This window comes from Streptomyces sp. NPDC090442, from assembly GCF_044769405.1.
In the GTDB taxonomy this organism is placed as follows: Bacteria; Actinomycetota; Actinomycetes; order Streptomycetales; family Streptomycetaceae; genus Streptomyces.
In genome coordinates, this window is sequence record NZ_JBIVXW010000053.1 from 1 (window position 1) to 52,997 (window position 52,997).

The following is a 52,997-nucleotide window of genomic DNA, read 5'->3' on the forward strand; positions in this document are numbered from 1 at the left end:
CGGGCGCGCCGGCCTCCTCGACGGGCAAGAACAAGGGCAAGGGCAAGGGCGGGAAGGCTCGGGGGAGGAAGGGCGGGCGAAAGAAGCGGGAGGAAAAAGAGCCTCCCAAACTGGTCTTCGCCACGGTCAATGAGTTCGTGACGGACTATCTGGCGCCGACCATCCGCCGCAACCTGGAGGGCACCGAACTGACGTGGTGCCCGTCCTGGTGGCGCCACCCCGAAGCGCTCCAGCGGCTGACCGCGCTATGGAGGGCCTGGGAAAGCCTGCGCCTGGACGCGGCTATGGGTATGTCGGTGTGGTGGCTCCAGCACTGCGACCCCCACCTACGGGCCCTGATGGATCCCAACACCGGCCCCCTCTCGGCATGCCGTCCAGATGGCCACAGCGCCTACGCCTACAGCCCGTTGCCGATGGAAGCGGCCAACGCCTCCCTGTGGCTCTCGCCGTCCCTCAGCGCGGCCCCTGAGGCCGTTAAGAGCGGTGCGCCGGCGACACCATAAGAACGCTCGTATACGCGTAGTGGGGGGGCGAGCCTCAACGGCTCGCCCCTCACTACGCGTAGGACCGGGGAGTCAGGTGTCGGAGCCTTGGCGAGATGGACATTGGTCGACGCCCTCGCCAGCCGAAAGAAGTCGCTCGGCACGCCTGTCCGCTAGCTCGATGTACTCGAAGAACGGCGTCGAGCCGCGGTTCTCGGCGTCGGCCAGATCGTTTAGCTGAGCGAGCCTCATACCTCGATCAGCGGTTCGGCGGAACCTGTTAAGTTCCCGGTCCACCGCCTCCTGGATCGCCGGATCAGCGTCGCGTTCGACCAGGCACCTCATGATCCTGTCCCGTAGGCCCCATTCGAGTTCGTTGGCGAGCAGTGCGGCGACGGCGACGCGGCCGGCCCTGCGGCGCGCGGCCCACCTACCAACGATGCTGATCATCACGACTCCCTCTCTGGCCGAACTTGACGATGCCGGTACCTGCGCACCGGAGATCCTAAGTTCAGATCTCCAGCGACGAATTGCGTTCGCGCTGCTGCTGGACTCCTCCTGAAGCGGCCGCGCGGCCGACCTTCGGCGCTGTCTGCACCGCGGCCTCCGGGCCCTCCGGAAAGGCCATCTCCGTCAACTTCACAGCCTCGACCGCTTCCGGATCGGCAACCGTGGCAAGAGCCTGTGCGGCCTCGACTCGACGGGCCTCCATAGCGGCGCGCTTGGCCTCCTCCTCCCGCGCGGCGGCCTCGTCGCGCTCGGACTCCTCGTCCACCTCCTCGACGTCCACGACTGCGGCCGGCTCGGGGGCCGCGGTGGGTCCCGGATCGCCCACCGCCGGCGCGGGAATGGACGTTGCCGACGACGCCTCAGGAGGAACAAACATCGTCCAGACCCTGACGCCCGGTTCATCGGCCGCAACCGCGGTGACCTCTTTGATTTTCTCGGTGGTCGCCGCGCTCGGTTCTTCTCCCCACCGGAGGGCGTACTCGGCGTGCAGCTCGCGCACCGCATCGCCGGAGTTCTCCGCGTACAGCCGCCGCATGACCTCCGGTTCTGCTCGCGTCATCCAAGCAGCCTGAGACATGAGCGCACGGCCCTGCCCTTGTCGATGGGTGGCCTGCTCCCGCACCAAGCGGGCCTGCTCGGCAACCTCCGGCCCCTTGGCCTCCAATTCCCGGGCCTGGCCCATGAGGTCGAACGCCTCCTCATAGACGGCGTACGCCTGCCCACGCAACTCCTCGGCCTGCTCGGAAAGCCTCTGCGCCGGCCCCGGCACGTCGTCACCACCGAACAGCGCTGACACCATGTCGGCGCTCGCGTCCTGAGGGACCATGATGCCGTGGTGGCGCTCGATGTTGTCACGCATCAACGTACGGATCCCGTCGCGAGCCTCCCCCTCGCTCCACTCCGCTACGCGCCCCCAAAGATCACCGAGCTCCGCCGCGCTGGCGGTCTGCCAGAAACCCTCATCCAGACTCTCGGACAGACGCGCAGCAGCGTAGACGTGCTCGGGGTTCTCGCCCCGCATTTCGGCGGCCAGGGCCGCCATCCGCAACGCGGCGTCGGCCTGCTGCTGGTGGAGAGTGTCCATCCCCTCCGTGATCGCCTGGATATTGCCCTCCAACCGGCGCACGTCCAAGGGAGAGAGCTCTCGACCGTCGGCGAGTTTCGCCGTGTATTCGGCTCGCCGCTCGGATCGCCTCTCCTCCTCCTGCTCCAGCCGCTCCAGTTGGTCCCTCAGTGCACGCAGCATCTCGGCGTTGTTGTCCGGCTGGGCCGTACCGTCAGCCAACGCAACCAACCGGGCCGCGTCCGCGACGAACACCGATTCAACGTCGGCTCCCTGGAGCGTCGCCGCGGGGACGTGGGCTGCCGTGTCGCTGCCGGTGTTCTCCACCAGCTCCACGACGATTTCAGCGGGTTGCCGATCCTGCGACAGTTCATCCCCTGGGCCCTTCGCCCACCGTTCGTAGGCTGTAGCGGCCGCCATAGGCGCACTCATGCCCGGCTCCGCAGTCACCTCCCCACGGTGGACGATCCGGCCGTCATTGCGCATGTCCCGCACGATCACCGCATACGACGCCCCGGGCACCTTCGCGGCGGCCTCCCGCGCGGCATCCAGCTTGTCCCGGTAGGTCGGGTCAGTCATCGTGATTAGGCGCGCCATCTCCGCGCCACCGACCGGCCAGTCCGGCACCCTCAGGTTGTAGCGCTCGGCCAACTGCTCCCGCAGGTGCTGAAGCGTGAAATTCGCGTACGGGTCACCCCCCGCCCACTCCGCGGCAGCCTGCCACGTGCGGCCCAACCGCTCCGGATGCGACGGGAGGTCCTGCCAGAACTTCTCTTGATGAGCGGCCCGCAACAACGGCTCTGCTGCGGCCCGTTCCGCCCGAATCTTCTCCGCCTCCATCCGGGCCCGGTTCTCCTCGGCCTGCTGCTCCTGGCGGTAGCGCTCCTCACGCAACCTCACCTGGTGCTCTGCCATCAGGGTCGCAACGGTGATCGCCAACTGGAGAGAGTGAACGAACGCAGCTCCCGATGCCGCGTAGACCTCTCTGAATTCGTCGTTCTGCGCCATCCGTTGCCCTCCCTAGTGGCCGGCCTACCGACCGTGATCGTTGCCCCGCGGCTCGCCCCGCTCGACGCCGGCGGAGTGGTCCCGGTAACTGCCCATCGTGGGCAGTGCACCGGGGCTCTGTCCCATCTGTTGGCGCGCCTGCTGCAACCGAGCAAGTTCGCCGGTTGCCTCGGCGCGCACACGGGACGCCTGGTCCCGCTCGTCGCGCGCGGTGTGCATGTCGTGCACCGCCCGCATCATGTTCCGAAGCTGCTGGATCAGCAGCATTTCACCCCAGGCGCTCGTCCCGCCGGTCCTTGCGAAAAACACCGCCATGCCCGCTCCCCTCATCGACCCTGGCCGCCCTGACACCGGCTCGCGCCGGTATTCCAACGGGCGTTGCGCCGAGCGTGCCAGGACATCGGCTGCACGCGCCAGGGGCCCGGGCCGGTCTGGCTCCATCCGGCCACTCCACGCGGCCAAAACGCCCGCAACCTCCTGGGCGGCCTGGCACCAGCGGACAACATCTGTCACAGGAACCTCCGCCAACTGCGCGCGGACGTCCGCAATCTGCTGGGCAGCTACCTCCCACGCAACCTCGTCCCGCAGGTGCGCCGGCGCGCGGCGTCGCTCGCCGCCGGCTGCCCGTTCCGTCCACGCGGCGACGGCTGATGCCGCGTCATCGCCAGGCCACTGCTCGCGCAACCTCGACAGGGCCAAATCTCGCGCCAGCTTGCCGCCCGCGTACCACACCGGTGCCGCCCCGTTGGTTGGACGCAACGCCACGGAGTACCCCACCACGTCCGTGCGCCCGCCCTTGGCGAAACGCGGGCGAGCGATCACACCACTCCGGCGCAGTTGCCGCACAAAATCAGCCTCGCTCTCGGTCGTCGCCACCGCCGCACGGACGCGCCGCGCCAACGTCAAGCGCTCCGGCTCCGGCCGGCCCCTACGGGTGGCGGCCTCCAGCTCACCGCGCTTGATCCCGGGGGTTGCACGGCCGCGATCCAGGACCCGCAACCCCAGTTCCTTTTCCAGGCGGCCGCAGATCGCCTGCGCCCTTGAGTAGTCGCGCCAGGGGCTCGCCTTGGTGCCGTCATCCCGTACCAGATTGACCACTAGGTGGATATGGTCGTTGCCGCCCTTGCTGGGCCCGTGGTGCACCGCGATCCAACGGCACGGCGCCTTGCCCGACGTCTCCGAAAACCCCATCTCGTCGACCATCCGCTGAGCCACGTTCGCCCACTGCTCATCGGACAACATGCCGTCCTCCGGCGGCAACGCAATCGAGCAGTGCCAGACGTGCCCGCCGGGGACATCGACACCAAAGAGCGTCCATGGCGCATCGAACTCCTGGGACAGCGCCCGCAACTCGCCCGCACCGCGGAAGTAGGGACGCCCCTCGCCGACAATCCCGGCCTGGGAGGCGATCAGCCGTTGATTGATGTGCTCGTTGTGCCGGCCCGGCCCATACAGGTAGTCAATCAACCTCTTCGCGTTGTCGCCTCGGGTGACGTTCGGATTCACCGGACTCGGAACTCCTCGGCCAACGCCTCCACACGCTCGACTGTCGACTCCGCCCGCTCCAGCACGCTGCGGATCATCGCCGGGGGCACCTCGACGTCACTGTTCAACGCCCTCGCAATCTGATTCGCGTTGTTCGTGAGGTTGGCCAACAAGAACTTGAGCCGGTTCAACTCGCCGTAGAGCACTTCCCGTTCCCGACGGGTGAGCGGCGGCACACCAATCGCAGCCTCTACCAGCGCCCTTGGAACACTGATCCCAAGGTTCGCTGCTCGTGCTTGAACCCGGGCCCGCTCCTCCGGAGTCATCATCACTTTGGTGACGTGCGTCCGGCCTCCCGGCACACGCTTGTTTCGCCCGCCGGCGGGCACAGCTCGACGCCCACTCAACTCCTGCGCCATGCCTGCGCCTCCCTCCAGCGAAGCGACCCCACACAGTGGGGACCACACGACAGTGTGCCAGCTCTCGCCGCGCCGCGGCGAGAGCCAAGCGCGATTAGGTCACCTGATCGCCTAGCTTGCTCCTGCGCCGCTGAGCGTGCGGGAGACCAAAAACCCTGGCCTGAACTCCTGGTCACAGATGGCCCGAACCTCCTGCCGTGCTCTCCTTCGGGTGCAGCTCAATCGTGTTCACGCGCCCACAACTCCCATAGCAGCGGCTACGCTTCCGGCATGGATTCCAGCAACGTGACTGATCAGAAGCGCACCGCAGCGGAACAGCTCCTGGCGGGCCGCCTCGCTGTTATTGATCAACTGCAAGCGGCGGACGAGGGGGAGCGCCAAGCGGAGGACGCGGCCAGGAAGGCACGCGAGCACAAAGCCAAGGTGTGGCAGGACGCCATCAAGGCGGGATGGAGCGAATCGGAATTGACCGGTCCGCTGAGGTTCAAGCGTCCCGCTGTCAAGGCTCCCGGACGGCCTCGCGGGTCCGCCACTAAGCCGGCTCCCGCTCCCCGCAGTTCTCCTGAGTCGTCCTGACCACGGGGCCCCTGGGCGGTTTACGTGACCAGCACATCGCCGACTGCGGGATAGCCGTGGTTGCTGCGAAATGGGCCGGCTACGGGAGGGGTGGCGTCGTGGGTCGTCCGTCGCACTCGACTGTCAGCAGACGTGACTACCTCGCCGTACCCCCGCCGTCCCGCATGCGGGTGCGTGAGGCGACCGTCCCCCTGACCGTGGCTGGCGGGGGGCTTCTGCTGCCGCGCTGCGGCCGGGCGCCGTACACGCTCCGCTCGGTGCACCACCGTTGGGGTACAGGGATCGTCTGCGGGAGGTGCTGTGCCAAAGGTCCCTGAAGCAGTGCGGCCGCCGGCTGAGCGGCCGCCCTGGGCGGACCCGGGAGAGTGGGCCCGCATGCGTCGATTCGTCGTCGTCACAGCCCGATGCTGGGTGTTCGTCGGCGGCCTGGGTGGCGACGGCTACGGACGGTTCTGGGCCCACGATCCGGAGGGCGGCGGGGCGACCATCGTTCGGCCAACCCGGTGGATATGGCAGGCCCATCACGGTCCCATCCCCGCGGGAATGGTCGTGCGCCACAAATGTGACCGGAGTATCTGCGCACGGCCGGACTGTCTTACCCTCGGTCTCCCCGTCGACAACTCGCAAGACATGTCCCGACGGGATCGCACCGTGCGGTTGGGGTGGCGAGTCAGCAAAGCAGACCGCCGCGGCCAGCTTGCCGCGGCGCGTGCCCTTCGAACGGCGATCCTCCGGGCGGTAGCTGCGGGAGTCTACTCACCGCAAGCGCTAGCATCCGTCGTGACGCACGTCGACACGGCCGGCGACCCGCACGCCGGATACGACACCCTTTTCTAAAAACCTAGTGGGACCACTCCGGGAGTGGTCCCACTAGGTTTGGCGCGAACCGCGACCTAGCGTTCCGGGCTGGAGTCTTGTGACTGCTCTGCCTCGGTATACGGACTCTGGTCAACTGCCCGGGATGGGGCTTGAAGTGCGGCGGATGCGGGATCCGGAAAGCTCAGTGCCGCAAGCCGGGCCGCCTCGACTGCGTCAGCGTCTAGGTGGGCCGTTTTGGTAGCCAGCATGGGGGCCGCAAGTTGGTCTACGCTCGCTAGCCGCTCAACCCACCGGTCCCCGTTGGCGGTCTCGGCTTCGGCCCGCCATTCCCGGTACAGCGCGCGGGTAGCTTCGCTCCATGGTTGGTATCGGGTCTGGTCCAGCACGGCCCGGATATCCGGGCCAGGTTGCCACCGTCCGCCGGGTCCGCGCTCTTGGCTGCCAGCTACCCGTCCGTTAAGCGGGTCGACGACATACAAGGCGCTCACGCTGTCCCACGACTGCGCGGTGTCGAGCATCGTTCGCGTGTTGGTGAAGATTGCCGATTGCAGCTCGATCGAAGGCAGTACCGCGTACCCGATTCCGCCCGGCTGAGTAGCCTGATGGTGACGGTGCATGGTGCCTAGCTGGCTGAGAGCCGGATGCATAGCGGTGTAAGCGAGTGACCGGCGGTGGTTGGGGAAGTTATCCAGGATCCCGCGGGTGAAGTCAGCCGCTGTGTACGGCCCTACCAGCACGACGTTTTGACTGTGCTGGCGGACATGTTCGCGCGTCATGCGGGTGAGTTCCTTCACCGCTGGGTTGAAGTGCTTCATAGCGGCGAGCATTCCGACTTCACGCGCGTACGGGTCGAACTCGGGGAGGAACGAATAGAAGTCGTCACCATCCACGATGACGGGATCGTGGATGCCAAGTTGCTCAGGGACGGTCGTTCGGAGGCTGGTTTTCCGGGACCCTTGCGGCCCTCCGAGGACCAGTAACTCCGGCGACTCCTGTGAGGGCGCCGTCAGCGTGTGACGAACCTCGGTGGCGAACAGCGTGGTCAGTTCGTCCAGGCCGGGGATGGGTGGAGCGCTCACGCCTCGTCCCTCCTGATCTGGCGGAGCACGTCCGGGTACTGCGTGAGGATTTCTCGCACTCGTTCGCTGTCCCTCACGCTCAAGCGCTGACGCTCGGCCACGTACGGCGCACGCTCGCCTCGCAACCGTGCAGCGTCCCCGGCATCCGCGCGGGCGATTCGCGTGCTGTAGGCCGCGATGATGGCGCTCAGCAAATGGTGAGCGCGTTCGTAAGCGTCGACGTCTTGGGCACTCCAGTTTGACACTTCGCCCCCTCAATTCCAGACATGGCAGTGTGGTCAACTGCGCATCCCTACACTGGGTTTGAGCATCGCACACCGCGCCGACATCGGCCCCGTTTCGCAAGGATCACAAGATGCCTCACCACGACTGGTTCGTTAGCTCGTACTGCAACGAAGAGGAAAGCGCCTGCGTGGAGGTTCGCGTAAACATGCCGCGCGTAGACGTGAGGGATTCGACGGACCCCGCGGGGCCGGTCCACACGTTCGGCCCCGCTGCGTGGAGTGCCTTCCTGGCCGGAGTCAAGACAGGCGACCTGTAGCTGTTCGGCGGGGTGGGCCCGGCCCTCCGGGGCCGGGCCGGGGGCCGTGTGCCTCGCATGAGACACACGGCCCCCCGGCGTCATGCTGCCGGAGCGTAGGCGTCGCGGTGCGGGGCGGGGTGTGCCTCGCGGTCGCCGATGCCGTGGACGAGCGGGGTCGTGGCCGTCATCTCCTGGCGGCGGGCGCCTGTTGATGGGGCGTCGGCGGCGCGGGTGGCCGGCTCGACGTCGTGGCGCGCGCTGCCCTCATACGTGGCGGCGGTGGTGCGCTGGGCGGGGGTCTCCAGGGCGTCCAGCCAGCGGTACCACTCGACGTTGCGGAGTGCCGCGCCGGCTGCGGCCTCGGGGGCGTTGGGCTCCCTGGTCGGGTCGTAGTCGCGGTTGCTGGGGGATCGGCTGGTGCTCAGTGCGGTGATGACTGCGGCGGCGAATCGGTGTCGCCACCGTCGTACGGCGGCAGTGCGTCCGGGCGCCTGGTCGGCGGTGAGCCGCTGCCGGTAGGGGCGGACCCATTCCGACGAGAGCTTGTCGATGGCGTCCAGCGCTGCCGGCACCATTGCGATGTACCGCGCCACGGCCTCGACGGGGCCAGAGACCATGAGGTCGGTCCGGCCGTGTCCGTACTGCGGCGGCTCCTCGACCTGACGGGGCCGCAGATGTCCGCGGGCGTCGGTCGCCTGGGCTCCGTCCAGCGTCGGTTGGCTCCAGTGCTGGACCGTGTGGACGCGCACGCCGTAGCGGGCCGCGAGACGTGCGGCGAGTTCGCGCCGCTCGGGTCCGCGCCGGCCTTCGTCGGACAACTCGACGTCGCCGGTGGCGGTGCCGTGGGCGTCCACCTGGAGCACGGTGGCGAGGTGGGCGGATGACAGGTAGCTGTCGACCCTCGCAACCCACGGGTTCAGGCGGGGGCGACCGTGGCGGCGGCGGGCGACCTGGGGCACGTGGCCCGCGATGCGGCGGTGCTCGGGAGCGTCCTGGGTGGCGGCCGGCTGGCGCGTCTCCTCGGCCGGGGTCGGAGCGGCGGCGGGGCGGCGGGCGGGGTCGTCCACCGCCGCAATCACCAACGTGTCGGTGTCGTCGTCGTGTTCGGCAGCGGGTGCCGGAGCGGGACGGCGGTTGGGGTCGTCGACCACCGGCCACGACGGCTCGGCAGTGTGGTCTTCGACGCGGGCCCGCTTGGTGTGCTCGTCCACCACCGTCCACCAACCGGTGACGGAGTAGCCGCGGGTGTCGGCGTGGTGGACGGCTACGGCGGGGTCGCTCTCGCGGATGCCCAGGGGACGGGTGGGGGTGCCGATGCTCATCGCGGTTGTGCGGCCGGGGTAGGCGTCGCGCTCCTGCCCGCACGCGCATGCCAGGTGGTAGCCAAGCTGCCGGGTGATGGGGTCGGCGGTGACGTAAATCCAGGCGTGGACGGCGTGGGTGCAGTCGGCCGGGTCGACGTCGGCCGGCTCCGGTTCGGGGGCCGGCTGGAGTGCGCGGATGCGGGCGGCCTCGGCCTCCCGGGCGGCGCGGGCGGCCGCCCGGTGCTCGTCCTGGCGGCGCTCGGTCTGTCCTCCCAGTAGCGGGCGGGGCGTCATCTCGTAGGCGGCCTCGACCGGTTCGGGCAGCACACTGCGCCATGCTGCACGGGCGGCCCGGCCGTCGTCGGTGAGCTGTACGCGCCCGGTCTCGTCGATGTCGACCAGGAACCCGGCGTCACTCAGGGCCCGGACTCGGGCGTGGGCAACGATGCGGCCGCGCGTAGTGGTGCCCGGGAGGCGGTGGCGGTATCGCTCGCCGTCGTAGTGCAGCTCGCCGTCCTCGGCCCACCGCATGACGTCGGCCTGCCGCTGGCTCCATTGGAGCCTGTGGGCGATGGCGTGGGGGCTGTAGGCGGGGTCGTGCTGGATTCGCACGGGAACTCCTGTGGTGGTTTTGGGTGGTGGTGCCCGGCGGGATGCGGCCCGCCGGGGTGGTCGGAGCGGGAGACCCCTCCCGACCAACACCCCTATTAAATCATGTCCACGCCTATTTTGCAATCCGTTTCAGCGCCCCCCGGGTTCAACTGGCGTCACTGCCAGCACATTTCGGAGACTTGTAAAGCACTATGCAGTTCTGTATAGTGCTTTACATGACGGAGATTGCCTACACCCGCAACTACGTGACACAGGATCAACTGCGCCGTGCATACCGGCGCTTGGGGCACACTTCCACCGCGCCGACCTGGAGCGCCACGCTCCTGATCGACACCGGTCTGACCATGACGTGGGCGGTCCGCGTTCTGGCGCCGGCGGAGGTGCGGGAGGAGTATCCGGCCCGGTTCGAGTGGCACGTCATCGCGGACGCCGGAGAGTTGGACTGGCCGCCGCTCCGGCCGGAGGAGGAGATCTGGCCGGCCCTGCTCGAAAAGCACCCGGTACCGACCGGCGATCAGGCGCAACGGCAGGCGAAGATGTTCGGCCGGACGGTGGAGGAGCTGCACCGGGAGCAACTGCGCCAGCGCTACCTCTCGGACGCCCACATCGGCCGCAGCAAACGCAACCCCACCGACGTCAACTTCGATCCGCTCGTGCGCGACTGGGACGCCACCGCCCGCGAACTCGCGGCGTTCCTCGACACGCACCGCCCGCCGAAGCTGACCGCCGATCAGCGCGTCATGGCTCAAGGCGTGCACCTGGCCGAACTGGAAATGGCCGTGAACACCACTAGGGCAAGCCTGGGCCGACTCATGCGCAACGCCGCACGGGAGTCCGCGCAGCAGCGCGACGGTAAGCCTCGGCACGGCTTCAAATCCGAGATGTCCCGCTGGGGCGGGGTCACTCGCCCCACCGTCGACGCATGGCTGAACGACGGCGGCTGTTGTGAGGGGGCGGTGGTCGACGAGGACGGCACCCCCCTGCCGGGACACACCCACACCATCGATCTGGAGGAGGACTGATGAGCACGGTCACCATCACCACGGAGAACGGTAAGACGTGCGTCGAGTCGCCCTATCACCCGGACTGGCCCTCTGAGGCGCGCAACCTGGGCGGAAAGTGGTCTGGTGGGGTCTGGGTCTTCGACGCGCGGGACGAGTCCCGGGTGCGGGAGTTGGCGCGGGAGGTGTACGGCACCGACGGCACTCCGGACCCGGGCGGCAACGTCACCGTGCGCATCCCGCTGGTGGTGGACGTGCGGGGCCCGGGCAACGGGCGGCCCGCGACGCTCTACCGGTACGGCCGCACGATCGCCACGCGCTTCGGCAGGGATGAGGAACCGCGCCTGGGCGACGGCGTGATCCTTGTGGAAGGCGGCTTTACGGGCTCGGCCGGCTCCCGCAGCTACATCGAGCTGGGCCCGCTGGATGGGACCGTGGTGGAGGTCCGCGACGTGCCCCGGTCCCTTGCCGAGGAACACGGCCTGGAGATCGTGGAGGACGACAAGCCGGACCCGCACACGCTGCGCGCCGAACGCGAACGTCTCGTAGCGCGCATCGCGGAGATTGACGCCCTTCTGGACGCCTGACCAACCAGCCACGGGACTTCATCACCGGGAGCGCACATGTCGCTGAAGAAGGACGTTGCGAGCTTGTTCCGCCAGGTGCAGCGTCAGGGGTTCGTGGTCCGCAGGAACCCCAACACCAACCATTTCCGGGTGACGGCGCCCGACGGGCAATGCGTCACCGTGCCCAGCACGCCGAACGGTTCGCCCCAGAACCTGCTGACGATCCGGTCGAAACTCCGCCGCATCGGGGCGGTGCTGTGACGTTCAAAGCCCTCTGCGTCCGTGGTTTCGTCGTCGCGGCCATCTGGCCGGGCGCCGCGATGTAGAGTGCCTACCGGCTCGCTGAGCACGTTCCCCGCGCACCACGCGGGGGTGGCCCTGAGGGGCCGTTGAGCAGGGGCACTGCGTGCTGATGTTCCCCGCACATGCGGGGGTGGCCCGATCACGACCCGAGTACACTCGGTGACAGCCAGACGTTCCCCGCGCATGCGGGGGTGGCCCCTTCAAGGGAGATGAAGGATTCGGCATGTTCCCCGCACATGCGGGGGTGCTCCCTGAGATGCCTTTTGCCATCAAGTGCCCTTGGCAAGGGTACGTCGTGTGGTCCGCTTGTTCCCCGCCGCTGCGGGGGTTGCCCGTCGACGTGAGTTCATGACGGCCGGGCATGTTGAGTGATCCCCACCGGTGTGGGGGAGTTCGGCCCGCCACTCAGTCAGTGGTGGGCCGTTTTGGCATGCGCTACGGGGACGTTCGCGGCATGTGCGGCGGCGGCATGGACGTCCGGCGTTTGAGCGCTGGGCGCGACGGGCCGTCAGCCGATCGCGTCGACGGGCCGGGGTGGGCCCGGCCCCGGAGGGGGCCGGGCAGGATCGTCAGGTGACGTCCAGGCCGCACCGCGGGCAACAGAGCGCCTGCGTCACCGGGCTGTCACCGATCCACAGTTGGGGGCCGTCGTAGGTGCAGTGCTCGGGCGCCGCCGGCCACTGGTAGCCGGGGATCACCAGGACGTGTTGGTCAGGGGCAACCCGGGCTCCGCCGTGGGTGGGGGCCGGCTGCGGGCTCCAGTCGTAGCCGGCGGGGGGTTGCGGGGGTGCGATCTGCGGCATGGTGCCCTCCGAGGTGGTTGGTGTGTCCTGGTGGGCTCCGCTCTGCGCGGCTTGGGGGTGGGGGCAATGGTGGAGCGCCCGCACCGCGGGGGTTTGCGGGAGGTACGAGCGGAAAGCCCCGCGGGTGGACGTACGACCGTTGCCCCCACCCCCGGGGCGTGCGGCCCTTGGGCACCAGGGCACGCCGGCCGCCGGCGGGTGCGACGTTCGACGGCGCCGCCTCAACTCCCCGCCCCCGCTGGCGACTCGTCCACCGTCGGGGCTTCGCCGTGTGCCGATGGGGCTGCCGGGGCGCGTCCCGATCCGGGGCCGGTCTCCACGTTCGGCCCCGCCGCGTGGGGGGCGTTCCTGGCCGGGGCTAAGACGGGTGACCTGTAGAGGGTAGGCCCCATGCGGGGTGTCGCATGGGGCCTGGAGGGTTGGGGGCGTGTTGTGGGGCTGGCGTCGGCTCGCTCCGCGTCGTCGAGCTGCCGTCGGCCTGGCTTCTACTGGCGGCTGGCGGGGACGGCGTTTGGTGCATCGTCGCCCCATCCCCAATCTCCGCCGTCATGCCCTTCACTGGGGTCGTGGGGCTCCATCTCGCATTGCCACCATTGGCCCTCGTCGTCGGCGAACTGCGCGGTGCACGTCCCGTCGGTGGTGTCCGGCTCCGGCGGCGGGGTGAGCAGACCGACGGCGGCAAGCACTCCGCGGACCGCGTCGTGGAGTGCAGGGTGAGGCACCGTGACGCCCACGGCCTGCGCCGCCGCGGCCGCGCGGGAGTAGGCGGTGTCGTACTCGTCAGCCGTCACGATGCGCCGGAGTGTGGTCGGTTCGTCGTCCTCGGGAAGGGCGGTGGGCTGGCCGGTCATGGTGATCTCCTGGTTGAAGTCGGTGCGTCGGTCAGTCTCGGGTGGGCCGGGCTTCGCCGCTCGCACGGGTCCAGCTCCTGAGGATGCGCCAGTCGTCGCCGGCCTGCTCGCAGATCTCGATATGAGCCGGGGTGCTGCCGTAGGTGCCGACCCATGAGCGGTAGATGCGGAGGGCGGTGTCCGGGTTGGTCCAGTAGCCGGCTGTGGCCGGGCCGTTGGCGTCCTCGGCGAACCGCAGCGTCACCCGGTACCGCTCCCCTGGCTCGGCCTGACCGGTCAATGGGGGCTCCTGGGGTTGGGCGGCGGGCGGCCGCTGGCGGGTGTGGGGAAGTCGGGTTCGGCCGCGCTCGCGCCGCTCTACGATGCGGCAAAGCGCGTGTGCGACGGGTGAGGTGATGGGTGGGGTACTTCTACAGCGGTTCGGAGCTCCACGCCGAATCACGGCGGGCCCTGGCCCGGCTCGTGCGCCGGATCCGGGAGGGTGGCCGGCGGGTTACGGGGCGCCTTCGGGGTCGTGGGTGAGGTCGTGGCCGTCGTCGCTGATGGTCAGGTACGGCGGGCGTTCGCGGCGGCGGGGGAGGAACTTGTCAAGCCAACTGCGGGGTTCGGTGTCGGCGGGGTAGAGGTCGGCGGCGTCTAGGACGCGGAGCTGTTCGGTGCTGAGAAGGTCGGCGAAGTTGTACGGGTAGACGGCCGAACACCACAGTTGCAGCCGGCCTTGCTCGATGACGACGGAGAACGTCGAGCTTCCGCGCCATGCGTAGTAGGGCTCCTGGAGGCTGGCGGCGGCGGTGCGGTCAAGGTAGACGCGGGCGCGTCGGGCGCCGGCCGCCCACGGGTACTTCGCGGGCTGGCCCATCACCTCGTTGCCCCATGCCGCGATGGTGCGGTACATGCTGCCGCCTTCGGGGACGTAGGGGCGGTGGCTGCGCAGACGCACGATGAAATGGCCGCCGCCGGGGGCGAGTTCGAGGCCCCCACCCACGGTGTGCAGTCCCTTCTCGCTGGCGCGGATGACGCGCTCTCGGTCCAGCTCGATGAAGCGATGGGCGAACACCTGGGAGGCGAGGGTGTCCTCCCATCCGAGCTGGGTCAGTAGGCGGTGGGTGTTGCTGGGGCCGGTGCCGCCGTAGCCGGCTAGGCACTCCTCGACGCCGATCACGGCGCCGTCGGTGCCGTGGATGAGCATGTTGGGGGCGTCGATGTCGGTGCCGTCGGCGAACGCGGTCGGGTCCAGCCCGGATTCCAGTAGTACGTCTGCGGGGTTGAAGGCGACGGTGATGCGCGTGATGTCGCCGAGTGCTCCGGACTCGACGTAGGCGCGGGCCTTGTCGGCGCTGAGCACGGGGACCACCTGCGGGGCCTGGGCGGCGGGACGCCGGCCGGCGCGGTCCACCATGCCGTTAACGGTGGTGTGGGTGACGCCAAGCTGCCGGCTGATGGCCCGGCGGCTGGCCTCGTGCCGGGCGCCCTCGTGCTGCTCGCCGAACGCGGCGAGCGCGGACACCGACTGGTCCCGGTCGGCCTCGGCGGCGCGCAACTGCCGTTGCAGCAGCAGGACCCGGCGTTGTCGAGCGTGCATGTCGGTTTGGTGCCGGTGCAGTCCGGCAGCGATCTCGCTCCGTTCCATGTTACGGAACCTTAGATACCCGAATCACGGAAGGCAAGGTTTCCATCTTTGAGATTCCGTCCGATTCACCAGCTCTGTTCCACCGCGACCCGCGGCCGGTTGCCCGCACGTCAAACGCCCCCGCCGCTTTCAGCGGCGGGGGCGTCATGTTCTCGCCCGCGCGGTGCCGGCATCCGCGAATCCCGTGGTCACCCCTCGTCGTTGGTCGGCGGTTTGCTCAACGAGGGGCGGGCGGTGGCCTCTAGGGCGGCGGTCGCCTGGCGGGGGATCGTCACGGTGGTCGCCTCGTCCAGCAACTTGCGAGCGTGCTCGTAGGCGTGGCGGCGTTCATGTTCGGTACCGCCGTCCGCGAGCGCGGTTGACAGGAGTTTCCGGGCCTGCTCGATCGCCTTGCGCTCGCGGGGCGGCAGTGTGCGAAGCCCGGTTTTGCGGGCGTGCTCGGCTGCGGACGTCCACGCCATTTCCAGCTCGGTCACCGCACGCTGATAGGCGCCGGCGCCCTCGTCGGTGGTGCGGTCGGCTGCGCGGGCGTCGTCTGCTGCGGCGAGCGCGTGGATGAGACGTGCGGTCGTCGGGACGGTCACGTCGGCGAGCGCGGGGCGCTCCAACACGGCCAAGATGTCGCTCTGGAAGGCGCCGTACTCCTCCCGGACGGCGTCGTGTCGGGCCTCGACGGCGCGGCGCCGCGTGGCCTGGCTGTGGCGGCGCTTGCGGCGTCGGCGGACGGCGGAGGTGCCGGCCGATACGCCGACCACCACGGCGAACACGCCGATCAGCGCGACGAGTCCGAGCAGGACGGTGCCCCATGGGACGGCGGGCAGGTCGGCGTGGTGCTCGGGTGCCGGCTGCTGGCTACCGCCACCGTTGATGTTGGTCAGCTTTGTGAACAGCAATCGCGCCGCCGCCGGCGCCCCTGCGGCCATGCCGCCGTACATGAGGGGGAACAGGACGTCGCCGGGGCGTACTTCTTCGCCACTGAGCTGCTTGCGGAGCACCTGGGCGCCGCCGACGGTGACGCTCAGCGCGGCGAGCGCCCACGACAGCCATGTGAGCCATTGCATCATCGCTGTGCGGCCTCGGCTGTGGTGTCGGTCGTGGGGGTTGCCTGCGTCTTGGTGAGGGTGAGGGTGGCGGGTTTGCCGGCGCGCAGTGCTTCGGCGCTTTCGTGGTGGCCGTCGGTTTCGTAGGCCACCCCGGCCCGGGTGAGGCTATTGAGGAGCCCGTTCACGAAGTTGAGTTCTCCGATGCGCCGGCCGGCGTTGCGGCGGTCCTGCTCGTACTCGTCGGGCTCGTCGTCGAAATCGCCGTATCCGTGAGTGTTCCAGTCGTCGGCGTAGTTGGCCTCGAACTCCATCCGGACGGCGCCGCCAACGGTGGTGAGGGTGACGTCGTACGGTTCGCTGTCGCCGCCGGTGTACTCGTGCACGACGTCTACGACAGTTGCCAACACGTCGTGGGCGCCTAGGTGGTTGAAGACGGTACGGCGGCCGGCGCCGGGGGCGGCGGCGCGCACGATGTCCTCGCGCTGTTGGTTGTTGGCGTCGGCGGCGGTGATGGCGTCGGCGAGTGCGCGGCGGCGGCCGGTGAGTGCGGCGGCCAGGGCGGCGACTTCTTCGGCAACGTGGGCGACGTGCGGGAGGCTGCCGCGCTCGGGGAGGGGGGCGGCCTTCAGGGCGGCAATGATGGCGTCGGCCAGTTGGCGGCCGGGCTCGGGGCTGGGGGCGCCGGGCGGCACGGTCCATCCGGCCTGGCGGCAGAGCTGTCCGAGCAGGAGGGTGCCGGCCTGCCACCGGGCGACGGCGTCGTAGTTGGCGGCGACCGTATCGCGGTCGGCGTCGGTGACGCCGGCGCGGTGGAGGTGGTCCAGCATCGCGCGGGCCGCGGTGCGTTGACGGGGGGCCAGGGTCTCCCAGGTGCTCATGTCCACTCTCTCTCGCACGTCGTGCACGGCAAAACGAATCAGTACACAGAGACACTAGGTCGTGCACTGAGACATCGACTAGTGCAGTGGTATACGGATTTGACCCCTCGGCGCAAGGCGTAGAGAGGAATTCACCCTCCGCTCATAATTGCTGTCCCGTCTCATTCGATCTTGCCGCCGGGCAACGTCCTGACCTGCGGAGAGACAAAGTCACGTGAGACGCCGAAGCCCCGCCGTCTCACTTGATGTTGTCTCTCAGGCGCGTTTCAAGGGCTGACGCCCGGCGGACGGCAATTCGTTGACCTGCGCTGTCTCACGGGACCTTGTCCCTCACCTGCGAATCGGACAACGTCCCGTGAGACAACGGCAAGATCGAATGAGACGGGACATCGGGGCCGGCGAGCGATCCGGGCGAACCGCCGCACACCCGGCCAACAGCACCCAAGGGGGGCGCACGATGGCGGAGGATCCGGAAACCGTACTGAACGCCGTGGGCGGCGACCGTGACTGACGACGATTTCGCGGAGCGGGACGCGGCCGGGGTCCGGCTGCTGGCCGACGCCTACACCCGGTGGGCGGACGCCCCACCGGTCACCCTCAAAATGACCCGCCAGGACGCATGGACGGTGATGATGGCCCTGCAAAAGGTCGTCGCCCATCCCGACCTGGCCGGCGGCCCGTTGGCACGCTGCTGGGAAAACGTCGGCCGACACATTCAAGAAGCGGTGGCCGACTCCCCGGAGCTGTACGCCGTCGCAGAATGCGGCTGGCACCGCGCCTACGACGTCGACTCGACGTCGGACCCACGGCGGACCTCGTGACCGCGCACACCCCAGACGGCCCGGACCCGAACCGTCAATGCGTCTACCTCTGCACGCTGGGCAGACCTCGACACCGCAACGCCAGCCCGGACGCGCTCCTGGACGGCGTCACCCGGTACATCACAAGCCTGGGCCTGCGCCCCGTGGGCACGCCCGCCTATGACGTGCGCCGGGCGGCAGACCTCGACGACTTGGAGTCGGGCATGCTCCTGGCGGGGTATCGGCCGCTGCGGCGCCTGGTGCTGCACGTGCTGTGGCGCTACGTCTACGTCGCGCGGGCCTGGCAACGCTCGGCACCGGTAGCGACGTGACCTGGCGCCCCGATGTCGACGGGCCCGGCCTGACTGACCGGCGCCGGACCACCACAGACCAACCCACCACCTGACCAACTGGCCCTGGGGGACCCCACCATGACGTCCACACCACTCACCACCCCGTCCCGTCGACGTCGTCACGCCCGACTGATCGAGCTGGCGACCCGGCTCGTGGGCGAGTGCGCCACGGCGGCCGGTGCCATCTACGGCCCGATCGCCGCCGCGGCCCCCGACGTCGACGACGTGGAGGTCAGCCGCGGGCCGCTGATCATGCTGGCGGCGTCAGTCGCCGGCCGCATCGAGACGGCGTGGCGGGAGGATGACGAGCGGTGGCCGACGGTTGCGGCGGCCGAAGAACTGGCGGCCCACCGGTGCACAGCCCGCCGACACGCATTGGCTGAGGCTGAGGCGGCCCTCACCGGAGAGGCGCCGGTGCCGGCCGACACTCCCGGCATCGTCCCGGAGCTGACGCCCCACCAAATCGCCTCCCTGCGCGCCGTGGGCGTCGGCGGCGACTACCTGACCGCCCTGGATGAGGGGCCGGACGTCGCGCTGGACCTCCTGCGCCGCCTTACCGCGGCCGGCGAGCACACTGCCGCGGAGGTTCTGGACGATGCGGTGGACACCGCCTTGATCAGCGCCGTCCTGACCCTGGGCCGGGCCTGTCAGGTGCCGGACCCCTCCCACGGCGCGGAACTCGCCCTGGAGGCCAGCCGGCACCTCGTCCTCGCCGTCCGCCTCGCCTCCGCCGACCCCGTCCCGGGCGCGCTGGAAACGGCATGACAGACCTCTTCGACGCGATGGTGAACGGCTGGTGGTATCCGGTGGGCGTCGTCCTCGCGGTTGGCGGCCGTTGCGGATACGTGTGGTGGAAGGGGCGTCGCTCCGCCACCCTCGGCGCGCTGCTCGGTAGCTGGGTTCTGCTGCTCGTGCCGAGGGTCGGCCAGCAACTCACCGGCGGACGCGCCCACATGGGCCTGCCCATGTGGGCGACGCTGGGCCTGTTGGTGCTGGGGCTGCCCGTCGCGTTCGTCCTCGTCGGCGTTGTGGGCGGCGGGAAGTCTGACCCGATGGTCAACGAACCGGCCCTTCGGCACCGGTTGCTGACGGCGGTGTTCCGCCACCGTCCGGAGGTCTGGGGCCGCGGGGGTGGGGCATGACGCAACTCGCCCCGCCCCCCGCCTCCGTCCCGACCCCTGGCGGGTATGGCCCGGTGGTCAACGGCCGGGTGATGACCTCCGCCGGGTACGAGATTGATGCGGACACCGCCCGCCGGGCCGCCGAAGCCACCCCACACAACACCGAACGCGGCCGCCGGTCGCGGGCGGAGGGGTTCGTGGCCTGGTGCCGTGAGCGCGGCCGGCTGCACACCGACCCCGGCGCCCTGCCGGACTACGTCAACCACCTGGCCCGGCTGCGGCACCCGGTGGAGACCATCGAGACCTACGCCACCACCCTGTCCAGTCAACTGGCCCTACAGGGGCACCCGTTGGCCGAGCAGGATCGCTACCTCGTACGGGCCGTCATCGCCTCCCGGGCCGCGGAGATCGCCACCGACCCACACGAAACCGGGGATGCCCTCCAGTCGACGGCATGCAGCCGCGCGGATCTGCGGGCCCTGGTCGACACCCTGGACCGCGGCACCGTTCGCGGCAAACGCGATGCGCTGGCTCTCCTGCTCGATTGGCACATGGCCGGCCGGTCGTGCGAGCCCGGCTCGCTGGCCCTGCCCGACGTCCGCGAGGAAACCGCTCACGTCGAAAGCGTCGACGGCGGCCCCGGCCTCGAACTGCCCGCCCTGCGCATCGTCTTCCGCCGCTCCAAGACCAATCCGCACGGGCGCCGTACGGACGTCGTGCGCATCGTCATGCAGACGGATGCCGACGCGGACATCTGCCCCGTGCGGGCCTACCGGGAGTGGATGGAGGTCCTGGCGCGCCATGGCGTCGCCCACAGCGGGCCCCTGCTGCGGCGCATCGACCGGCATGGCCGGATCGGCGGCACCGGCCGGTGTGCCGGGCGTCAGCCGGCCGACACGCGGCAGGCCGGCGGCATCGGCGCCCGCACCGTACGCAACATCATCAACAAGTGCGCCCGGCTGGCCCGGCTGGTCCCCGCGCTGACGGCGGAGGAATCGGAGCTGCTGAGCACCAGCGCGGAGCGCGCGGAGCTCAACCGGGCCGCCACCGATGCGGAGCGGGAGGCCGTCCGCGCCGACCGGCGTATCCGCCGGCGGGCCCTGCGGCGGCGCCAGCCCCGCTACACCGGCCACAGCATGCGGCGGGGCCTCATTCAGCATCTGGAGAAACTGGGCATCGCACGGCACGTCATCGAGCGGCATTGTCGGTTCGTGCCCGGCTCCAAGGCCCTGTCGCGCTACGGCCTCGACCTTCTTCCGTGGGCGCACAACCCCACGGTGGTGATGCGCCGCTGACGCCGCGGCGTGGCGGCCGCCGTGCACACCGGCCCGCCGTACGGCGGGCCAGACCAACAAGGGGGAAGGCGTTGTGGTGAGCGTGACGTGGGACGGGCTGACAGCCAACCTGAGCACTGAACAACTGCTGGCGCTGAAACGTGAACTGCACCTGGGCCAGCTCCGGTTCATGGCGGGGGACCGGGTGGCGGCGGCCGTCCCGCTACGCGGCTCGACCCTCGATGAGGACTTGGAGCTGGAGGAGGGCGACGGTCAGATCCCCTACAGCGTGCCGGCCGGCACCCCCGGCCGCGTCCACGCCGTGCGCGGGTACGTCTCCCCGTTCCCGTACCGCGTCACCTGGGACACCGGTCTGGAACTGTCGGTGGCGGAACACCAACTGGTACAAACAAGGGGGTAGCGGTGTCTGAGTACCTGTACGGATGGGCACCGGCGGCCAGTTCGGTCAGGATGGGGGCATGATGCGGCTTCTGACACGACCCCGAGGGCCTCTCGGGCTGTTCGCCTGGGCGACGCGCCCTCTGGCTCGCGCCGGCTACCCCCTCACCGCCGCGGGCGTGTCCTTGTGGCTGCTGGCGCTGGCCACCTACGCGGCCACCGTGGCTCTCCTCGGCGGCCTCGGCCTGCTCGCCTCCGCGCCGCCCGGGCTCGCCGTGCCCCTGATCGCCGTGGCCAGCCTGCTCCTTGGGGTACTGGGGTGGATCGCGCACCTTGCCGTGTGGCTCCTGCCCGTGGCCCTGCTCCGGACCTGGTTCCTCGACCGGATTGGGCACCGCGCCGCATAGCCTCGACGGACGGGAGGCCGGGGCCCCGGCCTCCCAACGCCTCTGCGGTCTGCGGTCTGCGGTCTGCGGCGCTTACTGGCCCCGCGTCTGCTTGTGGCGCCCTGGTGCGGCCAGGAACCGTCCAGTACGCACCAGGGCACACCAGGATCGCGGTGTTCGGGTCGGGCTACGCCGGCGGGTGGCCGGCGAGGAACTGCACCTGGCCGCCCTCCAGGGCTTCGAGCGCCGCCCGCGTACGCCGCGCCGTGAACGGCATCAACACGGCGTCGAAGTCGGACGGCAGGACCCACCGGGCCCCGCGGACGTTCGCCCCCAACACGAAGTCGCCCGGCGCGATGTCCTGCACGCCGCAGTCAAAGAGGAGGTTGAAGCCCTCGCGGTGCAGCTCCTGGCGCTCGGCGTGCAGCTCCTCGTACATGTGGTGCACGGCCAAGAGCCGTCCAGGCTCGACGTCGATCCCCAATCGCGCGTGCGCCAGGCGCACCAAAGCGCCGGTGACGGACTCGTTGCCCTCCACGCAACCGCCCGGGTGGTAGTACGGCCTGCGCAAGGCGCCCGGCTCCTCCTTCTCGACGAACAAGACCGCGCCCTCGCTGTTCCGTAGGACCCCAAGGGCGCCTACGCGGCGGGGCGGCGGGCCGGTGAAGTGGTTACGCGTCATCCGTTGCCCTTCGTCGGGGCGGTGCGCCCGCCCAAGTCCCCACGACGATGCGCGAACGTCATAAACACCTAATGAACGAACATACGAACAAATATCGAGAGCACAGTTCGACAGGCAGGGCGCGGAGGTGTCGACGTCGGACCTGGTTGGTGGCCAGCCGGAGTACGGCAGAAGCGTGCCGCACGGGCATGACTCCGCAGGTCAGCGTGATGTGACGGCGCGTCGGCCTGCCGCAGTAAACCGCGCATTTACCGCGACAGCGGTTCCAGCGACCTGCGGAAACGCGGCTCTGAGACAAGATCAGGTGCCCGCATTTACTGCGGTTGCCTGTTTCTCCCGTACTCCGGCTGGACCCCTTGCAGCGCCGCCACCAGGTCATTCCGCGGGTTGGGGTTCCTCTTCTCCGCGCTCGTCATGGGGCGCCCTTCCGTGCGTCAGCGTGGCCAGCCGGCCGTACTTCTCCTCTGTACTGTGGCCGTCCCAAACCCAGGTCGGCACGTGGGGAATGGCGTCTGGGAACAGCGGCAGGTCCTCGGGCGGAAAGTGCCACGACATTTGGCCGGCCGGCCCCTCGACGTACACGACGTACCAGCCTGATCCGGGGTAGTCGGTGGCCGGCGCGATAACGGACGGGTACTGGGCGGCGAGGTAGGTGACGAGGGCGGACCGTTCGCGGTACACGGCTGTGAGCTGTGGGGTGTCGTCGGCGGCCGGGTCGGCGGCCGCGGCGGGTTCGAGCATGGGGTGTTCCTTCCGGGTGGCTCTGGCGGGAGCCGGTCAAAGCTGGGCGACGGGGTACTGGTGGGTTACTTGTCGGCTGGTCCGCTGTTCGTTAACGGCACCCCAACTACCGCATGCGGTCGGCGACTTCGGCGATCAGTTGCCGGCGTTCCTCTTCGGAGCGTCGGCGGACGTCGTCCAGGGTGCGGAGGTCGACGGCGGCGCGGACGCCGGTGCGGACGATGTCGGCCAGGGCCTGCGGGCTGAGGGCCTCGGCCTGGACTGTCTGGCCCATGTGGGCGCCGCGGCGATCGGTGCGCTTTTGCGGCGCGGTCGGCAGGTCGAACTCCTCGACCTGAGCGGGTGTTACGGCAAGCCGTGACACCCGCGGCGGCTCGCCGTCCATATCGCCGACGAACGCGGCGACGTCCTCGGCCGCCGCATCCACCATCGACAAACCCGACGGATCAAGGTCGCCGACGCTCAGTACGAGGGTGGGGCGGGTTCGGCCCGCGATGCGGGCGGCGGCCGCCCACTTCGCCCCGACCGACTCATATCCGCCGCTGCTGTAGACCCCCACACCGTAGGGCTCGGTGAGGCGCGCGAGCATCGGCAGGGCGCCGGCCGCCTCGCACCACACCTCCACCACACGGGGCTGCCCCTCGTCCAAGGGCCGCGCGTAGTGCCGGGCGCTGGATTTGACGGTCTGCCACCAGGCGGCGGGACTGTCGTAGCCCCAGGGCAATCCGCGGACCTCGGCTCGGTCGTCCCTGATGTGCTCCATGGGGATCATCCGGGCTCGGCGGGCCCGGGCCAGCACGTCCAGCAACTTGTCATAGTGCGCGGTGTCCTTGGGGTAGTCGTGGGCGCCGACCAGTCGGTAGTAGACCTGCCGGGCCGTCAGCGGCAGGTACTCGTGGTACTCGTCCAGCACCGCACGGATCTGGTCGACGAGACGCTGTGCGTTTGGCCGCGGCTTCCACGGGGCGAAGCCCCGGGGGCGAGTGCGGGTGTAGGTACGGCCGGACACGGCCCCGGTCGGCTTCGGCTTCTTTTTGCTGGTCATCGCGCTATCCGTTCTGGTCCTGGTCGTCGCCGGTCTTGCGGCGCAGACGTGCCATGAGCCGATCCGTGCCGGCCTGCTGCCGGGCCTCGGCGGCGGCTGCGTTGCGGCTCTGACGGGGCGCCTTGCCCCGGGCGGCGCGCTCGGCGCGGGCCCTCGCCGCGGCGATCCGGGCCCTTTCGGCGGGGGGGAGTTGGTCAAAGTCGACGGGGGCCACGGACTCCACCGGCGTGGGGTACTGGCTGAGGTGGACCTCCTCCGGCTCGCGCATCGGGCCGGGGTTGGCGCCGATGCGCTCCAAGTAGCGGGCGTGCTCGGTCTCGGCGACGCGGCGGCGCTCCTCCTCGGCGCGGCGGTGCTGGGCCCGGCGCGCGGCGAGCTGGGCGGTGCTGGTGGGGGCCTGGGCCTGCTGGTGGCGCAGCCGGTGGAGGTCGGGGGGGGGCATGGCGTCCCATGCCACCTGGCGGGCGGTGATCGGCACGGGCCGGTGGCGGGGGGCGTGGCCGGGCTTGTTCCGGTGGGTGTTGACCAGCCTCCAGCATCGCCACGCGGCGAGCCGGCCGACGTCAACGGCGCCGCGCACGCTGCTGGTCAGCACCTCCAACACGGTGGTGGGGGTGGTCCGCTGCACGGCGAGCGTGACCACATGGAGCAGGTCATCCCACGCCGGATTGCTGTACCAGTCTCCAGCGTCGTCGTAGCGGCCGGAGGTCAAAATCATCTTGCCGCTGCCGAGTTCGGACCTCCAGGCGTGCCACGCTCGCGCCAGGACCCATCTGGCACGAGAGGCAGGGTCATCTCCGGCCAGAAGCGGCCGCCTGTTTGTAGGTGCCGCCGAAGGCGTCGTTTCCTGCTCTTCCAGGATTTTCGACAGCCGCAGCTCCCTACCACCCGCAGACGAAAAACCACCTGGTGGGAAGACCCCTCGCGTATAGGGAGACGTTTTGGGTTCGGTGAACATGTCGAAGACGGGGTGGTGTTCGGCTGCGCCGGTGCGGGAGGTGGTGGCGATGCATCGGAGGTCGGGGCGCTCGTCGTCGGGGAGGTGGCGGGCGGCCTTGCCGATGGCTTCGGCTGCCAGGGCGGCCGGGGTGCCGGCCGGGTGCTGCCACCGGGGCTCGGCGGCCAGCCTGGCGGCCAGCTCGGCGGCCTTGTGCGGCTCCTCAAGCGGCGGGGCCTGGAGGTCCCACCGGGGGGCCGTCATCTCCGTCAGATGACCGCAGGCGGCGTCTTGGTCGGGCTCCTCGGCCTGCGGGAGGTCGTGCACGCCCAACGCGCGGGCAAGGTCCTCGGGGAGGTCGTGGGGGATCGCCCGGTACTCCAACACCAGCGCGTAAACCGCTTTGCGGCCGGGGGCCGGGGCTACGATGCGTTCGGCTACTCCGGCCTGCTTCGCCGCCTTCAGGTCCGCCCAAAACCGGTCCGGGGCAAGGTCGTAGACGGCGGCGTACCGCTCGGCCAGCGCCATGCCTCCGTCAACCTGGTGCGTGTGCCGGCGGCCGATGATCCGGCCGGACCTCCGGCCGATCCTCTGGTACGTCAGAAACTTGCTGAGGCGGCGCAATGGGGCGCTCAGCTCGCCGCGGTGGTCCTTCAGTGCGAGCACTCGGAACCAGAGCCGGGAGGTCAACTCTGGGAACCTCAGGACCTCTTGAGGCTGGGAAGGGGTGGCCGTCTCGGCGGCCGGGGCCGGCCGGGAAACCCGCCCAAAACGGTCGGAAAGGTCATTGTCAACGGTGTCGGCAGTGTCGACATTCTGACGTGTCGACACCCCGTTGGAAGGCATACGGGTGCCGTCACCGGGGCGTCTTGCTACTATGAGAATCGCCTCGGAGCATTTTTGAGCGCAGAAAGGCCCGTTGCGGCGCCGGCGTGGGAACCGGAACCGTGGGGGGACTGTCCTGGGTTCAGTTATGGAATGGGATGGGGATTCTCAGCGGTGGTTGTGAGCCTGGTGAGCTGAGGTCCCTGAGTCTGGGGCGTGTTGGGCGGTCCGTCGCCGGTTGGGAAGCCGTAGACGGGGCACCGGCCCCTTCTTCTTCTTAACTTGCTGCTATCTGACCCCCCTGGAGGGCTGCCCGCTTACGGGCGGCGGCTGCTGCTGCCGGGTTGCGCTGGTGATACAGCGTCACCAGCGCCTGACGGACGACATGGGCGGCGCTCTTGTCCTTCATGTCGTTGATCAGCCAGCGGAACGCCTCGTGCGCCTCTTCGTCTGGCTGGAGTACAGCAGCGGCGCGCACCTCGTGATCAGGGGGAAACGCGCCTGTACGTCGCGCTCCCCGCACTCGCGCGGTGTCTCGTCCGGTTGCCATGGGGCGATCTTAGTCCCCAAACCCCGCGCTGGTACAAAGCATTCGGCGTGTTGCGCCGGATTTTTCTGGGGAACGGGCGCCAACTGCCCCCCTTTGGGGGGAATCAAGCGCATCCGGATTGACCTGGAGCCGCGTTTGTGGCTCGAAACGACTGCTGTCGCTCCGTCAGCGGGGTTCGGGCGTCATCGCCTTGGGGAGTCCGCGGAACCTCAATTGCCGACGGGCTGACTCTACCGCCGCTTCGCGGCGGCGTGCGGGAGACAGGCCCGGCCCTCCGGTAAAGCCCCCTGATCGAGGTAAGTGGCCCATGAGCGGGTTGCGGCGTGCTGTCCAGCTTCGGGGGCCTGCGCGAGGGCTCCAGGCGTCGAGCTGCCTTCACATGACGTCGTCGCTCTGGCCTTGGAGGCCCCGGGGGCGTAGGAGAATTCCTGAGTCGAGAGAATAGCCGGCGTTTGCCCGATATGGTTTGCCCATGGAAACCACGAAAGTGACGGTGCGAATCTACGCCCGACAAGCGGGTGTCCTTGATCTCTTGAGTAAGAGATTCCGTGAGGAGGAAAGGGCTACGCGACATGCTTTGGAGCGTGACGGAATGGCTCGGAGAGATGCCCGTATTGCCGTGGCCCGGATGCGGCCGGTGGAGTGGCCGTCGTTGTCCGTGGTCGTGGGTGACGCGGTGGCTCGACGACTGGCTGATCCAGACCTCGTTGGCCCGTGGCGGCCGCTGACTCCGGCGGAGCGTGAAGAGGTCGCGTTGTCGGGGCGGTGGCCGGGTCCGAGTGAAGGTGTGCCGTTGCGGCAACGTCACTATCAGTTTGCATCTGACCTGGCAGAACGGCTGCGCGTGGCTTCGTGGCGGGTCTCAGAAGGGCCATTGCGCGAGCTCCGTCAACGGGGCCTGGTCGACCGCGGCGGGCTCCTGACCGGGGCCGACCGGGAGACGTGGGAGCACCTGGCAGGGCGGCTGCGGTCGGTGCCGTGGATCATCCGGGACGCACTGGAGAAGTACGGGCCCACAGCCCGTAAATGATCTTGTTTCGAGCCCGCAAAGAAAGGGATATCCCTTTCTGAAATCTTTATCGCGCGCGCACGCAAAGGCGCGTGAATTCGGCACCGTCGCTCGTCTGATCGAATTTGTTTGAGGGGCTGCTTTTCCGGGTTATAGCTGCTACGGTCGTATTCCATCCGCGTTTTCGGGAGGCGTAGTGAGTGCAGCTATGGAGAATTCTGCGGCGGTCGTTCCGGCCAGCCGAGAAGAGGAGGGCAGGGAAGCTCTCGGGGAGCCTCTTGGCAATATTCGGGGCGTGCCGCTGTACTGGGGTGGTCAGGCTCCGGAGTATCTGCGGACTCAGACTCAACTCCGTGAGTTGCGGCTGAATTTGCCGGAGGGTGTGGAGCCGCGTGCGTATGTGAGGACTCGGGATTACGGGGACGTGGCGCTGTACGACCCGGATGACGCGGTGAGGATGAAGCCGCTGGCCTCGAAGTTGAAAGCGGCGCGGGAGGCGCGGCGTACGTGCCCGGAGTGTGGGCACGTACGCGGGTACATCGTGCGGGGGGTCTGCCAGGACTGCCGAGACAAGGCGGAGTTGGCCCGGCGGCGGCTGGTAGCGCGGACGTGCCAGGGGTGCGGGGCGGTGCGGGAGCGGGCGTATCCGGCGGTACACGGGCGGTGTCAGTCGTGTCGTGCGGCGCAGTTGGAGATGCTGCGGCAGCGTGATGCCGCGTGGTTGGAGGGTGTGGTGTGGTGCGTGGGGGACGGGTGCACGGTCCAGGTGAACACGAAGAAGGCGGCGCGAAAGCACCTGAGTGCGCATAAGGAGCGTTGGCGCGGTTTCGCGGAGTACCCGGCGCCGGGGCGGCCGTTGGGCTGGCCGTCACGCTGTGGGGCGTGTCAGGTGGCGTACGAGCGGGAGCAAGCGGAGCAGCGGGAGCGGTGGGCTCGGGAGGCGGCGGAGCGTCAGGTGGCCTACGAGCGGGAGCGTGCGGAGCGTGAGGCGGCGGACCGGCGGGAGCTGTTGGAGGTGTGCCGGTGGGCCGCGGACGCGCTGTCTGACTCCTCGGTGTGCGTCCTCGATACGGAAACGACGGGGCTGGCGGAGGACGCGCGGATCGTGGAAATCGCGGTGGTCGGCCTCGACGGGCGGCCGCTGCTGGAGCGTCTGGTGAACCCGGGTATCCCGATTCCGCCCGACGCGACAGAGAAGCACAAAATCACAGACGAGATGGTGTCTGGTGCGCCGTCGTTCTCCGCGATCGTGGGGGAACTGACGGCCGCTCTGGACGGGCGTCGGGTGCTGATCTACAACAAGCCCTACGACGTTGGGCGGTTGCGGTATGAGCTGACGCGGCACTACGTCAGCCGGGCCGCGGACGCGGCGGCCCGCTCAGGGGCGGCCTCGGTGGTGAGCCTGATCGAGGGTAGGTCGCGGGGCGCCGATGGTGAGCCGTTGGAACCGTTGGACCTGCGGCCGGTTGGTGACGCGGCGGAGATGGCGGCGGCCTGGCTGGACGCGATGCGCTTTGAGGACGCGATGGTGCCGTATTCGCGGTGGGTGGGGGAATGGGACGACTACCACGGCAACTATCGGTGGCAGCGTCTCCACGGTGGTCACCGGGCCGCCGCAGATTGCCGCGCGGTCCTGGAATGCCTCGTGGCCATGCGAAAAGGCCGTGGGTTCGAGTTTTCCGAAGGGGGCTCGTAGCCGAACTCGCGGGTGGTGCGCCCAGAACGGTACCGAAGCGGGCTCGGGTTCGTCCCGGCCCGCCGAACCGAGGGTCAGACCTCGACCTCGTACGAGTGACAGACGGCTGCGGCCGACACCGGCCCGGTGGGACACTGCGCCGGTGTCGGGATTCACGAGGGATACCAAGCGCTACGGCGACAAGCTCGTCTACGAGGCATTGGGCACGAAGTGGCGCCGCTACCACGACGCCCCTTGCGGGTGCGGGCTGAACTGGGTGACCGAGCACGCCGAGCCTGCCGGGTTCACCGTGGTCCGGGCGGGCAGCGGCTGGGTGGCCCTGGTCGGGCCCGGTCTGACCGAAGGCGTGGACGAGACGGCGCTGACCGCGAACGCGCTGTGGGAGGCCGTGACCGGCAAGCCCGGGCAGGGCTGGGTGGAGACCCTGCACGTGATCGACCGCAGCGAGGCGGCCGAGAAGTCGCGCAAGGCGGAGAACGACGCCGCGTACGCCGACCGACGCGAACGTGCCACTCAGTCGAAGAAGGACCCGGCCACCCCGGCCCAGCTGAAGTACCTGAACACCCTCGTCGCCCGGGCCGGGAGGGAACGGTTCGACGCCGCGTACAACAAGGCGGTGAAGGGCACCGGGGTGGCTCCACGGGGAGCGGAGGAGAAGACACAAGCGGCGCTGGGGCGGCTGACCAAGGCGGCGGCCCGCAAGCTCATCACCGCTCTGGTCGGTCCGTAGAGCGGTCTTTCTGCTCTCCGTGCACACCACCTCATCGGTGATCGGCGAGACCCGTAGCGTCACGTATAGGCGTCACGCGGTGACGCCTGCTGAACGCGAACGCTGCCGACGCCGCCATGCCCGCGTCCTGCACCGCGGCGAGCAGACCCGGGCATCCGAGCGCTTCCGAGTGCCGAGAGGGCTGCCGCTGGCGTACCAGGTGTCTCCGCACTCTGGGCAGCGGAACCGGGGCCACGGGTGCCTCCGGCCCTCGATCAGAGCCCGGTATGCCTCTCCGCCGGCGTCGATCGCCGCCCAGCGGGCCCGCGCCACCCGCCAGGCCCTCGTGCGGCACGCCGAGCCGCAGTACCGACGGGATCGCCTGCTGCCTTCGGGCAGATCCCTCGCGCACTGGCTGCACCTGCGGACGTTCCTCCTGGCCACAATCCCAGGGTCCGCCTGTCCGGCCGCCTCCGACAAGCGCGCACCCGGTCCTACCGGGCCCCTCAGGTTCCAGCATGATCATTCTTTCCGGGATGCGGTGCTGGTCCCGCGTTGCGGAGACTGTGCTCGATGAGGCCGGGCTGATCGACGGTGCCGGTGTAGCGCAGGGCCGCGCCGACGGACAGACCGAACAGGTCGCAGATGCGGCGGGGGTCACCGCCGGTGGCCTCGGCCTCGTGGAGGAGGCGGTCCTCGCGGAGCCGGCGGGCGGACATGCCGAGAACGTCGTTGATCCAGACGTTGCTGACCGGCTCGACGCCGCAGCCGGTGGTCTGGGAGACGAACAGGTGAGGGTTGGCAGTGCGGGGCCAGCGGTGGTTTCGGTAGTCCAGGTAGGTCGCCACGCGGATACGTACGGGCTCGGCGAGCAGGACAGTGCGGTCGGGCAGGAACAGGCGTCCGTCGCGCAGGTCCGTGGTCTTCAGGCCGCGTAGCTGCGCGGAGGTGAGCGCGTGGAAGATGACTAGGGCGGCCAGCGCGGCTCGCGGGGCCTGCTGGTCGTGGAGGATTTCCCGGAGGGCGTCGACCTCGACGGGCAAGGGAATGGTGGGGGTCGGCATGCCGCAGAAGATCCGGGCGGTGGGGTCGGTGAAGATGATCCGCCGGTTCTTCAGTGGCCGCAGGATGTGCCGCAGGCCCTGGAGCATGTCCACGCGTGGGGTGCCGCTGTCGGGCAGGACGGCGAGGACGTCGGCACGGGTGACGGACCTGAGCGAGTCCTTGCCCTGATCCACCCAGGTTCGCAGCGCGGGCAGTGCGTGTGTCACCATCCGCTGAATCCATCGGGGCGGACGCGCTTTGACACGCGGCGCGGTGGTGCTGCCGGACAGCTTCAGTTCGAACCAGGTGGTGAGCTCGCCGAGCATCGGTTCGGGAAGGCCGACGGTGCGCTCGCGGAACCAGGTAACGACGCCGGGGGTGCGGTCGTCGTCCAGCATGTCGAGCTGTGCCAGCAGCTTCAGCAGGGGTCTGACTGGAAGGAGCAGGTCACTCAGCAACAGCACGTCGGACGCCCTGAACCGGGCGCCGGGCGTCTCCTGGATGCTCAGCAGGACACGTAGCCCGCGGTCCAGGCCCCAGGCGGTGTAGTACTCCAGCCCGTGGCGTTCGGCGTAGTCATCGACGGCGGCCTTGAGCACCGCTGCAACCTCCGGCGCGTCGACCTCGGGGAATCCCCGCTCTTGGCCGCGCCGCAGGTCCCGGCCGTGTGGAGGGAGCATGACGAGCTGCTGGTGCTCTGCCGGCCTCAGCGGCGGCGGAGGCTGCGGAGCCGGCTCGGTCCGACGCCGTGCCCCCTTCGGGTTCAGCAGTTCCAGGCGCCGTTCCATGTTCGCGAAGTACAGCTGCTGCCCGTGCCGGTTCGATCCTTCCAGGTCCAGGGCCTGGCGGCGGGGCCGCAGCATCTGGGCCTGCTTCATGCACAGCCGGCACGCGCCGGCCTCGGCCAGGTGCAGGACGCGCCCGCAGATCCGGCAGGGCCCGGTGCTCTCGTAGAGGCGACGCCACGCACGGCATCCCACGCACATCCGGCCGTAGCGCCGCAGCATCCCCCAGGCGAAGCAGTCCGGGCAGGACGCCGCACGCTCGGCTGACGAACCGCGGTAACAGTCCCTGCACTTGAACGCCGTCCAGTAGTCCTTGGTCGACCCGCACTGACGGCACGGCGGCGGATCGCACGGCTTCGGTCGGCAGCGGTGGCAGTACTTCGCGCCCTGGCTGGACACGGGCCGCTGGCGGCACCGTGGGCAGGTCCTCGGCGGGGTCATCAGAGCGGCGGAAGGGTCCGGCCGCGGCCCAGCCGCGGCACCACCGACGCGGACCCGGTGGCCGCCTGCGGCTCGGCCTGTGGCCTCCTGGCCGCCGCCACCTCCGGTTCATGCACGAGCAGATCCGCCGTGGTGCACTGAAGCACCAGGCAGATGATGTCCAGGTCATCGAGCCGGACCGTCGTCGGCGTCCCCGTCCACAGCGCCGACATCTTGCCCGTGCTGATCTCCAGCCCGGCCTCCGCCAGGCGCCGGCGCATCTCGGTGGACTTCCAGATCCCCCGCTCGGCGGCCTTCATCCGCAAGTTCCAGCGCATATCCTCTCCTCAGCCCAGGCCCAGCCGGGTCGAGACCCGCTGGTTCGCCGTCGCCCACGTCTGCTCGATGTGGTTCTCGTGTACGTGGATGTACCGGGTCGTAGTGGACAGCCATTCGTGGCCCAGGAGCTCTTGGACCGCCTTCAGGTCGACGCCTTGGAGGTAGAGCGAGGACGCGCAGAAGTGCCGGAGGACGTGCGGCGTCAGGCGCCCGGCCCACGCGGGCAGGAAGGCCGCCACCGCGCCCTTCAGGCCCGACCGCAGCGCGTCGTCACCAGCCCGCAGGCAGAACCCGGTCAGGGGGTCGCGGCGCTCGCTGGGGAACATCGGGGCGTCGGGGTTGGCGTAGTCGTCGCCGAACTGGTGCCGCACGTCGCCGAGCCACCAGTCCATCAGGTGGTCCGTCGAGTTGATGGCCGGCACAAGGCGACCCTTCGGCCCGCGCCCCCGGCTGCCCTTGCCGTGTCGGACGTGCAGCTTGCCGAAGTCGCCCAGGTCCGGCCGCCAGTCGCGGATATCCAGCTTGAGCGTCTCGGTCATGCGGGTCCCGACCCGCCGCCACAGTGAGGCCACCATGTAGTCCCGGGCCGCGGGCAGGAACTTCCTCGCGCTCCCCAACGACTCCCGCCACCCGTTGAACAGCTGCTCCACCTCCGCCTCGGCGGGCGGGATGCGCTGGGTTCCGTACTCGCTCTTGGCCGGCCGGTTGAACTCGTCGATCGGCTGCACCAGCACGTGACCGGTCAGCGCGTGGATGTCGCCCTGGTAGCGAGCGATCAGGAAGTCGAAGAACTGTGCGAGCGTCCACGCCTTGCTCTGTACCGTGCTGTGCGCGAGCCGCTTGACCTTGCGCTGGTCCGCCAGGAACCGGTCGGCGTCCTCCGGACCGCTCGTCCACACCGGCCTGCCAAGGAACCGCACGTACTCGAAGATCGCCCGCCGATCGTCGGCAATCGAACCGTCCGCCATCCCGGCGCCGACCCCGGCGAGCAGGAACTGGTCGACCAGCTCCTGCTCGAAGTCCTCGTACTCCTGCGCCGTCGCCAGTCGCCGCGGCGTACCGATCGACCGGACGACCGCGAGCGTCATCGACGCCTCAGCTCACTGCGAACGACCATGCGTCATGGATAGCGGCAGAACGTCAGGAATCTCGACGGAACGTCGAAGTCTTCAGGCGATCGAATGAACCCCCGCTCACCAGTGCCGCAGGTCAGAAGATGATGGGCTGTCCAGAAGGAACTCGCGGGAGTCCCGACAACGGACCTGGAGGACCTGGAGGACCTGGAGGTGGACGACAGTGCCGCCGCGTGAGGGGCTGAAGTGGGCGAGCGTGCTGTGTGAGAACTGCGATCACCCTCGGCGCTGGCACGCGGATCCGGGTGTGGATCCGGGGCACTGGCCGCCGGTGGGGTGCGGTGGCCGGCCGGGAGGCCGCCGGCCGCGGGGCTGCTCGTGCGGCTTGTTCTGGCCGCCGGCCCATCTCGTCGACGTGGATCCGGACGTGCCGCGCCCGTAGGGCGGGCGGCCCGGCCGCGTTGGTCGGCCGGGCCTTGGAACTGGGCTTCTTGAAGGGAGAGTTGCGGTGGTACAGGTGCGGTTCATGGCGAGTGACCGGGCGTTGGGGGAGTGGGTGGCGGAGTTGGCGTTGTCGGCGCTGCGGGCGTCGGGCACGGTGCGGGTGGGGGATCCGACGGAGCTCGTGCATCGGTCTGGTGGTCTGCGGCTGGTGGTCGATGTCCAACCGGTGGCGGGGCCGGGTCGGGTGACGCGGGAGGAGGACGCGGGGGCGTCGGCCGGTCGGCGGGCGTCGACTCGGCGGCCGCGGCGGCGGGCGCTGCCTCCGGCGTCGGGGTAGGGCGCCGCCCGCTCGACGTGGGTACCACGAAGCCCCCGGCCGCGGCCGGGGGCTTCGTGGTGTGGTCAGCGGTGTATGCGCCGGATGACGTCGACGGCGCCGGCCGGCAGGTCCAGCACCATGTCCCAGTCTTCGAGGGTGACGCCGTGGGCGGCGGCGGCCGCGAGGAGATCGGTCACAAGTGCGGTGGCGGCGGCGCGTTGCTCGTCGGTGAGGGGGGCGCCGTGGAGCGTGACGGCGGCCACGCGGTCAGCGATGCGGCCCTGGTGGTTGGTGGGGGACGGGGTGTCGTTGGCCTCGGTGTCGCTCTCGGCGCCGGGGGCGGTGTGGCTGGTCATGGGGTCTCTCCTCGGGGTTCGGGTGGTTAGTGGCGGGTGAGGGGCCATTCGCCGTGGGGGATGGGGGCGCGGCCGGTGGCGTCGCGCATGGCCTCTTCCGTGCCGCACATGGTGCAGATGCGGATGGTGCGGGGGGTGGTGATGCGGGAGGTGGCGCCGGGGCCGTTGATGGGGCCGGTGCACCGGGGGCAGGGCATGTCAGGTCTCCGGGGTGGGGTGGTGGCGGGCGGTGCGGACGATGGCGGCCCAACTGCGGGGGCTGGAGTTGGTGTTGTCCTTGGTCTGGAGGTGGGTTACGGCGGCCTCGGTGGTGAGGTCGGGGCGGCGAGCGAGGAGCCGGCGGGCACGCTCCAGCCGGGCGTCTCCCTGGTACCGGTAGCCCTTCCTGCCCTTCGGCCTGCCGGGGGTGGTGGGGGTGTACTGCTGGGCGAATTCCTGCATGCGCTCGTGGTGCCAGTAGGGGCGTTTGCGGCCGCTGGCCAGGGGGTGCCAGTAGTCGGGCGTCGGGAATTCGGGCGGGGGGGTGTTGTCCCCGCTGACCCATCGGCTGATCAGGCTGGTGTCGCCGTGGCCGCAGAGCTGCGCGAACTCGGCGGGGCCGCCCATGCCCTCGGGGACCGTGGGGCCCGCGGCCGCCTTGGTGCGGAACGGCTTGGTCTCGCTGACCCATTGGTCAAAGGCGACACTGGGCCAGTACAGGGTCCGGGCGCGGGGTGCGGTGGGGTCGTCGCCGATGACGGTTTCGGCGTCGGGGTGGCCGTTGGTGTCGCGGTCGCGCCATGCGTTGCTGAGGGTGCGGGGGCTGACGCCGTGGCGGGTGGCCAGTTCGTCCCGGGTCTCGTGGCGGCGGCCGTTGATTATGCGCATGGGGTGGTCCTGGTCGTGGTCACGGCTGGGGCAGTGTCCACGTGCGGACCTGGGTGGGCGTGGTGCCGTACCGGGTGACGGTGTGGACGTCGGTGGGGGCTGTGTAGGCGGCCCAGTCCCAGTATCGGGGGTGGTCCTGGGGCAGGTGCAGCAGTAGGAGTGTGCCGGCGGGGTGGGTTTCGACGTCGGCGACGATCAGGCGGTCGGTGGTGGGGGTGGGGGACTCGGCGAGCGTGCCGGGGTACACGGTGACCTCGTCGCCGGGGGCGGGGTCGGGTGTGTCGGGGAGGGGCTGGAGGTCGTCTACCATGGTTTTTGCTCCTTTCAGGGGCTGTTCACCGGGCAGGGCTGTGGTGGCCCTCGGGCGGTGAACATTGACGGCCGGAGCGGCGGGAATGCGTCCCGCGGGTGCTCCGGCCGTCGCCTTTGTGGGTGGTGGTCAGTGGCGGCGGAGGCGGGCGGCGGCCGCGCGGTAGGTGAGGGTCAGCGGCCAGTTCAGGGCGACGGCCGCGCGGTAGATGACGGTCAGCGGCCAGACCACGACGGCCGCGAGGAATCCGACGGTGATGGCGGCGATATCGAGGGTGCTCGCCGGCTTCTCGATGTGCTGGAGGGGCTGGGTGTTGTAGGCCAGCGTGACCAGGATGCCCGCGATGACGTAGAAGAAGATCATTTGCGTAAATGCCTTGCTGTGGTGGGGTGTTGGTGGCCTGGGGCGTGCGGCGGCGGCGGCGGTGGTGCCGCCGCACGCCGGCGGTGTCAGTGGGGGCAGATCTGGCGGAGGAAGTGGGCCAGCTCGGCGGCGGCGTCCGCGATGGCGCGGGCGTTGGTGGGGTCGACGTCAAGGACGTCGCCGCTGTCGTCGGCGGCGTGGGCGCGGTGGTAGTGCGCGGCCCATCCGGTGGCGCCGTGCGGGGCCGGGGCGATGGAGATCGTGCCGCCGTGGATGACGGGGACGATCAGCCCGGGACCGGTGGGGGTCTGGACGGTGCGGGGGGTCAGTCCGTGGGTGACGCTCAGGCGTTCCCCGATGTCACGGAGGCTCACTGGTCGCGCCCTTCCTCGCCGTTGCGGGCCTGGTGGGGGACGTCGAGCCGGCCGGGGCCCGGGGTGGGGGGCCTGCCGCTGGTGTCGGGGGCCGTGCGGGGCCGGGGGATGGTGGGGATGGCGCGCTGGTTCCAGTCCTGTTGGGACATGGGTGTGTGCTCCTGTGGTGGTTTCGGGTGGTGGCCCGGGCGGGATGCGGCCCGCCCGGGCGGGTCAGGGGTTGGTTTGCCTGACCTGGGTGTGTCGTCAGTCGCGCTGTGCGGCGGCGTCTTGGACGGCGCGGGTCAGCGGCTCCAATTCCTCGGCCAGCGTCGGGTCCTGCGCGATGGCGTCGCGCACCCCTTCGCGGATGGCCCGGAAATCGCCCTCGGGGAGGGTCAGGAGGGTCTGCGCCGGCTGCGGCTCGATGTTCTCGGCGAACACGGCGACGGCGGTGCGACCGGGGGTGATGGGGCCAAGGGCCCAGAACCAGGCAAGGGTCATGGGCTCGCCGGCGCCGTCGTAGTCGCCCACGATGATGGCCGTGCCGGTCGGAATGCCATAGAAGACATCGTTCTTGGTGATGTGGACGATGGCGCCGGTGGGGGTTTCCGGGGTGGTGTCCTGGTTCAGCATGGGGTAACTCCGGTGCTTTTGTGGTGGTTTCGGGTGATGCTCGACGGGATGCGGCCCGTCAAGGTGGTCGGGGGGGAGATCCCCTCCCCGACCAACACCCCAATTAAATCATGTTCTAGCCCGACCTGCAATCCGTTGCGGGGTGTGTCGTGTGCTGCTGTGGGTGGCAAGTCGGCTGGTGAGGGTGGGGAGTTGGCCGCTTGCGGCGGGGTGGTGGGCGGTGGGGTGCGTACCGCCCGTAGGGCGGTGTGTGGTCTACGGTCCGCAGACAACCGGCACGGCGCCCGGCCGGCGTCGGATAAGGCCGTCTGCGGCCGTTTCGGCGGTGGACGGTGAACGCGCCGTGCGGCCGGGCTGCCGCCCGGAGGGCGTCCTTTGGCCGCCGTGACCGGCACTGGTGTGGATAACCGGTGCCGGTCGTGTGGGCCTGGGGCGGGCTGGCCGTCGCGCCCGCCCCTGGGGGTGGGTCAGGCGGTGGCGATCGGGGTCCACTGGACCTTGCGGAGGTAGGTCTGTGCGGTCCCGTCCCGGTAGGTGGTGTGCCGGTGGACGGTGGCGGTCACCTCGATGCGGTCGCCCTGGGCGGGGAGGTGTCGGGTGCGGGAGGTGGCGGGCCAGATGTAGATGTTGTGGTCGGCGTCGCGCAGCTTGATCAGGTAGCTCCTGGTGGAGCCGTTGCGGTGGGCGCCCTGGTCGATGACGACGGCGACGGTCACGCGGCGGGTGATCGGGTCGCCGTCGGGGACGCCTTGATGGGTGCTCAGTCGGCGGTCGGCGTCCTGTTCGGCGGCCACGGCGGCGCGGTGCTGTGCGCGGCGCCATGCGGGTACGGCGGAGCACAACAGGGGGATGTCCTGCTCGGTGACTTGGTCGGCGGCGGCGACGCGGGCCAGGTTGCGGCGGTAGTCGTCGGCACTGTCGGCGCCGTCCCGTGCCCAGGTGAGGATCGCGCCGGGCTCGTCGAGTGCGTAGCTGGCGAGTGCGATGGCGCGGAACACGGCGGGTTCGCCGGTGTAGCTGTAGCCCTGGAGGTAGGCGCGCACATCGAAGGCGGTGGGGACGGGTGCCTCCCACTGGCGGGAGGTGGGTTGCCAGTATCCGCGTGCCGCGATGACGGACAGCGTCGCGTCGATGACCTCGATGGGGGTGGGGGCGAACGTGGCCGTGGCGGTGCTCATCTGGGGCTCCTGTGGTGGTTTCGGGTGGTGCCCCGGCGGGATGCGGCCCGCCGGGGGTGGGGGCCGGGGCGGGATGCGGCCCGCCCCGGCTGGTGTGGCGGTTTGTCAGTAGGTGCCGCACGTGCGGCAGGTGGGGGCGTTGATGGTGTTGCGGGCCTGGCACGACGTGCACCGCCATGCGGCGTGGGCGGCGCAGTCCCGCAGGTTGGCGGCCTCCTCGACGGCCTTCGTCAGCGGCCCAAGGGTGTCGGTCAGGACGTCGGTGTACGCCTCGCCCAACCGGTCCTGGATCACCTGGAATGCGCCCTCTGGGAGAGTCAACAGGTCCGTGGTCTGCCGGATGGTCTCGCGGGGGAACAGCGCGTGGGCGGTGCGTCCGGGCTCGATGGGGCCCATGCCCCAGAACCATCCGATCACCATGTCGGCGGTGTCCGGCGTCCCGTAGGCGTTGACGATGATCGCGGCCCCGTGGGGGATGCGCGGGTGGTGGGGGTTTTGGAGGACTCGCACGATAGTGCCGGGGGTGAGGTCGGCGACGGTCTGAGCGGTGGCGTGCTGGTCCAGCATGGGTAACTCCTGTGGTGGTTTCGGGTGGTGAGTTCCGGCGGGATGCGGCCCGCCGGGGGTGGGGGCCGGGGCGGGATGCGGCCCGCCCCGGCCGGGGCTGGTCAGGGCCGAGTGATGGTGATCTCCTCGGGCCAGCCGAACGGGTTGTCGCCGTGGTGGTCTCGGGCGTGTGCCTCGGCGGCGCGGATGATCTGCTCGGTGATCTGGCCGCTGTCGGGAGCGTCGTCACGGACGGTCGCACCCTCGATGGGCATCGCGTGGAGAAGTCCCGACCCCTCGGGGTTGCGGACCGTCAGCGTGCGGGCGGTGCCAGGCATAAAGACTTCGTCGAGAAGGGCGAACACCGTGGCGGCGGGGGTCTGGGCCGGGGCTTCCTTGATGTTCTCGGCGGTGGGCTGGTGCTGTTCGGGGTGGTAGGTCTCCTCGTCGGCCACGGCGGCTTCGATGGGGTGTAGGTCGTGGCCGAGGTCGCGCAACAGGCGGAACCAGCGGGCCGCTTCGGGGCGGGAGTACGGGTTGTGCTGGTCGTCGGTCCGCCATGCGTCCTGGCGCGTCTTGCACTCGAAGCCGGCGGCGACCACCGCGAACATCACGACCGGGAGGCGCCTAAACGGGGCCTTGGCGACGGCCTTTTCGATGGCGGCGGCGCGGCCCGCTTCCGGGGCCTTGATGCTCAACAGGTCGGCCAGTACCTCGTCTTGGCCGTTGGCGGTGAGGCGTTCGGCCATCTTCCCGCCGCTGATCATCATCTCTGCCACGAAACGGTGCATCTTGTTGACGGTCTTGTCGGGGAGGGTGCGGGCGGTGACGAGTCGGCCGATGAACGCGCGGCGTTCGGCGGTGGCGGCGTCCCAATCGCGGTTGCCGGCTTTGACGGCGGCGCGGTGGGCCTTGGCGGCGGCGCGGGAGACCTGCTCTACCGTGTCGCTGGCCGGTGCGATGTGCTCGTAGAGAACGGCGTTAACGCAGTAGGCCGTGTAGTGGTCGTCGCCGGTCTCCAGGGTCCACGCGTGGCCCTTGCACCTCTTGTGGTGGTGGGTGCGGGCGTCGTCGTCGAGTTCGGCGACGGGGCGGGCGTTGGGGCTGAGTTCGTCGGCGGGCACGATGCGGGCGCCGGCCTTGGTCAGCTTGGCCCGGTGCTTCTCGGCCTTGACGGCGTTGGCGGCGGCCTGGGTCTCGCGGGTGATCATGTGCGTGATGTTGGGGGTGTAGCGGCTCTCGGCGGCGGCCTGCTCGATGCGCTGGGCGGCGTCGGTGGGGAGGTCGGCCAGGGCTGCCATCTGGTCCAGGGTCAGGCCGTGATGCGCCGTCACCTTGCTGACCGTCTTCGACCCTCCGGCCTTGATGACCTTGCGGGCCTCGGTCTGGGTGCGCAATCCGCCGGCCGCCTTGACCTCTGCCAGGGACGCGCCGCACTCGGCGGCCGCGAACAACGCGCCGTGCTCCTCGGCGGCCTTCAGTCCTCGGCGGTGCCGGGCGGTTGCCACCATGTCAAGGTACTGCCCGGCGTCGTCGCGCTCGTCGTCGCGCTCGTAGGGCACGTGCGTGATCTTGGCCTTCTTGGCGCCGTCAAGACGAACGTGCCCGTCGATGACCTTCCATCCCTTGTCGGTGAGGGTGATCTTCAGCGGGATTCGCACGCCGTTGACGCGGATCGACTCGACCATTTCACGGTCTGCGCGGGCGTCCTTGCGGGCGTTGCGCGGGTGGCGCATGAGGTCGGTCACGCGGATGAGGGGGCGGCGGGAGTAGGGGAGTTCGGCCAGTCCGGCGGCGCGGGCGGCGGCGGCGCGCTTGCGGCCGTCGACGATCAGGGGTTCACCGTTGCCGGTGAGGACGATGTGCAGCGGGTCCGTGACGCCGTGCGCGGTGATGTCGGCGACCAGCTCGGCGTCCGGCTCGGGGAGGGTGTTGCCGGGGTGGGCGGTCAGGTCGTCGATGCTGTGGGTAGCCCACTGGTGGGTCTGCTGCTGAGTGGTCGTCACGGGGGACTCCAGGGTGGTGGTTTCGGGTGGTGACCGGGCGGGATGCGGCCCGCCCGGTTGGCCGGGGAGAGTGGAGATTCCCTCCCCGGCCAACACCCCAATTACATCACGTTCAAGCTCGCATTGCAATCCGTTGGGGGGTGTTTCGAGGGAAGAAAATGCAGGTCGGGCCATTTCTGACGGTGCGCCATCGACCCTCGGGGGATCGTGGTACGGCCAGTGCGCGACGCGCGCGGGGTGCCTGAATAGCGCTGCGCCCCCGCCGGTCTGGGCGGGGGTGCAGCGATACGGGTCGTGGGGTTACGTGGCCTTGCGGGGGGCGGTGAAGCGCTCCGGGGTGTAGAGGAGTTCGCCTGTGTGGACGTTGCGGGCCTCCCACCAGCGTTCTTGGTAAGGCATCTTGGGGGCGTCGGGGTCGACTCGGTGTCGCAGGAAGTCCATAGCCAACTGATGCGAGGCGTATGCGAATTGCGTGGACCGCACGCCGTTGCGCGTGAGGTAGCAATTGAGGCCCTGCTGGACGCCCCAGAACGTCACGTGCGGGTCAGCATTGTGTTTGAGGGCGGTGGTTGCCATGGGTGCTCCTCGTGGTGGTTTGGGGTGGTGATCGGGTGGGATGCGGCCCGCCCGATTGGCCGGAGAGCGGGGATTCCCTCCCCCGACCAACACCCCAATTACATCATATTTCAGACCAAATTGCAATCCGTCGAAGGTGTTTCGTGATGGAGAAGTGGCAGGTCAGAGCCTTTTTGATGATGTGTCAGTTTCTTTTTTGGGTGTGGCGGGATGGTGGGTGGTGGGGTGGTCGGGGTCGGCGTGTCCGCTAGGACGGAGGGGGTCCGGGTGTGGGGTGGGTGGTCCCTCCGGTCGGTCGGCATCTCACGGTGGGCCGCGCGGTGGTGGGGGTGGCGGAGCTTGCGGAGCTGCCCCCGGCGCCGTGTGGCATGGTGCGGAGGTGGCGACCGACCGGAGGGACCACACGGCCCACACCCCCACCACCGCAACCCCTTCCCCTCCCGCACCCAACAGTCGTGCCCTGGGCCCCTCTGGGAGCGTTGCGCCCCCCGGAGGGCCGCCGGAGGCTACGTACCGGAGCGGCGTCGGTCGTGACGTTACGGGGTGTTGATGCCGCGCCAGCCGTGGCCTAGGGCACGGCGGCGTGGCCGTCGCGGCGTCGCCTGTGCCTCGTCGGCGTCGCGCGTCTCGTCGGCGCCGTTGGGGGGCGGGGTGATGCCCAGACGGGTCCGGGCTGTGTGGAGGGCTCGGAGTATCGCGGCCATCTCGGTGCCGATGCCGGGGCGGGCGATGGTCAGGGCCAGGGCCGTGATCTCGATCGCCTGGAGGGCGTCCTCCACCGCGGCCGGGCCCAGCTCCTCCCATCCGGTGGTGTCGTGCAGCTCGCACGCGGTCTCTGCGAGTTGCTCGGCGACCTGGCCGGCGGTGTTGCTCATCGTGCGTGTCCTCGGGGTGGTGCGGGGTGGGGAGGGCCCGGCGGCGGGCAGCATCGGCCGGACGCGAGCGCCGCCGGGCGGCCTCCAGTGTCCCCTATGGCCCGCGACGTTACGCATGGTGTGGTTGTGCGGAGCGGTTGGCGTGACGGGGCGGGCGGGGGGCCGTTGGTCAGTGCATGGTCAGGCGGGGTGTGGTGCGGTGGTTGGTCCTGGTGCTGGTGCTGGGTGGCGCCTGTGGGTGTGTGGTGGTGCGGGGGCCGGGTGTGGGGCGGCGGGTGGTGGTGCCGGGGCCGGCGCGGTCGTGGTCCTGGTCGCCGTCGCCGATGGTGCCGGGGCCGGCGCGGGAGTTGGTGACGTCGGCGCCTGGCCCGCGGCGGGATGGTGACGGCACCTCGGCGCCGGCGGAGCGGCCGGCGCCGGTCGACGCCGGCCGGCCGCACGACGACGACCGACCGGCGCGACGGCCGATCGGCGGGGCGGCGGCGCGTCCTTCTCGACGGCCGGCGGCGCATCGGCCGGCGCCAACTCCGCGCCGCCCGGCGCCGGTTCGGCGCCGGCATCGTCCGGCGCCGGTGCGGCGGCCGTTGCCCTCGATGCCGGGGGGTCGGGTGACGGGGCGGGAGATGGGGCCGTTGTGTGCGGCGGCTGCGGGGCGGGTGCGGCCGGAGATTGTGGCGCTGTGCCGGGGGTTGGCTCGCTGACGGGGTGTTGTCGGGTGCCGGGTATGCCGCGGCCCCCTGGCACGGGGGAGGCCAGGGGGCCGGGCGGGCGTGCCCCTGTGACGGTGGGGCGGCCGCGCACGGCCACCGGGGGCGTGTCGGTGGGCCGTGGCGGTGAGGAGGTGTCCGGCGTGCTGCACGACCGGACGGGACGACGCTATCAGCGGCACCGGCGGGTTGCGGGGCGTTTGATGATCCTGTGTCAACTCGTCGTGGCGTGGTGTCACCGCGCGGGGTGGTTTTGATGCTGATGTGATGTCTGGATGTCAATGGGGCCGTTGTGCTGGCATGACAAAGAGGTTGTATGCGGCACTGATTGCCGCGGCGTGTGTGGTGGGGGCTGTCGCTGGGCCGGCGTCGGCGACGGGATCGGCGACGCGCCAGGGCAATACGGTCACGGTGTACGGCCGCGGGTTGCACGTGGATCGCGTGACGACGTCGCGGGCGCCGGCTCGCCTCCACGCGCAGGCGCGGCTGTTTGTCGAGCGCGGCGGCCGGGAGGCGCTGTCAATTCGCGGGTGGACCAGTGCGGAGGAGGATCGCGGCCGCAACGTGGTGACGTGGACCATCAACCGGCCTTTTGGGTCGGGGGATCGGCTGTGTTCCGAGTGGAGTAGCTACGGGACGCGGGCTCACCCGGGGCGGGCGTGCATGATCATCCATCCAGAGTGATCCGTGCGGACAGCAGTGGGGCCCGGCAACTGCCGGGCCCCACTTGCGACTTCTGGGCTGTGCTACGGGCCGGAGATGATCCAGATGAGCTCTAGCCGGCGCTCGTCCTCGTGGACTCGGTACAGGAGCGTGATCCTGTCGCCGGTGGGCGTCGGGCCGGTGGTGATGCGGCGGAGCTCCGCCGCGGTGATCGGCTCTGCGATGCCGGCGCGGGGATCCGCGGCGAGCGCGGCGAGCGCTTCGTGTACCGCTCGGCGGCCGTCCGGGGGCAGGCTTGCAATCTCCTCGCCCAGATGGGGCCGGAGATAGACGGTCCAGTCGCTCACCGAGGGCGGCCGCCCTCTTCGCCGACGGCGAGTATGGCCGCGTACTCGTGCCAGGGCACTAGGTCCCCTTCCGTTTCACCAGAAAGGGACGCGGTGATCGCGGCGTCGACCTCCGGCCGGCTGCGTAGTGCCACCACGTGCCGGGCCTCGGCGTAGATATCCGGGAGCTCGCCGACGCGTGCGGCGTCCAGGCGCGCGTCAAACAGCACCAGATCGGCCGGGGAGTGCGCGGCCAGGGCGGCGCGGATCTCCGCTCGGGTACGAGGGCCCTGGTCAGCGGTCAGCCGGTAGGGGTTGCGGGGCGGGGGCTCGGGTGCGGGTAGGGCGCTCACTGCAGGGGCCTCCTGGGTCGTCTGGTGTCCACGGTACCGCCGTCTGGGGTGGCTGGTGGAGGGCCTGGGGAGACCGGTGGGGGCCTGGGCGGAGGTTTCCCGACCCGGGTGACAGAATCGTACGTATGTACGAGCATCTGTGGCCGACCGATACGCATCTCCTGCGGGTGCTGGAGCGGTATCTGTCGCTCCAGCTTGCGGAGGTACGGCGCCGGCTGGCGGCGGCGGAGGGGGCCGCCGGTCGGCCCGTCGCGGCCGCAGTGCCGGCGTCGACTGGACCGCGGCCGCGGCCGGCGGCGGCTGCGGAGTGGGTGATACAGGTGGACGTGGGTCGCACCCGGCGGCCTATCGCTGTCCACCGGGGTGGGTGCCCGGATGCCCGGGGCCCGCGGACAGTGCCGGCCACGCGGCGGGACGCGGTGGATGCCCTGGCCGCGGGAGTCCCGGCGTGCCTGCACTGTGCACCGGATCGCGCGCTGGGGCTCGACCTGTGAGGCGGCCGGGCGGGGCGGCGGTGCTGCCCTCGGCCGCCCCGCCGGATCTGGATCGGGTGGTGAGCTGGAGGGGTACCGCGCGATGCACGTTAGGTGGTGAGGGCCCAGCTTGGGCCGTCGGGCGAGTCAAGCCACACCCGTTGTCCCCGCTCGTCGACGGTGACGCCGTAGCGGTCCGGGCCGGGCTGGTCGGCGTCCCGGTAGATCCGGTGTGCGGCTTCGAGATTGCCCCACACCGGCCGCGGGCCGATCTCGGTCACGGTGCCGTCAGGGCGAAGCTCGGCAAGCGATCCGTCCTCGGCCCACACGCGGGCACCGGTGATGCGCCGGTCGTCGTCGACGTCGTATTGCCACGTGAGCCCAGGCTCAACGATGCTCACCAAGAACCGAAACGCGTTGTCACCGATGGCAGCGGCAGGCAAGGCCGACGCGCGCCCCTCACCGGTGGGAAGCTCCGGACGGCGGGAGGGGACACCGTCGCCCGCGCCTCGACGGAGCCGCATGAAGAACGCGCCACTGGGCAGAAACCGGCCCGCAGCGCTGCGGCGGCCAGTGCGATGGATTCGCGCGAGGGCGTTGCCCAGGGGAGCGAGGATGAACCCGCCCTCGGCAAGTTGGGCGACGAGAGCCGGCGGGATGCTGTCGAGTCGGCAGGTCACCATGATCCGGTCATACGGTGCCCGGTCGGGCCAGCCGAACGACCCGTCACCGGTCACCACCAAGGGACCATGCCCGGCGACGGCGAGCCGGTCACGGGCCGGTGCGGTGATGTCGTGGCTGATGTCGATGGTCACCACCTGGTCGTCCCCGAGCCGGTGAGCGAGCAACGCGGCGTTGTAGCCGGTGCCCGCACCGATTTCCAACACGCGCATCCCGTCTGTGACTTCGAGGGCTTGCAGCATGCCCGCCATGAGCGAGGGCTGAGAGCTGGAGGACGTGGCGGCCCCGTTGGTGCGGTGAGTGACCAAGGATCGGTCTTCGTGCACGGCGGTGAACCACTGCGCGCGGGTGTCGGGGTCGTCGCTGCTGATGCGGTTGCCGGCGTGGTCGTAGAAAAACGGGACGAACACGTGCCGGGGCACGGTCTCGAACGCCACGCGCCATGCCGGGTCGGTCAGGTCGCCGGTGTCGGCGAGCACCTGGGTGAGCTTCGCGCGGGCGGCGACGGCGTCACCGTGGATGTCCTCGGGGGTCATGTCGTGTGACCTTTCTGAAGAAGATCGGCGATGGCGTGGGTGATGGCCTCGCGGGTGACGTCGATCCAGGCCCATTGCCCGCCCGCGTTGACGTCCACAAGGTGATGCGCGCCTTGGGTGTCCACGATGAAGTCCAGCGCGGCAAAAGTGAGTCCGAGGCGGCGCATCATCGCCCGAATCCCGTCCTGGACGTGCCGGGGCAGCGTCGCGAGCTCGTAGGTGTGCTCGCGGGAGTGCTGGCGCCAGTCCAACAGCGCGGCGCCGGCGCTCGCGTGGATCGCGGCGGGAAACAGGCGGCCGTCGACGACGGTTACGCGGACTTCGTACGCCTTGTTGACGATCTCGCGTTGGAACAGGTGCGCCGTCAGCGCGATGCGCGGATCGTTCCATTGCTCGGGTGGGACGCGGCGGCTGTAGAGCTGGCCGCGCTTGCCGTCCTCGGTGTGGACGATGCCTCCCAGCACCTTCGTGATGATCCGGCCGCCGCACCGCTGCCCGAACGCCTCGACGGCGTCCGGGTCGTTCGTGATCAGCGTCTCGGGGACGTGCAGCCCGGACTCGACGGCGGCAGCAAGTTGGACGGGCTTGGTGCAATCGGCGTTCGCCTGGGGCCGGTTCACCCACAGGACGCCGGGCAGTGCTCCCAGGACCGTCATTGCCTGTTTGGCCTGCGTGGCGGCGAACCGCCGCTCTGGGGCGCTCATCGTCTCGGCGAACTCGTGGCCGGTCGGCTTACGCCACCACACCGCCCGCAGCTCTGATAGGTCGATTCCTCGTCCCCGGCCGTGCCAGGCGCCGGCCCATTGGCCATCCGGCTGGAGTTCGGCGTGCAGCGTCGTGTGGGTGGGGAAGTCGGCGAGGTCGGTTCGCCAGAACGGCACCCCGCGTGCGCCCAGTTCCCGCAGGACGAAGTCCGCGGTGGGGTCCAGTGCATAGGTGACGACGAGCACGCGCGGCGAAGCACCGCCGCGCGTGCCCTGCCCATAGTTGGGGCTCATTCGTCGTCGTTCAGATCCATGTCGACGGCGAGAACGTCTTTGCCGTCCGACTCGGTGTTGCAGGCCGACCCCATGGTGACGATGTCGCCGTCAATGCACACCTGTCCGTCGGCGAGCGAGAGTTGTGTTACCGGGTCGACCGCGACGACAGGGCGCCGACCGTCGATCACCTGCGGGTTGGTGAGTGAGTCGAGACCGAACGGCCGGGTAGCGGCCGGTCCGGCGGGTTCGGTGTTGATCTGGTGGGACAGAGTCGGTACCCGGTCCAGCAGTGCAGACATAACATGTTCCCTTCGTGTCGTCGATGCGTGATGGTGCACCGGTCGCCCTTGTCGGGCAGGGCGCCGGGTCTTGCGTCCCTGCCGGAGCTCAGCATTGCGCGAAGGAGCTGGCCCAGGCAGGGGGCTGTGGGTCCCGCTCGGGCCGTCGAGCTTGCCGGGCGGGGGCTGGTGCGGGTGAGCCGGCCGGTTTTGTGCCGCGGTCGGCCCACCGGGTCTAGGGCAGGCTCTCGGCCGTCGACACGGCTGCGATGTCGGTCACGGGGGTCAGGCCGTGCAGCGACACCACCTGGCGGTAGGCGACGATCCAGGGCAGTTCCGGCGCCGCCCCGTACTCGACACTGACGAACTCGCCGTCGTCCTCCGGCCGGGGCAGGCGGGTACGCGGGTGATAGCGGATGCCCTGCACGCCCCACAAAGGCGCCCGCTCCGCCCATACGGCCACGTAGCCGCGCTGAAGGTGCGGGCACTCCTCCACGACCGTGGGCGCGCACGTCGTGCAGATCGGCGGCGTGCTGGTCAACCGCCCCTCGTAGATGGGCGCTGACGCCTTCGTGAACAAGTACAGGTACCGGCCGGCCGCCAACGCCGGCTTCCCGCACACCTGACAGAGCTCCTGCAAAACCGCCCGACGCTGGCGGAAGGGGTGCACGTCCTGAAGCTGCGGCCGTCCCTTGCCCCGTGCCGAGGACCAGCGCGCCCACAGCGCTCCGAACCGGTCCCGGTCGTAGAGGGTTTCGTCGACATACCCGAGTCGCTCGCCATCTTCTCCTCGCCGGACCCATCGACGGGGCGCAAGGTCCTGCTCTGCGCTCCAGAGCGCGATGTAAGGGACGGTCAGGGCGTAGTCGGTGGTCATGTCAGGTTCCTGGTCGGCGTCGGTACGCGGTATTGGCCGCTGATGCTGGTGAGAGCGGCCCGGAGGTCCTGGGGATCGGTGAGCCCTTCGGAGGGCAGCACCAACCATGTGCGGGTGGCGGTCTGAGGTGAGTCGGGGGGTGGGATGGTCAGCGTCGTGCCCTGGCCATGGACGGTGATGTGCTCCAGTTCCTCCAACTCGTCGGTGGAGCCCAGAGGGACCAGCCACCACGCCGACGTCTCCAGGACGCTGACCATGAGCGAACCGACATGGCGTCTTCTGGCGGTGAGCCACGCCATCGCGATCATGCCGAGATCCAGGGGGAGTTGGGCGGCTAGCCATCGCTGGCCGGTGGGGATTTCGGCGGCCTCCCCGTGGCGCCATGCCTCGCGTACGGCGTCGGGGTTGGTGGCGGCCTCGGCCGGGTCGATAGCGGTGGGTTCCATAGCTCGCTGTTCGTCATTCGTGGTGGTGGAGGCCCCCGGCCGGGCGTGTGGTCGGGGGGCCTGGGGCCGCCGGGTCCTGTCGGGGGTCAGGCCCCGGCGGCGGTTGAAGGGGGGCCGGGCGCGCGATACAGACGCCCGGCCCCGGGGTGCCGTCAAGGCGGGAACCGGAGGCGGCACCCTTGTGCACCGCATCTCGACCGGTGCGCCGCCGGCGGGATGCCGGCGGCCTGGCCCCGAATCGCGTCCGGGGCGCCGCTCCCTGACGGTGGTACACGTGGCAGGGAGCGGAGATCAGTTAGGCCGCTGCTGCTTTGAGCGCCGCCCGGCTGTGCGCGGCGTCGTACGCCTCGATGAGGTCCCAGTCCTTGCGGCCGTGGGTCTCGGGGATGCGCGCCTCACGAATCCGCGTCCAGGCGTTGCGTCCGCCTTCGGTGTCCATGCGGTACTGCGCGGCCTGCTCCAGGCCCCGGCGGGTCAGCAGCCCCATCTCGTACCGGATGCCGACAAGGTTGATCCAGCAATTTTGCGTGAGAAGCGCGGCGTGCTCCGGGTCTTGGTCGGGCTCGTCGGCCTCACGCACCGCGAGACGCTGCCGCAGTTCCTCGTACCGGAGCGCAAGGGTGTGCTTAGCTCGGGCGTCGGTCAAGTAGGCATGGGCGGCGCCTACGGCTGCGACGGCCAACAGGCCCACTCCCGTGAGACGGGACATGTTTCGTTCCTTCCATTTGGGCGTTCCGGCACCGGTTGGCGCCTGGCTGGTGGGGTGAAGTGCGGGCCGCGGAGCATGGGCGGCACGATCACGACGGCCACGACGAGTACGAACGTCGCGAGGTGAGCCCTGCTCACCTCGCCCCCACGGCAACGGGTGTGAGTTCCTCCAGGGCCGCGGCGATACCACTGGCCAGCGCTTCCGGGGGCGTCATGGAGGAGACCAGCGGGTGCGGGACGGTGATCCACGTACGCCCGTCGCCTCCCAGAGTGCGGCGGCCGGTGTAGGTGTTGATGATTGGGGCCGGCCAGTACGTGATGCCGTCGGCGGCCCACTGGCTGATGAGTTTCAGCTCTCGGCGTCGGCCTCGTAGGGGCGGCCAATGAGCGCGCTCGCCGCGTGGCACCACGAATTCGACGTATCCGGGGTAGTGGGCCTCTTCTTCCCGCCCGGCCTCGTCGAGCGTGACCTCGACGCGGCTGGGGACCAGTAGCGCCGGGCCGTGGGGCAGGCGGCGCGTCCGCAGCTCGTCAACGGCCTGTCGCCCTACCGCCTCGGCTACACGGACCACATGCCAGCGGGCGCCGATGGGGATCTCTGCGACTCCTCCGACCGTCCAGGCGCCACGCACCGCGGCCTCTACCGCCCCGGCCTCCACCGCGACGTCTAACGCCCGTTCAAAGGCGGTCCGGCTCAACATGTCGCCTCCCCCGCCCGATCGAGATAGGCGGTCAGGTGCCGCTGGAGCTCGGCCGGGTGCGCGGTGGTGCCGCTGCCGTCTGGGAGCACGGCCCAGGTGACGGGCCAGTTTCGACGGGAGGCGCCGGGTTCAGGTGCCGCGACCCAACTACCGGTCCCTAACGGGCGGGTGGAGTCGACGCGCCAATTCGCGGCGGTCCCGGGCGGTACCAGCACATAGCCGCGCTGCCACGGCTGATCGCACAGGACCGGGACCCGGGACCCGAGTAGGGGCAGGATGTCGTAGGCCGTGCGGTAGGGCATGACCACGGCGTCACACGTCACCCCGAGTGGGATCATCGCGGTGCGAAGCCGATGCGTACGCCACTGCCTGAAGATGCGTTCCGGATCGTCGGCGGCGCTCGCGATCCACTGGGCGCCTGTCAACTCTCCTGCGGGGGCCCTCACTTCGCCCCCCGGTGGTCTTGGCAGACCCGGACGTCCCAGCACAGCGGAGCGCCGATATCGGGGATGGTGCGGACCTGCCCCGCCGGCTGGAGCGCAGGGCCTCGGCCGCGGCTACGGCCGCACACGATGCACGCGGTCCCCTGGAGCCTCGCCAGCTCGGGGACTCCCTCGCGTACGCGGTAGACGCGCTTGATCGATTGGTTCGCTGGCATAGGCTGCTCCGGCCCTAGACGCCTGCAACTGGCCCGCCACAAAAGCAAGATCACCAGGTGTGACCGGTGAACCGCCGTACGTAGCGACACCGACAGTGTTGCACTGGGACTCCCCCCGTGGGAGTCCCATGAAGAAATTCCCCCTAAGGGATTTCGTCGCATGCGTGGCTTGCGTCGCTGTCACCCCTCCTGGTCAACTGCTGACCGCGACAGAGAGGAGGGAACCATGCCAGAGCCGGCACGTATGCAGATCGCGAACGGCTTGCGGGCCCTGCGTGATCGCAGTGGATACACGCAAGAACAGGTTGCCGAACGCGCACGATACGGAAAATCCACGGTCAGCCGCTACGAGGACCCATTCAGCGCGCACAAGATCGTTGCCCGCACGGTGCGGCTGCTCGCCGAAGCCAGCGGCGCAACGTCAGCGGAAGCGGCCGCCCTGGTGCGCCTGGCGGAGGGAGGGCAACCGCAGTGGTGGGCCGATGACGCGGTCGCGCCCTCGCTCCATCCCCTGCTCAACCTGGAGCAGACGGCCGACGCCGAATGCGTCATGGCTCCGTGGCTGGTCCCGGGCCTCCTCCAAACCGCCGGCTACGCGCGGGCAGTTCACCATGCCGAGCATCCTCGCCGCGACGACGCCTCGATCCGGCGCATGGTTGATGCGCGGATGGAGCGTCAGCAGGTCCTGACCACCCGGGATGGACTGCCGCCGTTGCATCTGTGGGCCATCCTGCATGAGACGGTTTTGCGTAGCGTCGTGGGCGACCGTGACGTCATGGCCGGACAGATCGCGCACCTGATCGAGGCTGCACAACGGCCCAACGTCGACATACAGTTGATCAAGTTCGACAGCGGCGCAAGTGCTGCCGGCGCCGGCCACTTTGTCACGCTGGAGGCCGGAACAAAGGCTGCGGTGTATGTGGAACTGCTCGGCGGGGGCGTATATGTCTCCAATCCCGTCGAGGTGGAGTCCTACAAAACTACGTTCGATTACCTTCGGAGTCAGGCCCTGTCTACGGACCGCTCTCTGGGGATTTTGAGATCAGTACATGAGGAGTACGCAACATGAGCGCAGCCCGTCCGACCGCTGCGGAGCTGGCGGCGGCCCGCTTCGTGAAGAGTAGCTACAGCGGGGGCGGTGGCAATGAGTGCGTGGAATGCGCCTCGGTCGACGGCTGGACTGCGGTCCGGGACTCCAAATCGCCTGGTGGCCCGGTACTTGTCGTACAACGGGCCGCGTTTGACGATCTCCTCAAGCTCGTAACGACGTCCTGACCTGACGCCGGAGTAGGGGCCGCCTCGTAATGAGGCGGCCCCTACGTCGTTTAACGGCCCCGGCGGCGCTGGCTCCGGCTCCCCTTCTTCGGCTGGTTCCGGTGGGCTCGTTGCCGCCCGCGGCCTGACGCTGCGTCCGCCGGCGTCGTCTCCGGGGCGGGGCGAACGGCACCAGTTCCCCGGTCGCCCTGGGTCTGGTCGCTCTGGGAGCTGGTGCGCTGCTGCGGCACGGCGGCCGGCGTGGGTGCCTCGGCCGCCTCGTCCTGGTCGGCGTCCTCGGCCGCACGGCGGGCCTCGGCTGCGTCGTCGACCGCGGCCTGTGCCGCCTGCTGTGCCTCCAACACCCGGCGCTCCGCCTCCCCCTTCGCCTCCGACAGCTTCCCGGCGCATCCGTGATGTGCCACGTGGGCCGCGGTGAGCTGTTCTCGCAACTCCTCCAGCTCCGCACGTAACGTCGCGCCGTGTTCCTGTGCCAGTTGTTCCGCATCGGCGAGCCGCTGCCGTGTCGCGCCGGCCTCGGCCGTGGCACGCTCGGCGGTGTGCTGTGCCGCCTCGGCCAGATGGACAGCAGCGACCTGACCGCCTTCGGCCTCGGCACGTGCGGCGTCGACTGCCGCGTGTGCCGTGTGCGCCGTGGTGAGCTGCCTCCGCAGTTCCTCCAACTCGGCACGCGCCGCCGCGACCTGAGCGCGTGCCCGCTGCTCCACATCGGACACGCGCTGGTCGGCGGCCTCGCGTGCCTCGACGACGCGGCGCTGTGCGTCCGCCCGTTCGGCACGCTCGTGCTGTTGCACCTCGGCAAGCTGTCGCAATGCCTCCTGGCACTGGCTACGGGCCGCCTGGGCACCCTCCTGGGCCTCGGTGGCGAGCTGCAACGCGGCCTTCTCCGCGCCTTCGGCGCGCAGTTGCGCGGCCTGTGCCGCCTCCCGCTGCTCGGCGGCCGCCCTCAGGTCCTCCCGAAGTGCCGCTTCCCTCGTGCGCTGCTCGTCCCGCTCGGCACGGAGATCGTCCACCACGGTGGTCAGACGGTCGCGCTCGTCGGTCAGGCGGCTGTTCGCCCGGTGCGCGGCCTCGGCGCGCTCATGTGCCGCACGGGCCTCGCCTTGTGCCGTGTCGACCGCGTGGCGGGCTTGGTTGATGATGGCGTCCTGTGCGACGTCCAGCCGCCGTTGTGCTGCGGCGAGCCGTGCCGACAGATCGCCGGTGCCGCTGGGTTGAGCCATCGCCCGCGGCACAAGGCTGCGGCCCGGTTCCGGTGTGCTCACTGACTCCCCCTCAGTGTCGACGGCACACGCCTGCCACGTGTGCCCCTGGGCTGCGGTGCTCATCCCTGTGTCAACGCCGGCGTGCCGGGCTGTGTCGC

Annotated in this window: 67 protein-coding genes (1 of these 67 running past the window's edge); 21 read left to right on the top strand and 46 right to left on the bottom strand. The window is 70.0% G+C overall.

Features of this window, described 5'->3' with window-relative positions; translation table 11 throughout:
* Positions 1-503 (top strand): DUF4913 domain-containing protein (locus ACIQU6_RS30510; protein ID WP_403484931.1); only part of this gene is annotated, 503 nt, incomplete at its 5' end.
* Between the two features lie 72 nt (positions 504-575).
* Here ACIQU6_RS30510 and ACIQU6_RS30515 read toward each other — a convergent pair.
* The 4 genes from ACIQU6_RS30515 to ACIQU6_RS30530 form a co-directional block, all read right to left on the bottom strand.
* On the bottom strand, positions 576-932 hold the full coding sequence (locus tag ACIQU6_RS30515; RefSeq protein ID WP_403484932.1) for a hypothetical protein: 357 nt from the start codon (positions 930-932) through the stop codon (positions 576-578).
* Between the two features lie 61 nt (positions 933-993).
* Positions 994-3,063, bottom strand: a complete 2,070-nt coding sequence (locus ACIQU6_RS30520) for a hypothetical protein (RefSeq protein WP_403484933.1) — start codon at positions 3,061-3,063, stop codon at positions 994-996.
* 24 nt (positions 3,064-3,087) lie between these two features.
* Positions 3,088-4,569, bottom strand: coding sequence for a relaxase/mobilization nuclease domain-containing protein (locus ACIQU6_RS30525; protein WP_403484934.1), 1,482 nt, complete (start codon positions 4,567-4,569; stop codon positions 3,088-3,090).
* The gene (locus ACIQU6_RS30530; protein WP_403484935.1) at positions 4,566-4,967 is read right to left on the bottom strand and encodes a plasmid mobilization protein; all 402 of its coding nucleotides are present in this window, start codon (positions 4,965-4,967) and stop codon (positions 4,566-4,568) included. Before ACIQU6_RS30530 ends, ACIQU6_RS30525 begins: the two co-directional genes overlap by 4 nt.
* 270 nt (positions 4,968-5,237) lie before the next feature.
* On the opposite strand from ACIQU6_RS30530, the gene ACIQU6_RS30535 reads away from it, so the two are divergent.
* Positions 5,238-5,543 (top strand): hypothetical protein, encoded by a 306-nt coding sequence (locus ACIQU6_RS30535; RefSeq protein WP_403484936.1) that lies wholly within the window; start codon positions 5,238-5,240, stop codon positions 5,541-5,543.
* 375 nt (positions 5,544-5,918) lie between these two features.
* A complete protein-coding gene (locus ACIQU6_RS30540; protein ID WP_403484937.1) occupies positions 5,919-6,380 on the top strand; it encodes an HNH endonuclease signature motif containing protein in 462 nt (153 codons plus the stop codon).
* A gap of 56 nt (positions 6,381-6,436) precedes the next feature.
* On the opposite strand, the gene ACIQU6_RS30545 is transcribed toward ACIQU6_RS30540, so the two are convergent.
* Positions 6,437-7,441, bottom strand: a complete 1,005-nt coding sequence (locus ACIQU6_RS30545; RefSeq protein WP_403484938.1) for a zeta toxin family protein — start codon at positions 7,439-7,441, stop codon at positions 6,437-6,439.
* Positions 7,442-7,796: 355 nt separating this feature from the next.
* Between ACIQU6_RS30545 and ACIQU6_RS30550 the strand changes: the two genes are divergently transcribed.
* On the top strand, positions 7,797-7,982 hold the full coding sequence (locus ACIQU6_RS30550) for a DUF397 domain-containing protein (RefSeq protein WP_403484939.1): 186 nt from the start codon (positions 7,797-7,799) through the stop codon (positions 7,980-7,982).
* Between the two features lie 80 nt (positions 7,983-8,062).
* Here ACIQU6_RS30550 and ACIQU6_RS30555 read toward each other — a convergent pair whose 3' ends face one another.
* On the bottom strand, positions 8,063-9,880 hold the full coding sequence (locus ACIQU6_RS30555; RefSeq protein WP_403484940.1) for a hypothetical protein: 1,818 nt from the start codon (positions 9,878-9,880) through the stop codon (positions 8,063-8,065).
* Between the two features lie 215 nt (positions 9,881-10,095).
* On the opposite strand from ACIQU6_RS30555, the gene ACIQU6_RS30560 reads away from it, so the two are divergent.
* Genes ACIQU6_RS30560 through ACIQU6_RS30570 form a run of 3 tightly spaced genes read left to right on the top strand, consistent with a single transcriptional unit; the run spans position 10,096 to position 11,708 of the window.
* A complete protein-coding gene (locus ACIQU6_RS30560) occupies positions 10,096-10,902 on the top strand; it encodes a hypothetical protein (RefSeq protein WP_403484941.1) in 807 nt (268 codons plus the stop codon).
* Positions 10,902-11,468, top strand: a complete 567-nt coding sequence (locus ACIQU6_RS30565; protein ID WP_403484942.1) for a hypothetical protein — start codon at positions 10,902-10,904, stop codon at positions 11,466-11,468. Before ACIQU6_RS30560 ends, ACIQU6_RS30565 begins: the two co-directional genes overlap by 1 nt.
* A gap of 36 nt (positions 11,469-11,504) precedes the next feature.
* The gene (locus ACIQU6_RS30570; protein ID WP_403484943.1) at positions 11,505-11,708 is read left to right on the top strand and encodes a hypothetical protein; all 204 of its coding nucleotides are present in this window, start codon (positions 11,505-11,507) and stop codon (positions 11,706-11,708) included.
* A gap of 611 nt (positions 11,709-12,319) precedes the next feature.
* On the opposite strand, the gene ACIQU6_RS30575 is transcribed toward ACIQU6_RS30570, so the two are convergent.
* The 6 genes from ACIQU6_RS30575 to ACIQU6_RS30600 all read right to left on the bottom strand — a co-directional run bounded on the left by ACIQU6_RS30575 (position 12,320) and on the right by ACIQU6_RS30600 (position 16,955).
* Positions 12,320-12,553 carry a hypothetical protein gene (locus tag ACIQU6_RS30575; RefSeq protein ID WP_403484944.1) on the bottom strand — a complete coding sequence of 78 codons (234 nt, stop codon included), beginning with the start codon at positions 12,551-12,553 and terminating at the stop codon, positions 12,320-12,322.
* 485 nt (positions 12,554-13,038) lie between these two features.
* On the bottom strand, positions 13,039-13,470 hold the full coding sequence (locus ACIQU6_RS30580) for a hypothetical protein (RefSeq protein WP_403484945.1): 432 nt from the start codon (positions 13,468-13,470) through the stop codon (positions 13,039-13,041).
* Positions 13,436-13,684, bottom strand: a complete 249-nt coding sequence (locus ACIQU6_RS30585; RefSeq protein WP_403484946.1) for a hypothetical protein — start codon at positions 13,682-13,684, stop codon at positions 13,436-13,438. The genes ACIQU6_RS30580 and ACIQU6_RS30585 overlap by 35 nt, the downstream gene beginning before the upstream one ends.
* 213 nt (positions 13,685-13,897) lie before the next feature.
* Positions 13,898-15,034 carry a hypothetical protein gene (locus ACIQU6_RS30590; protein WP_403484947.1) on the bottom strand — a complete coding sequence of 379 codons (1,137 nt, stop codon included), beginning with the start codon at positions 15,032-15,034 and terminating at the stop codon, positions 13,898-13,900.
* A 188-nt stretch (positions 15,035-15,222) separates the two neighbouring features.
* On the bottom strand, positions 15,223-16,098 hold the full coding sequence (locus ACIQU6_RS30595; RefSeq protein ID WP_403484948.1) for a hypothetical protein: 876 nt from the start codon (positions 16,096-16,098) through the stop codon (positions 15,223-15,225).
* Positions 16,095-16,955: a hypothetical protein gene (locus ACIQU6_RS30600; protein ID WP_403484949.1), complete on the bottom strand. Its 861-nt coding sequence runs from the start codon at positions 16,953-16,955 to the stop codon at positions 16,095-16,097. Before ACIQU6_RS30600 ends, ACIQU6_RS30595 begins: the two co-directional genes overlap by 4 nt.
* Positions 16,956-17,458: 503 nt before the next feature.
* Here ACIQU6_RS30600 and ACIQU6_RS30605 point away from each other — a divergent pair.
* From ACIQU6_RS30605 to ACIQU6_RS30635, 7 genes are all read left to right on the top strand, one after another.
* The gene (locus tag ACIQU6_RS30605; protein WP_403484950.1) at positions 17,459-17,776 is read left to right on the top strand and encodes a hypothetical protein; all 318 of its coding nucleotides are present in this window, start codon (positions 17,459-17,461) and stop codon (positions 17,774-17,776) included.
* Positions 17,773-18,087 (top strand): hypothetical protein, encoded by a 315-nt coding sequence (locus tag ACIQU6_RS30610; RefSeq protein WP_403484951.1) that lies wholly within the window; start codon positions 17,773-17,775, stop codon positions 18,085-18,087. Before ACIQU6_RS30605 ends, ACIQU6_RS30610 begins: the two co-directional genes overlap by 4 nt.
* 99 nt (positions 18,088-18,186) lie before the next feature.
* Positions 18,187-18,873 (top strand): hypothetical protein, encoded by a 687-nt coding sequence (locus ACIQU6_RS30615; RefSeq protein ID WP_403484952.1) that lies wholly within the window; start codon positions 18,187-18,189, stop codon positions 18,871-18,873.
* Entirely contained in the window at positions 18,870-19,250 is a 381-nt protein-coding gene (locus tag ACIQU6_RS30620) for a hypothetical protein (protein WP_403484953.1), read from the top strand. The genes ACIQU6_RS30615 and ACIQU6_RS30620 overlap by 4 nt, the downstream gene beginning before the upstream one ends.
* Entirely contained in the window at positions 19,247-20,524 is a 1,278-nt protein-coding gene (locus tag ACIQU6_RS30625) for a hypothetical protein (protein WP_403484954.1), read from the top strand. The genes ACIQU6_RS30620 and ACIQU6_RS30625 overlap by 4 nt, the downstream gene beginning before the upstream one ends.
* 76 nt (positions 20,525-20,600) lie before the next feature.
* A complete protein-coding gene (locus ACIQU6_RS30630; RefSeq protein WP_403484955.1) occupies positions 20,601-20,924 on the top strand; it encodes a hypothetical protein in 324 nt (107 codons plus the stop codon).
* Between the two features lie 157 nt (positions 20,925-21,081).
* Positions 21,082-21,309, top strand: a complete 228-nt coding sequence (locus tag ACIQU6_RS30635; RefSeq protein WP_403484956.1) for a hypothetical protein — start codon at positions 21,082-21,084, stop codon at positions 21,307-21,309.
* A gap of 166 nt (positions 21,310-21,475) precedes the next feature.
* Here the strand turns inward: ACIQU6_RS30635 and ACIQU6_RS30640 are convergent, their stop codons facing one another.
* The 5 genes from ACIQU6_RS30640 to ACIQU6_RS30660 form a co-directional block, all read right to left on the bottom strand.
* Positions 21,476-21,970: an NUDIX domain-containing protein gene (locus ACIQU6_RS30640; RefSeq protein ID WP_403484957.1), complete on the bottom strand. Its 495-nt coding sequence runs from the start codon at positions 21,968-21,970 to the stop codon at positions 21,476-21,478.
* 375 nt (positions 21,971-22,345) lie between these two features.
* Entirely contained in the window at positions 22,346-22,711 is a 366-nt protein-coding gene (locus tag ACIQU6_RS30645) for a hypothetical protein (RefSeq protein ID WP_403484958.1), read from the bottom strand.
* Positions 22,712-22,817: 106 nt separating this feature from the next.
* The gene (locus ACIQU6_RS30650; protein ID WP_403484959.1) at positions 22,818-23,756 is read right to left on the bottom strand and encodes a hypothetical protein; all 939 of its coding nucleotides are present in this window, start codon (positions 23,754-23,756) and stop codon (positions 22,818-22,820) included.
* Positions 23,757-23,760: 4 nt separating this feature from the next.
* The gene (locus ACIQU6_RS30655; RefSeq protein ID WP_403484960.1) at positions 23,761-25,383 is read right to left on the bottom strand and encodes a hypothetical protein; all 1,623 of its coding nucleotides are present in this window, start codon (positions 25,381-25,383) and stop codon (positions 23,761-23,763) included.
* A 412-nt stretch (positions 25,384-25,795) separates the two neighbouring features.
* The gene (locus ACIQU6_RS30660; protein ID WP_403484961.1) at positions 25,796-26,068 is read right to left on the bottom strand and encodes a hypothetical protein; all 273 of its coding nucleotides are present in this window, start codon (positions 26,066-26,068) and stop codon (positions 25,796-25,798) included.
* Between the two features lie 874 nt (positions 26,069-26,942).
* On the opposite strand from ACIQU6_RS30660, the gene ACIQU6_RS30665 reads away from it, so the two are divergent.
* The 3 genes from ACIQU6_RS30665 (at position 26,943) to ACIQU6_RS30675 (ending at position 29,503) form a co-directional block, all read left to right on the top strand.
* Positions 26,943-27,098, top strand: a complete 156-nt coding sequence (locus ACIQU6_RS30665) for a hypothetical protein (protein ID WP_403484962.1) — start codon at positions 26,943-26,945, stop codon at positions 27,096-27,098.
* Between the two features lie 934 nt (positions 27,099-28,032).
* Complete coding sequence (locus tag ACIQU6_RS30670) at positions 28,033-28,773, top strand: 3'-5' exonuclease (RefSeq protein WP_403484963.1); 741 nt, start codon at positions 28,033-28,035, stop codon at positions 28,771-28,773.
* Positions 28,774-28,915: 142 nt separating this feature from the next.
* A complete protein-coding gene (locus ACIQU6_RS30675) occupies positions 28,916-29,503 on the top strand; it encodes a hypothetical protein (protein ID WP_403484964.1) in 588 nt (195 codons plus the stop codon).
* A 485-nt stretch (positions 29,504-29,988) separates the two neighbouring features.
* Here the strand turns inward: ACIQU6_RS30675 and ACIQU6_RS30680 are convergent, their stop codons facing one another.
* The 3 genes from ACIQU6_RS30680 to ACIQU6_RS30690 are packed head-to-tail and all read right to left on the bottom strand — an operon-like array spanning position 29,989 to position 33,158.
* Entirely contained in the window at positions 29,989-31,710 is a 1,722-nt protein-coding gene (locus ACIQU6_RS30680; RefSeq protein ID WP_403484965.1) for a hypothetical protein, read from the bottom strand.
* A 41-nt stretch (positions 31,711-31,751) separates the two neighbouring features.
* Positions 31,752-32,069, bottom strand: a complete 318-nt coding sequence (locus ACIQU6_RS30685) for a helix-turn-helix transcriptional regulator (protein ID WP_215186552.1) — start codon at positions 32,067-32,069, stop codon at positions 31,752-31,754.
* A gap of 9 nt (positions 32,070-32,078) precedes the next feature.
* Positions 32,079-33,158: a tyrosine-type recombinase/integrase gene (locus ACIQU6_RS30690; protein WP_403484966.1), complete on the bottom strand. Its 1,080-nt coding sequence runs from the start codon at positions 33,156-33,158 to the stop codon at positions 32,079-32,081.
* A 511-nt stretch (positions 33,159-33,669) separates the two neighbouring features.
* On the opposite strand from ACIQU6_RS30690, the gene ACIQU6_RS30695 reads away from it, so the two are divergent.
* Complete coding sequence (locus ACIQU6_RS30695; protein ID WP_403484967.1) at positions 33,670-33,924, top strand: hypothetical protein; 255 nt, start codon at positions 33,670-33,672, stop codon at positions 33,922-33,924.
* 65 nt (positions 33,925-33,989) lie between these two features.
* On the opposite strand, the gene ACIQU6_RS30700 is transcribed toward ACIQU6_RS30695, so the two are convergent.
* From ACIQU6_RS30700 to ACIQU6_RS30775, 16 genes are all read right to left on the bottom strand, one after another.
* Positions 33,990-34,262, bottom strand: coding sequence for a hypothetical protein (locus ACIQU6_RS30700; RefSeq protein ID WP_403484968.1), 273 nt, complete (start codon positions 34,260-34,262; stop codon positions 33,990-33,992).
* Between the two features lie 26 nt (positions 34,263-34,288).
* Positions 34,289-34,459: a hypothetical protein gene (locus ACIQU6_RS30705; RefSeq protein WP_403484969.1), complete on the bottom strand. Its 171-nt coding sequence runs from the start codon at positions 34,457-34,459 to the stop codon at positions 34,289-34,291.
* Between the two features lies 1 nt (position 34,460).
* Positions 34,461-35,129, bottom strand: a complete 669-nt coding sequence (locus ACIQU6_RS30710) for a hypothetical protein (RefSeq protein ID WP_403484970.1) — start codon at positions 35,127-35,129, stop codon at positions 34,461-34,463.
* A gap of 19 nt (positions 35,130-35,148) precedes the next feature.
* On the bottom strand, positions 35,149-35,439 hold the full coding sequence (locus ACIQU6_RS30715; protein ID WP_403484971.1) for a DUF6211 family protein: 291 nt from the start codon (positions 35,437-35,439) through the stop codon (positions 35,149-35,151).
* 129 nt (positions 35,440-35,568) lie between these two features.
* Complete coding sequence (locus tag ACIQU6_RS30720; RefSeq protein ID WP_403484972.1) at positions 35,569-35,802, bottom strand: hypothetical protein; 234 nt, start codon at positions 35,800-35,802, stop codon at positions 35,569-35,571.
* 86 nt (positions 35,803-35,888) lie between these two features.
* A complete protein-coding gene (locus tag ACIQU6_RS30725; RefSeq protein ID WP_403484973.1) occupies positions 35,889-36,176 on the bottom strand; it encodes a hypothetical protein in 288 nt (95 codons plus the stop codon).
* Positions 36,173-36,325: a hypothetical protein gene (locus ACIQU6_RS30730; RefSeq protein WP_403484974.1), complete on the bottom strand. Its 153-nt coding sequence runs from the start codon at positions 36,323-36,325 to the stop codon at positions 36,173-36,175. The genes ACIQU6_RS30725 and ACIQU6_RS30730 overlap by 4 nt, the downstream gene beginning before the upstream one ends.
* Positions 36,326-36,422: 97 nt before the next feature.
* Positions 36,423-36,791, bottom strand: a complete 369-nt coding sequence (locus ACIQU6_RS30735) for a hypothetical protein (RefSeq protein WP_403484975.1) — start codon at positions 36,789-36,791, stop codon at positions 36,423-36,425.
* Between the two features lie 467 nt (positions 36,792-37,258).
* A complete protein-coding gene (locus ACIQU6_RS30740; RefSeq protein ID WP_403484976.1) occupies positions 37,259-37,969 on the bottom strand; it encodes a hypothetical protein in 711 nt (236 codons plus the stop codon).
* A 105-nt stretch (positions 37,970-38,074) separates the two neighbouring features.
* Entirely contained in the window at positions 38,075-38,536 is a 462-nt protein-coding gene (locus ACIQU6_RS30745; RefSeq protein WP_403484977.1) for a hypothetical protein, read from the bottom strand.
* Positions 38,537-38,637: 101 nt separating this feature from the next.
* Positions 38,638-40,521 carry a ParB/RepB/Spo0J family partition protein gene (locus ACIQU6_RS30750; RefSeq protein ID WP_403484978.1) on the bottom strand — a complete coding sequence of 628 codons (1,884 nt, stop codon included), beginning with the start codon at positions 40,519-40,521 and terminating at the stop codon, positions 38,638-38,640.
* A gap of 300 nt (positions 40,522-40,821) precedes the next feature.
* Positions 40,822-41,097 (bottom strand): hypothetical protein, encoded by a 276-nt coding sequence (locus ACIQU6_RS30755; RefSeq protein WP_403484979.1) that lies wholly within the window; start codon positions 41,095-41,097, stop codon positions 40,822-40,824.
* 536 nt (positions 41,098-41,633) lie between these two features.
* Positions 41,634-41,972, bottom strand: coding sequence for a hypothetical protein (locus ACIQU6_RS30760; protein ID WP_403484980.1), 339 nt, complete (start codon positions 41,970-41,972; stop codon positions 41,634-41,636).
* Positions 41,973-42,141: 169 nt separating this feature from the next.
* Entirely contained in the window at positions 42,142-42,363 is a 222-nt protein-coding gene (locus tag ACIQU6_RS30765; protein WP_403484981.1) for a hypothetical protein, read from the bottom strand.
* Positions 42,364-43,425: 1,062 nt separating this feature from the next.
* Positions 43,426-43,689: a type II toxin-antitoxin system RelE/ParE family toxin gene (locus tag ACIQU6_RS30770; protein ID WP_403484982.1), complete on the bottom strand. Its 264-nt coding sequence runs from the start codon at positions 43,687-43,689 to the stop codon at positions 43,426-43,428.
* Positions 43,686-44,021 carry a hypothetical protein gene (locus ACIQU6_RS30775; RefSeq protein ID WP_403484983.1) on the bottom strand — a complete coding sequence of 112 codons (336 nt, stop codon included), beginning with the start codon at positions 44,019-44,021 and terminating at the stop codon, positions 43,686-43,688. The genes ACIQU6_RS30770 and ACIQU6_RS30775 overlap by 4 nt, the downstream gene beginning before the upstream one ends.
* A 125-nt stretch (positions 44,022-44,146) precedes the next feature.
* On the opposite strand from ACIQU6_RS30775, the gene ACIQU6_RS30780 reads away from it, so the two are divergent.
* Positions 44,147-44,515: a DUF6233 domain-containing protein gene (locus tag ACIQU6_RS30780; protein WP_403484984.1), complete on the top strand. Its 369-nt coding sequence runs from the start codon at positions 44,147-44,149 to the stop codon at positions 44,513-44,515.
* A gap of 89 nt (positions 44,516-44,604) precedes the next feature.
* Here the strand turns inward: ACIQU6_RS30780 and ACIQU6_RS30785 are convergent, their stop codons facing one another.
* From ACIQU6_RS30785 to ACIQU6_RS30820, 8 genes are all read right to left on the bottom strand, one after another.
* Positions 44,605-45,711 (bottom strand): methyltransferase domain-containing protein, encoded by a 1,107-nt coding sequence (locus tag ACIQU6_RS30785; RefSeq protein ID WP_403484985.1) that lies wholly within the window; start codon positions 45,709-45,711, stop codon positions 44,605-44,607.
* Positions 45,708-46,709: an MvdC/MvdD family ATP grasp protein gene (locus ACIQU6_RS30790; RefSeq protein ID WP_403484986.1), complete on the bottom strand. Its 1,002-nt coding sequence runs from the start codon at positions 46,707-46,709 to the stop codon at positions 45,708-45,710. Before ACIQU6_RS30790 ends, ACIQU6_RS30785 begins: the two co-directional genes overlap by 4 nt.
* Positions 46,706-46,990: a hypothetical protein gene (locus ACIQU6_RS30795; protein ID WP_403484987.1), complete on the bottom strand. Its 285-nt coding sequence runs from the start codon at positions 46,988-46,990 to the stop codon at positions 46,706-46,708. The genes ACIQU6_RS30790 and ACIQU6_RS30795 overlap by 4 nt, the downstream gene beginning before the upstream one ends.
* 214 nt (positions 46,991-47,204) lie before the next feature.
* Positions 47,205-47,846, bottom strand: coding sequence for a hypothetical protein (locus ACIQU6_RS30800; protein ID WP_403484988.1), 642 nt, complete (start codon positions 47,844-47,846; stop codon positions 47,205-47,207).
* Positions 47,843-48,292, bottom strand: a complete 450-nt coding sequence (locus ACIQU6_RS30805; protein ID WP_403484989.1) for a hypothetical protein — start codon at positions 48,290-48,292, stop codon at positions 47,843-47,845. The genes ACIQU6_RS30800 and ACIQU6_RS30805 overlap by 4 nt, the downstream gene beginning before the upstream one ends.
* 295 nt (positions 48,293-48,587) lie before the next feature.
* Complete coding sequence (locus tag ACIQU6_RS30810) at positions 48,588-49,001, bottom strand: hypothetical protein (protein ID WP_403484990.1); 414 nt, start codon at positions 48,999-49,001, stop codon at positions 48,588-48,590.
* A gap of 133 nt (positions 49,002-49,134) precedes the next feature.
* A complete protein-coding gene (locus ACIQU6_RS30815; RefSeq protein WP_403484991.1) occupies positions 49,135-49,701 on the bottom strand; it encodes a hypothetical protein in 567 nt (188 codons plus the stop codon).
* The gene (locus tag ACIQU6_RS30820) at positions 49,695-50,003 is read right to left on the bottom strand and encodes a hypothetical protein (RefSeq protein WP_403484992.1); all 309 of its coding nucleotides are present in this window, start codon (positions 50,001-50,003) and stop codon (positions 49,695-49,697) included. The genes ACIQU6_RS30815 and ACIQU6_RS30820 overlap by 7 nt, the downstream gene beginning before the upstream one ends.
* A 582-nt stretch (positions 50,004-50,585) precedes the next feature.
* Here ACIQU6_RS30820 and ACIQU6_RS30825 point away from each other — a divergent pair.
* Together ACIQU6_RS30825 and ACIQU6_RS30830 are read left to right on the top strand one after the other, a co-directional pair.
* The gene (locus ACIQU6_RS30825) at positions 50,586-51,428 is read left to right on the top strand and encodes a helix-turn-helix domain-containing protein (protein ID WP_403484993.1); all 843 of its coding nucleotides are present in this window, start codon (positions 50,586-50,588) and stop codon (positions 51,426-51,428) included.
* Positions 51,425-51,634, top strand: a complete 210-nt coding sequence (locus tag ACIQU6_RS30830; protein ID WP_403484994.1) for a DUF397 domain-containing protein — start codon at positions 51,425-51,427, stop codon at positions 51,632-51,634. The genes ACIQU6_RS30825 and ACIQU6_RS30830 overlap by 4 nt, the downstream gene beginning before the upstream one ends.
* Before the next feature lie 50 nt (positions 51,635-51,684).
* On the opposite strand, the gene ACIQU6_RS30835 is transcribed toward ACIQU6_RS30830, so the two are convergent.
* Both ACIQU6_RS30835 and ACIQU6_RS30840 read right to left on the bottom strand, forming a co-directional pair.
* Positions 51,685-52,857, bottom strand: coding sequence for a hypothetical protein (locus tag ACIQU6_RS30835; RefSeq protein WP_403484995.1), 1,173 nt, complete (start codon positions 52,855-52,857; stop codon positions 51,685-51,687).
* Between the two features lie 101 nt (positions 52,858-52,958).
* Positions 52,959-52,997, bottom strand: partial view of a DUF2637 domain-containing protein gene (locus ACIQU6_RS30840; protein WP_403484996.1) — the end only. 1,497 nt of this gene lie beyond the right edge of the window; the window shows 39 of its 1,536 coding nt (coding positions 1,498-1,536); its start codon lies off the right edge, out of view; the stop codon is at positions 52,959-52,961.

Bases quoted from the DNA above. Each gene is read 5' to 3' on its own strand.
- ACIQU6_RS30515 (WP_403484932.1), bottom strand. From the start codon at position 932: ATGATCAGCATCGTTGGTAGGTGGGCCGCGCGCCGCAGGGCCGGCCGC.
- ACIQU6_RS30520 (WP_403484933.1), bottom strand. From the start codon at position 3,063: ATGGCGCAGAACGACGAATTCAGAGAGGTCTACGCGGCATCGGGAGCT.
- ACIQU6_RS30530 (WP_403484935.1), bottom strand. From the start codon at position 4,967: ATGGCGCAGGAGTTGAGTGGGCGTCGAGCTGTGCCCGCCGGCGGGCGA.
- ACIQU6_RS30535 (WP_403484936.1), top strand. From the start codon at position 5,238: ATGGATTCCAGCAACGTGACTGATCAGAAGCGCACCGCAGCGGAACAG.
- ACIQU6_RS30540 (WP_403484937.1), top strand. From the start codon at position 5,919: ATGCGTCGATTCGTCGTCGTCACAGCCCGATGCTGGGTGTTCGTCGGC.
- ACIQU6_RS30550 (WP_403484939.1), top strand. From the start codon at position 7,797: ATGCCTCACCACGACTGGTTCGTTAGCTCGTACTGCAACGAAGAGGAA.
- ACIQU6_RS30560 (WP_403484941.1), top strand. From the start codon at position 10,096: ATGACGGAGATTGCCTACACCCGCAACTACGTGACACAGGATCAACTG.
- ACIQU6_RS30565 (WP_403484942.1), top strand. From the start codon at position 10,902: ATGAGCACGGTCACCATCACCACGGAGAACGGTAAGACGTGCGTCGAG.
- ACIQU6_RS30570 (WP_403484943.1), top strand. From the start codon at position 11,505: ATGTCGCTGAAGAAGGACGTTGCGAGCTTGTTCCGCCAGGTGCAGCGT.
- ACIQU6_RS30575 (WP_403484944.1), bottom strand. From the start codon at position 12,553: ATGCCGCAGATCGCACCCCCGCAACCCCCCGCCGGCTACGACTGGAGC.
- ACIQU6_RS30590 (WP_403484947.1), bottom strand. From the start codon at position 15,034: ATGGAACGGAGCGAGATCGCTGCCGGACTGCACCGGCACCAAACCGAC.
- ACIQU6_RS30595 (WP_403484948.1), bottom strand. From the start codon at position 16,098: ATGATGCAATGGCTCACATGGCTGTCGTGGGCGCTCGCCGCGCTGAGC.
- ACIQU6_RS30600 (WP_403484949.1), bottom strand. From the start codon at position 16,955: ATGAGCACCTGGGAGACCCTGGCCCCCCGTCAACGCACCGCGGCCCGC.
- ACIQU6_RS30615 (WP_403484952.1), top strand. From the start codon at position 18,187: ATGACGTCCACACCACTCACCACCCCGTCCCGTCGACGTCGTCACGCC.
- ACIQU6_RS30620 (WP_403484953.1), top strand. From the start codon at position 18,870: ATGACAGACCTCTTCGACGCGATGGTGAACGGCTGGTGGTATCCGGTG.
- ACIQU6_RS30625 (WP_403484954.1), top strand. From the start codon at position 19,247: ATGACGCAACTCGCCCCGCCCCCCGCCTCCGTCCCGACCCCTGGCGGG.
- ACIQU6_RS30640 (WP_403484957.1), bottom strand. From the start codon at position 21,970: ATGACGCGTAACCACTTCACCGGCCCGCCGCCCCGCCGCGTAGGCGCC.
- ACIQU6_RS30645 (WP_403484958.1), bottom strand. From the start codon at position 22,711: ATGCTCGAACCCGCCGCGGCCGCCGACCCGGCCGCCGACGACACCCCA.
- ACIQU6_RS30650 (WP_403484959.1), bottom strand. From the start codon at position 23,756: ATGACCAGCAAAAAGAAGCCGAAGCCGACCGGGGCCGTGTCCGGCCGT.
- ACIQU6_RS30660 (WP_403484961.1), bottom strand. From the start codon at position 26,068: ATGGCAACCGGACGAGACACCGCGCGAGTGCGGGGAGCGCGACGTACA.
- ACIQU6_RS30685 (WP_215186552.1), bottom strand. From the start codon at position 32,069: ATGCGCTGGAACTTGCGGATGAAGGCCGCCGAGCGGGGGATCTGGAAG.
- ACIQU6_RS30690 (WP_403484966.1), bottom strand. From the start codon at position 33,158: ATGACGCTCGCGGTCGTCCGGTCGATCGGTACGCCGCGGCGACTGGCG.
- ACIQU6_RS30695 (WP_403484967.1), top strand. From the start codon at position 33,670: ATGGCGAGTGACCGGGCGTTGGGGGAGTGGGTGGCGGAGTTGGCGTTG.
- ACIQU6_RS30700 (WP_403484968.1), bottom strand. From the start codon at position 34,262: ATGACCAGCCACACCGCCCCCGGCGCCGAGAGCGACACCGAGGCCAAC.
- ACIQU6_RS30705 (WP_403484969.1), bottom strand. From the start codon at position 34,459: ATGCCCTGCCCCCGGTGCACCGGCCCCATCAACGGCCCCGGCGCCACC.
- ACIQU6_RS30710 (WP_403484970.1), bottom strand. From the start codon at position 35,129: ATGCGCATAATCAACGGCCGCCGCCACGAGACCCGGGACGAACTGGCC.
- ACIQU6_RS30715 (WP_403484971.1), bottom strand. From the start codon at position 35,439: ATGGTAGACGACCTCCAGCCCCTCCCCGACACACCCGACCCCGCCCCC.
- ACIQU6_RS30720 (WP_403484972.1), bottom strand. From the start codon at position 35,802: ATGATCTTCTTCTACGTCATCGCGGGCATCCTGGTCACGCTGGCCTAC.
- ACIQU6_RS30730 (WP_403484974.1), bottom strand. From the start codon at position 36,325: ATGTCCCAACAGGACTGGAACCAGCGCGCCATCCCCACCATCCCCCGG.
- ACIQU6_RS30735 (WP_403484975.1), bottom strand. From the start codon at position 36,791: ATGCTGAACCAGGACACCACCCCGGAAACCCCCACCGGCGCCATCGTC.
- ACIQU6_RS30740 (WP_403484976.1), bottom strand. From the start codon at position 37,969: ATGAGCACCGCCACGGCCACGTTCGCCCCCACCCCCATCGAGGTCATC.
- ACIQU6_RS30745 (WP_403484977.1), bottom strand. From the start codon at position 38,536: ATGCTGGACCAGCACGCCACCGCTCAGACCGTCGCCGACCTCACCCCC.
- ACIQU6_RS30755 (WP_403484979.1), bottom strand. From the start codon at position 41,097: ATGGCAACCACCGCCCTCAAACACAATGCTGACCCGCACGTGACGTTC.
- ACIQU6_RS30760 (WP_403484980.1), bottom strand. From the start codon at position 41,972: ATGAGCAACACCGCCGGCCAGGTCGCCGAGCAACTCGCAGAGACCGCG.
- ACIQU6_RS30780 (WP_403484984.1), top strand. From the start codon at position 44,147: ATGTACGAGCATCTGTGGCCGACCGATACGCATCTCCTGCGGGTGCTG.
- ACIQU6_RS30785 (WP_403484985.1), bottom strand. From the start codon at position 45,711: ATGACCCCCGAGGACATCCACGGTGACGCCGTCGCCGCCCGCGCGAAG.
- ACIQU6_RS30790 (WP_403484986.1), bottom strand. From the start codon at position 46,709: ATGAGCCCCAACTATGGGCAGGGCACGCGCGGCGGTGCTTCGCCGCGC.
- ACIQU6_RS30795 (WP_403484987.1), bottom strand. From the start codon at position 46,990: ATGTCTGCACTGCTGGACCGGGTACCGACTCTGTCCCACCAGATCAAC.
- ACIQU6_RS30800 (WP_403484988.1), bottom strand. From the start codon at position 47,846: ATGACCACCGACTACGCCCTGACCGTCCCTTACATCGCGCTCTGGAGC.
- ACIQU6_RS30805 (WP_403484989.1), bottom strand. From the start codon at position 48,292: ATGGAACCCACCGCTATCGACCCGGCCGAGGCCGCCACCAACCCCGAC.
- ACIQU6_RS30810 (WP_403484990.1), bottom strand. From the start codon at position 49,001: ATGTCCCGTCTCACGGGAGTGGGCCTGTTGGCCGTCGCAGCCGTAGGC.
- ACIQU6_RS30815 (WP_403484991.1), bottom strand. From the start codon at position 49,701: ATGTTGAGCCGGACCGCCTTTGAACGGGCGTTAGACGTCGCGGTGGAG.
- ACIQU6_RS30820 (WP_403484992.1), bottom strand. From the start codon at position 50,003: ATGCCCTACCGCACGGCCTACGACATCCTGCCCCTACTCGGGTCCCGG.
- ACIQU6_RS30825 (WP_403484993.1), top strand. From the start codon at position 50,586: ATGCCAGAGCCGGCACGTATGCAGATCGCGAACGGCTTGCGGGCCCTG.
- ACIQU6_RS30830 (WP_403484994.1), top strand. From the start codon at position 51,425: ATGAGCGCAGCCCGTCCGACCGCTGCGGAGCTGGCGGCGGCCCGCTTC.
- ACIQU6_RS30835 (WP_403484995.1), bottom strand. From the start codon at position 52,857: ATGGCTCAACCCAGCGGCACCGGCGATCTGTCGGCACGGCTCGCCGCA.